48 protein-coding genes and 1 pseudogene (2 of these 49 cut by a window edge) are annotated in these 57671 nt (G+C 62.8%); 23 read left to right on the top strand and 26 right to left on the bottom strand.

The window, feature by feature from the left end; genetic code table 11:
- Window positions 1-2028: the 3' portion of an ATP-dependent Clp protease ATP-binding subunit ClpA gene (gene clpA / locus IEG05_RS08770; RefSeq protein ID WP_014820078.1), read on the top strand. 243 nt of this gene lie to the left of the window's left edge; the window shows 2028 of its 2271 coding nt (coding positions 244-2271); its start codon lies off the left edge, out of view; its stop codon occupies window positions 2026-2028.
- Window positions 2029-2159: 131 nt separating this feature from the next.
- Here the strand turns inward: clpA and infA are convergent, their stop codons facing one another.
- The 4 genes from infA to trxB all read right to left on the bottom strand — a co-directional run bounded on the left by infA (window position 2160) and on the right by trxB (window position 4918).
- Window positions 2160-2378 carry a translation initiation factor IF-1 gene (gene infA / locus IEG05_RS08765; RefSeq protein WP_002553999.1) on the bottom strand — a complete coding sequence of 73 codons (219 nt, stop codon included), beginning with the start codon at window positions 2376-2378 and terminating at the stop codon, window positions 2160-2162.
- A gap of 100 nt (window positions 2379-2478) precedes the next feature.
- Window positions 2479-3186: an arginyltransferase gene (locus tag IEG05_RS08760; protein ID WP_014820079.1), complete on the bottom strand. Its 708-nt coding sequence runs from the start codon at window positions 3184-3186 to the stop codon at window positions 2479-2481.
- Window positions 3187-3238: 52 nt separating this feature from the next.
- On the bottom strand, window positions 3239-3919 hold the full coding sequence (gene aat, locus IEG05_RS08755) for a leucyl/phenylalanyl-tRNA--protein transferase (protein ID WP_020307404.1): 681 nt from the start codon (window positions 3917-3919) through the stop codon (window positions 3239-3241).
- 51 nt (window positions 3920-3970) lie between these two features.
- The gene (gene trxB, locus IEG05_RS08750) at window positions 3971-4918 is read right to left on the bottom strand and encodes a thioredoxin-disulfide reductase (RefSeq protein ID WP_020307405.1); all 948 of its coding nucleotides are present in this window, start codon (window positions 4916-4918) and stop codon (window positions 3971-3973) included.
- Window positions 4919-5079: 161 nt separating this feature from the next.
- Between trxB and ftsK the strand changes: the two genes are divergently transcribed.
- The 6 genes from ftsK (at window position 5080) to cysG (ending at window position 12802) form a co-directional block, all read left to right on the top strand.
- Window positions 5080-7533: a DNA translocase FtsK gene (gene ftsK / locus IEG05_RS08745; protein ID WP_191121928.1), complete on the top strand. Its 2454-nt coding sequence runs from the start codon at window positions 5080-5082 to the stop codon at window positions 7531-7533.
- 17 nt (window positions 7534-7550) lie between these two features.
- Window positions 7551-8177 carry an outer membrane lipoprotein periplasmic chaperone LolA gene (gene lolA / locus IEG05_RS08740; RefSeq protein ID WP_037004746.1) on the top strand — a complete coding sequence of 209 codons (627 nt, stop codon included), beginning with the start codon at window positions 7551-7553 and terminating at the stop codon, window positions 8175-8177.
- A 70-nt stretch (window positions 8178-8247) separates the two neighbouring features.
- Window positions 8248-9573 (top strand): replication-associated recombination protein A, encoded by a 1326-nt coding sequence (locus IEG05_RS08735; RefSeq protein ID WP_020307408.1) that lies wholly within the window; start codon window positions 8248-8250, stop codon window positions 9571-9573.
- On the top strand, window positions 9570-9944 hold the full coding sequence (crcB, locus tag IEG05_RS08730; protein ID WP_020307409.1) for a fluoride efflux transporter CrcB: 375 nt from the start codon (window positions 9570-9572) through the stop codon (window positions 9942-9944). Before IEG05_RS08735 ends, crcB begins: the two co-directional genes overlap by 4 nt.
- A 72-nt stretch (window positions 9945-10016) precedes the next feature.
- Window positions 10017-11297: a serine--tRNA ligase gene (gene serS / locus IEG05_RS08725; RefSeq protein WP_020307410.1), complete on the top strand. Its 1281-nt coding sequence runs from the start codon at window positions 10017-10019 to the stop codon at window positions 11295-11297.
- A gap of 110 nt (window positions 11298-11407) precedes the next feature.
- Window positions 11408-12802 carry a siroheme synthase CysG gene (gene cysG, locus IEG05_RS08720; protein ID WP_020307411.1) on the top strand — a complete coding sequence of 465 codons (1395 nt, stop codon included), beginning with the start codon at window positions 11408-11410 and terminating at the stop codon, window positions 12800-12802.
- 28 nt (window positions 12803-12830) lie between these two features.
- Here cysG and IEG05_RS08715 read toward each other — a convergent pair whose 3' ends face one another.
- From IEG05_RS08715 to IEG05_RS08680, 8 genes and pseudogenes are all read right to left on the bottom strand, one after another.
- Window positions 12831-13496, bottom strand: a complete 666-nt coding sequence (locus IEG05_RS08715) for a response regulator transcription factor (protein ID WP_014820088.1) — start codon at window positions 13494-13496, stop codon at window positions 12831-12833.
- Window positions 13497-13549: 53 nt separating this feature from the next.
- Window positions 13550-14113, bottom strand: coding sequence for a PQQ-dependent catabolism-associated CXXCW motif protein (locus IEG05_RS08710; RefSeq protein WP_020307412.1), 564 nt, complete (start codon window positions 14111-14113; stop codon window positions 13550-13552).
- Between the two features lie 103 nt (window positions 14114-14216).
- The gene (locus IEG05_RS08705; protein ID WP_020307413.1) at window positions 14217-15008 is read right to left on the bottom strand and encodes an ABC transporter permease; all 792 of its coding nucleotides are present in this window, start codon (window positions 15006-15008) and stop codon (window positions 14217-14219) included.
- Window positions 15005-15862: an ABC transporter ATP-binding protein gene (locus IEG05_RS08700; RefSeq protein WP_020307414.1), complete on the bottom strand. Its 858-nt coding sequence runs from the start codon at window positions 15860-15862 to the stop codon at window positions 15005-15007. Before IEG05_RS08700 ends, IEG05_RS08705 begins: the two co-directional genes overlap by 4 nt.
- A complete protein-coding gene (locus IEG05_RS08695) occupies window positions 15859-16830 on the bottom strand; it encodes a YVTN family beta-propeller repeat protein (RefSeq protein WP_020307415.1) in 972 nt (323 codons plus the stop codon). Before IEG05_RS08695 ends, IEG05_RS08700 begins: the two co-directional genes overlap by 4 nt.
- Window positions 16831-16848: 18 nt before the next feature.
- Entirely contained in the window at window positions 16849-17337 is a 489-nt protein-coding gene (locus IEG05_RS08690; RefSeq protein ID WP_020307416.1) for a tetratricopeptide repeat protein, read from the bottom strand.
- Window positions 17334-18521 carry an ABC transporter substrate-binding protein gene (locus tag IEG05_RS08685; protein ID WP_191121927.1) on the bottom strand — a complete coding sequence of 396 codons (1188 nt, stop codon included), beginning with the start codon at window positions 18519-18521 and terminating at the stop codon, window positions 17334-17336. Before IEG05_RS08685 ends, IEG05_RS08690 begins: the two co-directional genes overlap by 4 nt.
- A gap of 138 nt (window positions 18522-18659) precedes the next feature.
- Window positions 18660-20832, bottom strand: a pseudogene (locus IEG05_RS08680) (methyl-accepting chemotaxis protein).
- A gap of 390 nt (window positions 20833-21222) precedes the next feature.
- Between IEG05_RS08680 and IEG05_RS08675 the strand changes: the two are divergent.
- The 5 genes from IEG05_RS08675 (at window position 21223) to IEG05_RS08655 (ending at window position 27692) form a co-directional block, all read left to right on the top strand.
- Window positions 21223-21660: a cupredoxin domain-containing protein gene (locus IEG05_RS08675; RefSeq protein WP_014820096.1), complete on the top strand. Its 438-nt coding sequence runs from the start codon at window positions 21223-21225 to the stop codon at window positions 21658-21660.
- A 41-nt stretch (window positions 21661-21701) separates the two neighbouring features.
- Complete coding sequence (locus IEG05_RS08670; RefSeq protein WP_191121926.1) at window positions 21702-22967, top strand: HAMP domain-containing sensor histidine kinase; 1266 nt, start codon at window positions 21702-21704, stop codon at window positions 22965-22967.
- Window positions 22964-23623 carry a response regulator transcription factor gene (locus IEG05_RS08665; protein WP_041013699.1) on the top strand — a complete coding sequence of 220 codons (660 nt, stop codon included), beginning with the start codon at window positions 22964-22966 and terminating at the stop codon, window positions 23621-23623. Before IEG05_RS08670 ends, IEG05_RS08665 begins: the two co-directional genes overlap by 4 nt.
- Before the next feature lie 366 nt (window positions 23624-23989).
- Window positions 23990-26290, top strand: coding sequence for a TonB-dependent receptor (locus tag IEG05_RS08660; protein WP_191121925.1), 2301 nt, complete (start codon window positions 23990-23992; stop codon window positions 26288-26290).
- 238 nt (window positions 26291-26528) lie between these two features.
- On the top strand, window positions 26529-27692 hold the full coding sequence (locus IEG05_RS08655) for an MFS transporter (protein ID WP_041013701.1): 1164 nt from the start codon (window positions 26529-26531) through the stop codon (window positions 27690-27692).
- A 27-nt stretch (window positions 27693-27719) separates the two neighbouring features.
- Here the strand turns inward: IEG05_RS08655 and IEG05_RS08650 are convergent, their stop codons facing one another.
- From IEG05_RS08650 to exaA, 4 genes are all read right to left on the bottom strand, one after another.
- Window positions 27720-28355, bottom strand: a complete 636-nt coding sequence (locus IEG05_RS08650) for a 3'-5' exonuclease family protein (RefSeq protein ID WP_046618941.1) — start codon at window positions 28353-28355, stop codon at window positions 27720-27722.
- A 109-nt stretch (window positions 28356-28464) separates the two neighbouring features.
- A complete protein-coding gene (locus IEG05_RS08645) occupies window positions 28465-29781 on the bottom strand; it encodes a methyl-accepting chemotaxis protein (protein ID WP_046618942.1) in 1317 nt (438 codons plus the stop codon).
- 124 nt (window positions 29782-29905) lie between these two features.
- Window positions 29906-30559: a pentapeptide repeat-containing protein gene (locus IEG05_RS08640; RefSeq protein WP_046618944.1), complete on the bottom strand. Its 654-nt coding sequence runs from the start codon at window positions 30557-30559 to the stop codon at window positions 29906-29908.
- A gap of 165 nt (window positions 30560-30724) precedes the next feature.
- Window positions 30725-32596: a quinoprotein ethanol dehydrogenase gene (gene exaA, locus IEG05_RS08635; protein WP_046618947.1), complete on the bottom strand. Its 1872-nt coding sequence runs from the start codon at window positions 32594-32596 to the stop codon at window positions 30725-30727.
- Window positions 32597-32905: 309 nt separating this feature from the next.
- Between exaA and pedF the strand changes: the two genes are divergently transcribed.
- From pedF to IEG05_RS08615, 4 genes are read left to right on the top strand one after another with little or no spacing between them, the layout of a single operon-like run.
- Window positions 32906-33343, top strand: coding sequence for a cytochrome c-550 PedF (gene pedF, locus IEG05_RS08630; RefSeq protein WP_046618948.1), 438 nt, complete (start codon window positions 32906-32908; stop codon window positions 33341-33343).
- Complete coding sequence (locus IEG05_RS08625; RefSeq protein WP_046618950.1) at window positions 33343-34257, top strand: substrate-binding periplasmic protein; 915 nt, start codon at window positions 33343-33345, stop codon at window positions 34255-34257. Before pedF ends, IEG05_RS08625 begins: the two co-directional genes overlap by 1 nt.
- Before the next feature lie 50 nt (window positions 34258-34307).
- The gene (locus IEG05_RS08620; RefSeq protein ID WP_046618951.1) at window positions 34308-35054 is read left to right on the top strand and encodes a quinoprotein dehydrogenase-associated SoxYZ-like carrier; all 747 of its coding nucleotides are present in this window, start codon (window positions 34308-34310) and stop codon (window positions 35052-35054) included.
- 53 nt (window positions 35055-35107) lie between these two features.
- Window positions 35108-36037: a quinoprotein relay system zinc metallohydrolase 1 gene (locus IEG05_RS08615; protein ID WP_046618952.1), complete on the top strand. Its 930-nt coding sequence runs from the start codon at window positions 35108-35110 to the stop codon at window positions 36035-36037.
- Between the two features lie 52 nt (window positions 36038-36089).
- Here the strand turns inward: IEG05_RS08615 and IEG05_RS08610 are convergent, their stop codons facing one another.
- The gene (locus IEG05_RS08610; protein ID WP_191121924.1) at window positions 36090-37328 is read right to left on the bottom strand and encodes a substrate-binding protein; all 1239 of its coding nucleotides are present in this window, start codon (window positions 37326-37328) and stop codon (window positions 36090-36092) included.
- A 279-nt stretch (window positions 37329-37607) separates the two neighbouring features.
- Between IEG05_RS08610 and IEG05_RS08605 the strand changes: the two genes are divergently transcribed.
- Window positions 37608-39383 carry a PQQ-dependent methanol/ethanol family dehydrogenase gene (locus IEG05_RS08605; RefSeq protein ID WP_045665660.1) on the top strand — a complete coding sequence of 592 codons (1776 nt, stop codon included), beginning with the start codon at window positions 37608-37610 and terminating at the stop codon, window positions 39381-39383.
- A gap of 102 nt (window positions 39384-39485) precedes the next feature.
- Here the strand turns inward: IEG05_RS08605 and IEG05_RS08600 are convergent, their stop codons facing one another.
- Complete coding sequence (locus IEG05_RS08600; RefSeq protein ID WP_041013708.1) at window positions 39486-40355, bottom strand: helix-turn-helix domain-containing protein; 870 nt, start codon at window positions 40353-40355, stop codon at window positions 39486-39488.
- Window positions 40356-40606: 251 nt separating this feature from the next.
- Here IEG05_RS08600 and IEG05_RS08595 point away from each other — a divergent pair, with 251 nt between their 5' ends.
- Window positions 40607-41371, top strand: coding sequence for an SDR family NAD(P)-dependent oxidoreductase (locus IEG05_RS08595; RefSeq protein ID WP_046618953.1), 765 nt, complete (start codon window positions 40607-40609; stop codon window positions 41369-41371).
- Between the two features lie 67 nt (window positions 41372-41438).
- Here the strand turns inward: IEG05_RS08595 and fabI are convergent, their stop codons facing one another.
- From fabI to IEG05_RS08565, 6 genes are read right to left on the bottom strand one after another with little or no spacing between them, the layout of a single operon-like run.
- Window positions 41439-42233: an enoyl-ACP reductase FabI gene (gene fabI / locus IEG05_RS08590; protein ID WP_003282073.1), complete on the bottom strand. Its 795-nt coding sequence runs from the start codon at window positions 42231-42233 to the stop codon at window positions 41439-41441.
- A complete protein-coding gene (locus IEG05_RS08585) occupies window positions 42214-43875 on the bottom strand; it encodes an ABC transporter ATP-binding protein (RefSeq protein ID WP_020307421.1) in 1662 nt (553 codons plus the stop codon). Before IEG05_RS08585 ends, fabI begins: the two co-directional genes overlap by 20 nt.
- Window position 43876: 1 nt before the next feature.
- Window positions 43877-44896: an ABC transporter permease gene (locus IEG05_RS08580; RefSeq protein WP_014820114.1), complete on the bottom strand. Its 1020-nt coding sequence runs from the start codon at window positions 44894-44896 to the stop codon at window positions 43877-43879.
- Between the two features lies 1 nt (window position 44897).
- On the bottom strand, window positions 44898-45971 hold the full coding sequence (locus IEG05_RS08575; RefSeq protein WP_020307422.1) for a microcin C ABC transporter permease YejB: 1074 nt from the start codon (window positions 45969-45971) through the stop codon (window positions 44898-44900).
- 2 nt (window positions 45972-45973) lie between these two features.
- Window positions 45974-47860, bottom strand: coding sequence for an extracellular solute-binding protein (locus IEG05_RS08570; protein WP_020307423.1), 1887 nt, complete (start codon window positions 47858-47860; stop codon window positions 45974-45976).
- Window positions 47857-49686, bottom strand: a complete 1830-nt coding sequence (locus IEG05_RS08565; protein ID WP_020307424.1) for an extracellular solute-binding protein — start codon at window positions 49684-49686, stop codon at window positions 47857-47859. The genes IEG05_RS08570 and IEG05_RS08565 overlap by 4 nt, the downstream gene beginning before the upstream one ends.
- A gap of 139 nt (window positions 49687-49825) precedes the next feature.
- Between IEG05_RS08565 and IEG05_RS08560 the strand changes: the two genes are divergently transcribed.
- Window positions 49826-51277 carry an HDOD domain-containing protein gene (locus IEG05_RS08560; protein ID WP_046618956.1) on the top strand — a complete coding sequence of 484 codons (1452 nt, stop codon included), beginning with the start codon at window positions 49826-49828 and terminating at the stop codon, window positions 51275-51277.
- Window positions 51278-51288: 11 nt separating this feature from the next.
- On the opposite strand, the gene IEG05_RS08555 is transcribed toward IEG05_RS08560, so the two are convergent.
- Entirely contained in the window at window positions 51289-52845 is a 1557-nt protein-coding gene (locus tag IEG05_RS08555; RefSeq protein WP_191121923.1) for a lytic transglycosylase domain-containing protein, read from the bottom strand.
- Between the two features lie 100 nt (window positions 52846-52945).
- Complete coding sequence (gloB, locus tag IEG05_RS08550; protein ID WP_046618958.1) at window positions 52946-53725, bottom strand: hydroxyacylglutathione hydrolase; 780 nt, start codon at window positions 53723-53725, stop codon at window positions 52946-52948.
- Between the two features lie 109 nt (window positions 53726-53834).
- Here gloB and IEG05_RS08545 point away from each other — a divergent pair, with 109 nt between their 5' ends.
- From IEG05_RS08545 to IEG05_RS08530, 4 genes are all read left to right on the top strand, one after another.
- Window positions 53835-54605: a class I SAM-dependent methyltransferase gene (locus IEG05_RS08545; RefSeq protein WP_023445286.1), complete on the top strand. Its 771-nt coding sequence runs from the start codon at window positions 53835-53837 to the stop codon at window positions 54603-54605.
- A gap of 38 nt (window positions 54606-54643) precedes the next feature.
- The gene (gene rnhA, locus IEG05_RS08540) at window positions 54644-55099 is read left to right on the top strand and encodes a ribonuclease HI (protein WP_046618960.1); all 456 of its coding nucleotides are present in this window, start codon (window positions 54644-54646) and stop codon (window positions 55097-55099) included.
- A 14-nt stretch (window positions 55100-55113) separates the two neighbouring features.
- Window positions 55114-55839, top strand: coding sequence for a DNA polymerase III subunit epsilon (dnaQ, locus tag IEG05_RS08535; RefSeq protein WP_046618961.1), 726 nt, complete (start codon window positions 55114-55116; stop codon window positions 55837-55839).
- A gap of 116 nt (window positions 55840-55955) precedes the next feature.
- On the top strand, window positions 55956-57671 hold the 5' portion of the coding sequence (locus tag IEG05_RS08530; protein ID WP_046618963.1) for an Orn/Lys/Arg family decarboxylase. Its footprint extends 537 nt past the window's final position; 1716 of the gene's 2253 nt are visible here — the first part of the coding sequence; the start codon lies at window positions 55956-55958; its stop codon lies off the right edge, out of view.

The raw sequence follows: 57671 nt of genomic DNA, 5'->3' as shown, positions 1-57671 counted from the left end.
CTTGGCTTTCAGCGCGTACTGCAGCGTGCCGTATTCCATGTCCAAAGCTCTGGCAAGCGGGAAGTGACCGGGGCAAACGTGCTGGTCGCGATTTTCAGCGAGCAGGAGAGCCAGGCCGTATTCCTTCTCAAGCAGCAGAACGTCGCGCGTATCGACGTCGTCAACTACATTGCTCACGGTATTTCAAAGGTGCCTGGCAATGCTGGTAGCCCGGAGAACGATGCGGAGATGCAGGATGAGGACGGTGGCGAGCCGGGTGCGTCAGGCAATCCTCTGGATGCCTATGCGAGCAATCTGAACGAGCTGGCGCGCCAAGGACGGATCGACCCGCTGGTTGGGCGTGAGAACGAAGTCGAGCGTGTCGCGCAGATTCTCGCGCGTCGGCGTAAGAACAATCCGCTTCTCGTAGGTGAAGCTGGCGTCGGTAAGACCGCTATTGCTGAAGGCCTGGCAAAACGCATAGTGGATAATCAGGTTCCGGACCTGCTCGCTGATAGCGTCGTCTACTCGCTAGATCTGGGTGCGCTGCTGGCGGGTACGAAGTATCGAGGTGATTTCGAGAAGCGCTTCAAGGCGTTGCTCGGAGAGTTGCGCAAGCGGCCGCATGCCATTCTTTTTATTGATGAGATCCATACGATCATCGGTGCCGGAGCTGCGTCTGGCGGCGTGATGGACGCGTCGAACCTGCTCAAGCCCTTGCTTTCTTCCGGTGAAATCCGCTGCATCGGTTCTACGACCTTCCAGGAATTCCGTGGGATCTTCGAGAAGGATCGCGCCCTCGCGCGTCGCTTCCAGAAAGTCGATGTCAGCGAACCTTCAGTCGAAGACACGATCGGCATTCTGCGTGGCCTTAAGGGGCGTTTCGAGCAGCATCACAACATCGAATACAGCGATGAGGCGCTTCGTGCCGCGGCAGAATTGGCCTCGCGCTACATCAATGATCGGCATATGCCTGACAAGGCCATCGACGTGATCGATGAGGCGGGCGCCTATCAGCGCCTGCAGCCGGAAGAGCAGCGGGTCAAGTGCATTGATGTCGAACAGGTCGAAGACATCGTGGCAAAGATTGCGCGGATTCCTCCGAAGCACGTCAGCAGTTCGGACAAGGAGCTGTTGCGTAACCTCGAGCGCGATCTGAAACTCACGGTTTTTGGCCAGGATGATGCGATCGACTCGCTGGCGACAGCCATCAAGCTTTCACGGGCGGGACTGAAGGCTCCGGACAAGCCGGTTGGATCGTTCCTTTTTGCCGGGCCTACCGGCGTGGGTAAGACAGAGGCTGCACGCCAGCTGGCTCGAGCGCTGGGCGTCGAGCTGATCCGTTTCGACATGTCCGAGTACATGGAGCGTCACACTGTATCTCGTCTGATCGGTGCGCCTCCGGGATACGTTGGGTTCGACCAGGGTGGCTTGTTGACTGAGGCCATCACCAAACAGCCGCATTGCGTGCTGTTGCTGGACGAAATCGAAAAGGCGCACCCTGAGGTCTTCAACCTGCTGCTGCAGGTCATGGATCATGGCACGCTCACGGACAATAACGGTCGCAAGGCCGACTTCCGCAACGTGATCATCATCATGACCACCAATGCTGGTGCGGAGACCGCGGCGCGGGCTTCTATCGGTTTTACCTTGCAGGATCATGCCTCTGACGCGATGGAGGTCATCAAGAAGAGCTTTACGCCAGAGTTTCGCAATCGTCTGGATACCATTATCCAGTTCGGCCGTCTGAGTCACGAAGTCATCAAGAGCATCGTCGACAAGTTCTTGATCGAGCTGCAGGCGCAGCTCGAAGACAAGCATGTGACGTTGGAGGTGTCAGATGCTGCGCGCAGCTGGCTGGCGGAGCATGGCTACGATGCGCAGATGGGGGCGCGGCCGATGGCACGGCTTATTCAGGACAAGATCAAGAGGCCGTTGGCCGAGGAGATCCTGTTCGGTGAGCTGGCCGAACATGGTGGCGTGGTTCACATCGATATTCGGGGCGGCGAGCCGTTCTTCGAATTCGAGACCACTGCAGAGCTGGCCTGACCCTAGGTGGTATCGAGCGCCCGGCTTCGGCCGGGCGTTTTTCGTTCCGGCATTACGTGCGGCTGTTTCCGGCTGTTTGCTGCTGCAACAAAAAAGCCCGGCATAAACCGGGCATTTTTCTCGCGGCTCGCTTAGCGGGCGCGGTAGGTGATGCGACCCTTGCTCAGATCGTAGGGGGTCAGTTCCACGCGAACCTTGTCACCGGTAAGAATCCGGATGTAGTTCTTGCGCATCTTTCCGGAGATGTGCGCAGTAACGACGTGCCCGTTTTCCAACTCCACACGAAACATGGTGTTAGGCAGGGTGTCGACGACAGTACCTTCCATTTCGAAGCTGTCTTCTTTCGACATTCAGTAAAGTCCTCGGTGTCCAAATGAGTGACCCGGCGCATGCATGCGCGGGCAAAAGCGGCAAGCATTGTGCCCGAAATGGGTCGATGAGCCAAGGACTTCAGCTGAGCGTCACCCAGCGCTGGTTGACCAGCAGTTCGATGGGGCGATATTCGGTCTTGTAATTCATCTTCCGGCAGTTCTTGATCCAGTACCCGAGGTACACGGCCTTCAGGCCGAGACGTGCTGCTTCGCCGATCTGCCAGAGAATCGCGTAGCGCCCCAGGCTGCGCCGTTCTTCTTCGGGATCGTAGAAGGTGTAAACGGCGGATAGTCCATTGGGCAGTACATCGGTGACGGCGACTGCGAGCAGTCGTCCATCCAGCCTGAATTCGTAGAATCGACAAAACGGTAGGTCACGCACCAGGAAGGTATTGAACTGCTCGCGGCTGGGGGGGTACATGTCGCCGTCCGCATGGCGCTTTTCGATGTAGGTCGCGTAGAGCGCGTAGAGCTCCTCGCTGAACGCCGGGCGAACACAACGTACCTGCAGGTCAGCGTTGCGTTTGAGGATTCGTTTCTGTTGCCGGCTGAGCTCTGGCGAGCTTGCCGGAATGCGAGCCGGAATGCAGGCCGAGCACCGCTGGCAGTGGGGGCGGTAGAGGTGATCGCCGCTACGCCGGAAGCCCATCTCGGAGAGTTCCGCGTACACCTGCGCGTCCATCGGCTGGCTAGGGTCGAGGAACAGCGTGGTTGCCTGTTCATCGGGCAGATAGCTGCACGCATGGGGCTGTGTGGCGTAGAACTTGAGGCGAGCCAGTGAAGTCATGGTCAACTCTCAGAAATCATGAGCTGAGTGTAGGTCAGCTTGCGGTAGCCGACTAGGCGCGCCAGTCGGCTGCGCTGGGCTGATCCAAATGCTCGGCAAGTGCGGCGGCGAATTGCTCACGCGTAATGCTGCGGGCCCCAAAGCTTTCCAGATGACGTGTCGGCATCTGGCAGTCAATCAGGACAAAACCCCAATCACGCAGCTGTTCCACCAGTGTGACGAATCCAACCTTGGACGAATCGGTAGCGCGACTGAACATCGACTCGCCGAAAAATAGCTTACCGATTGCCAGTCCGTAGAGTCCGCCGACGAGATGCTGCTCCTGCCAGACTTCCACCGAATGCGCGACGCCCATTTCGTGCAACTGAACATAGGCTTGCTGCATCGGTGTGGTGATCCAGGTTCCGTCCGAATAGCTACGAGGCCCGGCGCAGCCTTGGATCACGTCGGTAAACGCTTGATCGAAGGTCACCTGAAATTCGCCCTGACGGATGCGCTTGCGCAGGCTGCGCGACACATGCAGTTCGTTCGGGAACAGCACCGTTCGCGGATCGGGAGACCACCACAGCAACGGTTGCCCATCCTGGTACCAGGGAAAGCAGCCGTGGCGATAGGCGGCCAGCAGGCGTTCATGGCTAAGGTCACCCCCAGCAGCCAAAAGGCCGTTGGGTTCTCGCAAAGCCGCTTCGAGAGGGGGGAAGCAGAGATCGTCGCGCTTTAGCCAGGTCAGCATGTCGCCACGCAAATGCAGGTAGGGGAGGGCGGGCCGAGGCCCGCCACTAGATCAGTTGTCGAGGTACTTTTCTGCGTCCAGAGCGGCCATGCAGCCGGCACCGGCCGAGGTGATCGCCTGGCGATAGACGTGATCAGCCACATCACCAGCAGCGAAGACGCCAGGGATGCTGGTGCAGGTGGCATCACCCTCGCCGCCACCTCTAACCTTCAGGTAGCCATCCTTCATTTCCAGCTGGCCCTGGAACAGGTCGGTGTTCGGCTTGTGGCCGATGGCGATGAATACGCCGGCGAGGTCCAGCTTGTTCTCTTCGCCGGTGAGAGTGCTCTTCAAGCGGACACCGGTCACGCCGCTGGCATCGCCGAGTACTTCCTCGAGGGTATGGTTCCAGTGCAGGCGGATGTTGCCGTTGGCCGCCTTGTCCATGATCTTGTCCTGCAGGATCTTCTCCGACCGCAGTTTGTCGCGGCGGTGGATCAGGTGGACTTCCTTGGCAATGTTGGACAGGTACAGCGCTTCCTCGACCGCAGTGTTGCCGCCGCCGATCACCGCGACGACCTGGTTGCGATAAAAGAAGCCGTCGCAGGTGGCGCAGGCCGATACACCACGGCCAGCGAACGCCTCTTCAGAGGGCAGGCCGAGGTATTGTGCCGAGGCACCGGTGGCGATGATCAATGCGTCGCAGGTATAGACGCCGCTGTCGCCGCGCAGGGTGAATGGGCGCTGCTGCAACTCTGCGGTATGGATGTGATCGAAGACGATCTCGGTGTCGAAGCGCTCGGCGTGCTTCTGCATGCGGACCATCAGGTCCGGGCCGGTCAGACCTTCGACATCGCCGGGCCAGTTGTCGACTTCGGTGGTGGTGGTCAGCTGACCGCCGGGCTGGATGCCGGTGATCATCAGTGGCTTCAGATTGGCGCGGGCAGCGTATACCGCAGCGGTATATCCGGCCGGGCCGGAGCCGAGGATGATCAGACGCGAATGCTTGACTTCACTCATAAAAAGCCCTCATAAGCCTTTGTTGCAAATAGAGAAGCGTGCTCCAGTCGAGCCGCGTCGGGAAATCGGGCGTTTATGCTACACCGAAGCATCGGCAAAAGCCCAAGCCGCCGCGGAACCTGCATGCCATCGAATCGACAAACCCGTACAATGCCGGGGTTCTGGCTGACTACGGTTCATCGCGCCGCAGGCGCAGGAAAGAAAGCGTTTTGAAGAATTCCTCATCTACCGCGCCGGCAACCGTCTGGCGACAGCAATTGCACTATCGCCTCAAGGAAGGCGCGTTGATAGCGCTCGGTGCGCTCTGCGTCTACCTGTGGATGGCGTTGCTTACCTACGATCCGGGCGATCCTGGCTGGACCCACACCAGCAATGTCGATCAGGTCCGCAACGCTGCCGGCCGTGCCGGCGCCTGGTTTGCCGATGTTCTGTTCATGGCGCTGGGCTATTTCGCCTATTTGTTTCCCCTGCTGCTTGGCGTCAAGGCCTGGCAAGTGTTCCGCGCGCGTCATCAGCCCTGGGTGTGGAACGGCTGGCTGTTCTCCTGGCGCCTGATCGGTCTGGTGTTCCTGGTCCTGTCCGGGTCCGCGCTGGCCTATATCCATTTCCAGGCCGCTCCTGGCTTGCCCGCGTCTGCCGGCGGTGCGCTGGGAGAGAGCCTCGGTCAGTTGGCCGTTCTGTCCCTTAACGTACAGGGCAGCACCCTTGCGCTGTTGGCGTTCTTCCTGTTCGGCCTGACGGTGTTCACCGATCTGTCCTGGTTCAAAGTGATGGACATCACCGGCAAGATCACTCTCGACCTCATCGAGCTGATCCAGAGCTTCTTCAGTCGCTGGTGGAGCGCCCGCGCCGAGCGCAAGCAGATGGTCGCCCAGTTGCGAGAAGTCGACGATGTCGTGAGCGAGGTGGCTGCGCCGATGGTGCGCGACCGTCGTGAGCAGGCCAAGGTCAAGGAGCGCATCATCGAACGTGACGAGTCCCTGGCAAAGCACATGAGCGAGCGCGACAAGCGCGTGGCTCCGGTGATCGCTCCACCTGCTCCTGCCAAAGCCGCCGAACCGAGCAAGCGCGTGCTGAAAGAAAAGCAGGCCAACCTGTTTGTCGATCCGCTGATCGAGGGCAGCCTGCCGCCGATCTCGATACTTGATGCTGCCGAGAAACAGCAGAAGCAATACTCGCCTGAGTCGCTGGAAGCGATGTCGCGGCTGCTGGAGATCAAGCTGAAGGAGTTCGGTGTAGAGGTCATCGTCGAGTCGGTACATCCAGGCCCGGTGATCACCCGCTTCGAAATCCAGCCGGCAGCCGGTGTGAAGGTAAGCCGTATCTCCAATCTGGCCAAAGACCTTGCGCGCTCACTGGCAGTGATCAGCGTGCGGGTGGTCGAAGTGATTCCGGGCAAGACCACTGTAGGTATCGAGATTCCCAACGAGGATCGTCAGATCGTGCGCTTCTCCGAGGTGCTTTCTTCGACCCCCTACGACGACGCCAAATCACCGGTCACCCTTGCACTCGGCCATGATATCGGCGGTAAGCCGGTCATCGCCGACCTGGCGAAGATGCCGCACCTGCTAGTGGCTGGTACCACTGGTTCCGGTAAGTCGGTGGGCGTCAACGCGATGATTTTGTCGATCCTGTTCAAGTCCACGCCGGAAGAGGCGCGGTTGATCATGATCGATCCTAAGATGCTTGAACTGTCGATCTACGAAGGCATTCCGCACCTGCTTTGCCCCGTCGTCACGGACATGAAGGAGGCGGCCAACGCACTGCGCTGGAGCGTCGCCGAGATGGAGCGGCGCTACAAGCTGATGGCGGCCATGGGCGTGCGTAACCTCGCGGGCTTCAATCGCAAGGTCAAGGAAGCCGAAGAGGCGGGCACACCGCTTACCGATCCGCTGTTCCGTCGCGAGAGCATGGATGACCAGCCGCCGCCGCTGAAATCCCTGCCGACCATCGTCGTGGTGGTGGACGAATTCGCCGACATGATGATGATCGTCGGCAAGAAGGTCGAAGAGCTGATCGCGCGTATCGCACAGAAGGCACGCGCGGCGGGTATTCACCTGATCCTTGCCACCCAGCGTCCGTCGGTGGATGTGATTACCGGCCTGATCAAGGCCAACATTCCGACCCGAATGGCATTCCAGGTATCCAGCAAGATTGATTCGCGCACCATTCTCGACCAAGGTGGTGCCGAGCAGTTGCTGGGGCACGGTGACATGCTCTACCTGCCGCCGGGCACCGGCCTGCCGATTCGTGTCCATGGCGCGTTCGTTTCCGATGAGGAAGTGCACCGGGTGGTCGAGGCCTGGAAGGCCCGTGGCGCGCCTGACTACATTGAAGACATTCTTGCTGGCGCCGAAGAGGCGGGTAGCGGCTTCGATGGTAGCAGTGGCGAAGGCAGCGGAGAGGGCAGCGAGGAAGACCCGCTGTACGACGAGGCCGTCCGCTTTGTCACCGAAAGCCGCCGCGCGTCGATCTCCGCCGTGCAGCGCAAGCTGAAGATCGGCTACAACCGCGCCGCACGCATGATCGAGGCCATGGAAATGGCCGGCGTGGTGACATCCATGAATACCAACGGCTCGCGCGAAGTCATCGCGCCGCCACCCATGCGCGATTGAATCGCTTCGAGGGCTACATGCAATTGATCCGTTTGCTGTGTGCATCTGTCCTGATGGTCGCTCTGGCACCGGCCCATGCCGACCAGGCGGCTTCTACCAAACGCCTGACCGGCCTGCTCAACCAGGCCGAAACCCTGACTGGCCGCTTCTCGCAGCTCTCGCTCGACGGCAGTGGCACCCAGCTGCAGGAGACCTCCGGGGAGCTGGCGCTCAAGCGTCCCGGCCAGTTTCGCTGGCATACCGATGCACCGATGGAGCAGCTGCTGGTGTCCAACGGCGAAAAGGTCTGGTTGTATGACCCAGACCTCGAGCAGGTCACCGTTCAGCAGCTCGATCAGCGTCTGACGCACACCCCCGCGCTTTTGCTTTCCGGTGATGTCTCCACCATCAGCGAGAATTTCGAGGTCTCGCACAAGGAGGCCGGGGACGTGGTGGACTTCACCCTCAAGCCCAAGGCCAAGGACACCCTGTTCGACAACCTGCGGCTGTCCTTCCGCGGCGGCGTGATCAATGACATGCAGCTGATCGACAGTGTCGGTCAGCGCACCAATATCCTCTTCATGGGGGTGAAGATGAATCAGCCGCTCAAGGCCGACCTGTTCACCTTCGAGATTCCCGAGGGTGCCGACGTCATTTCCGAGTGAGCCTAATCTGACATTCGTATCAGGCGGCCTGCGCAGCGGCGGGCCGCTGCAATCGAGGTAACCGTCCGCAATGGACCTGTTCAGCCGCGAACCTGTCGCCCAGCCACTTGCCGCGCGTCTGCGCGCAGCCAGCCTCGACGAATACGTCGGGCAGGAGCACCTGCTCGCGCGCGGCAAGCCGTTGCGCGAGGCGCTTGAGCAGGGCGCGTTGCACTCCATGGTGTTCTGGGGGCCGCCCGGTGTCGGCAAGACCACTCTGGCGCGGCTCCTGGCCAAGGTCTCCGATGCCCATTTCGAGACGGTTTCCGCCGTGCTCGCCGGGGTCAAGGAGATTCGCCAGGCGGTGGAGATCGCCAAGCAGCAGGCGGCGCAGTACGGCCGGCGGACCATTCTGTTCGTCGACGAAGTGCATCGTTTCAACAAGTCCCAGCAGGACGCCTTCCTGCCTTACGTCGAAGACGGCACGCTGATCTTTATCGGCGCCACCACCGAAAACCCCTCTTTCGAACTCAACAATGCCTTGCTCTCGCGGGCTCGCGTTTATGTGCTGAAAAGCCTGGACGAAGCGGCCTTGCGCAAACTGGTGACGCGCGCGCTGACCGAGCCCAAGGGCCTTGGCGAGCTCAATCTCACGCTGCCGGAGGAGAGCTTCCAGATGCTGCTGGCGGCAGTCGATGGTGACGGTCGTCGGCTGCTCAACCTGCTGGAGAATGCATCGGACCTTGCCGAGGAGGGCGGCAGCATCAGCACCGACCTGCTGCAGGATCTGCTGGGCGACAGTCGCCGTCGTTTCGACAAGGGTGGCGAGGCCTTCTACGACCAGATATCGGCGCTGCACAAATCGGTGCGCGGCTCGAATCCGGATGCCGCGCTGTACTGGTTTGCGCGCATGCTCGATGGCGGCTGCGACCCGCTGTACATCGCCCGACGTGTCGTGCGCATGGCCAGCGAGGAAATCGGTAATGCCGACCCCCGCGCGCTGCCGTTGTGCCTGAACGCCTGGGACGTGCAGGAGCGCCTGGGCAGTCCGGAAGGGGAGCTGGCCGTGGCTCAGGCGATCGTCTATCTCGCCTGCGCGCCGAAGAGCAACGCCGTCTATACCGCGTTCAAGGCGGCCATGCGCGACGCGGCGGAAAACGGCTCGCAGGAAGTGCCGCTGCATTTGCGAAATGCGCCGACCAAGCTGATGAAAGAACTTGGCTACGGCAACGAATATCGCTACGCCCACGACGAACCGGATGCCTACGCGGCAGGCGAGGATTACTTTCCCGAGTCCATGGAACCGCGCCGCTACTATCACCCCGTACCACGCGGCCTGGAAAGCAAGATCCGCGACAAGCTCGAACACCTTGCCCGGCTCGACCGCGAAAGCCCCATCCAACGGAGAAAGGAATGATCCGCATGGCCTTCGCTGTCGCCTGTGGCGGCGTGATCGGGACCCTGTTGCGCTTTGCCCTGGCGGCCTGGGTCAGCGCGCAATGGCCGCGGCATTTCTATCTGGCCACGTTGGCCGTGAACCTGCTTGGCTGTCTGCTGATCGGCTATCTCTATGCCACCTTCCTCGCCCGGCCGGATATCTCGCCGGAGCTGCGTGGCGCACTGATCATCGGCTTTCTTGGCGCACTGACGACCTTCTCCAGCTTCTCACTGGACGCACTGCGGCTGCTGGAAAGCGGTCAGCTGGCGACTGCCTTCGCTTATGTCGGCGGCAGCGTGTTCGGTGGCCTGTTGGCGGCCTGGGCCGGTCTGGCGCTCGCCAGGTTATGAACCGGCGCGCGTTCACAGTAAACTTCGCTCCCTCTTCGCCTTTCATCCAAGCTTTCACAGACGAGACCCACCATGCTTGATTCGAAACTGGTACGCACTCAGCTACAGGACGTGGCGGCCCGCCTGGCCACCCGTGGCTACCAGCTGGACGTGGCGCGCATCGAAGCGCTGGAAGCTCAGCGCAAGACCGTGCAGACCCGCACCGAACAACTCCAGGCCGAGCGCAACGCGCGCTCCAAATCCATCGGCCAGGCCAAGCAGCGCGGTGAGGACATCGCGCCGTTGCTCGCCGACGTGGATCGCATGGGCTCGGAACTCGAATCCGGCAAGCAGGAGCTGGACCGCATCCAGACCGAACTCGACCAGCTGATGCTGAGCATTCCCAACCTGCCGCACGAGTCGGTGCCGGTCGGTGCGGATGAGGACGAGAACGTCGAGGTTCGCCGCTGGGGTACGCCGAAGACCTTCGACTTCGCCGTTCAGGATCACGTCGCCCTGGGCGAGCAGCATGGCTGGCTGGACTTCGAGACCGCGGCCAAGTTGTCCGGTGCCCGCTTCGCCCTGATGCGCGGCCCGATCGCCCGCCTGCATCGCGCCCTGGCGCAGTTCATGATCGACCTGCACACCCGTGAGCATGGCTACGAAGAGGCCTACACGCCGTATCTGGTACAGGCCCCGGCGCTGCAGGGAACCGGTCAGCTGCCGAAGTTCGAGGAAGATTTGTTCAGGATCAGCCGCGAAGGCGAGGCGGACTTCTATCTGATCCCGACCGCCGAGGTGTCGCTGACCAACATCGTGGCCGGCGAGATTCTCGATGCCAAAGAGCTGCCGCTGAAGTTCGTCGCCCACACGCCCTGTTTCCGTAGCGAGGCCGGCGCCTCGGGGCGCGATACCCGCGGCATGATCCGTCAGCACCAGTTCGACAAGGTCGAGATGGTGCAGATTGTCGAGCCGTCCAGGTCCTTCGAGGCGCTGGAAGAGCTGACCGGTAACGCCGAGAAGGTGTTGCAACTGCTGGAGCTGCCTTACCGCGTGTTGTCGCTGTGCACCGGCGATATGGGCTTCGGCGCGACCAAGACCTATGACCTGGAAGTCTGGGTGCCGAGCCAGGACAAGTACCGCGAGATTTCTTCCTGCTCCAACTGTGGCGACTTCCAGGCGCGGCGCATGCAGGCGCGTTACCGCAATCTGGAAACCGGCAAGCCGGAGCTCGTGCACACCCTCAATGGTTCGGGCCTGGCGGTCGGTCGTACCCTGGTCGCCGTACTGGAGAATTACCAGCAGGCTGACGGAAGTGTTGTGGTGCCCGACGTACTGAAGCCATACATGGGTGGTATCGAAACCATCGGCTGAGGCTGCAGCAGCGGTTCGGCATCAGGCCGGATCCTTGATATTCGACAAGGGGCATCGCGGCCGTAATGGCTGTCATGCCCATACCACCAACGACCCTCCAGGATTCGCCCATGGAATACCTCCCGCTGTTCCACAACCTCAAAGGCCGCACGGTGTTGATCGTCGGGGGTGGCGAGATTGCGCTGCGCAAGGCTCGGCTGCTGAGCGAAGCTGGAGCACGGCTGCGGGTGGTGGCGCCGAGCATCGAGGCGCAACTGGCCGAACTGGTAGGAGCGGGCGGTGGCGAATGCCTCAATCGCGGCTATGACCCGCAGGACCTCCAGGGCTGTGTGCTGGCCATCGCCGCCACCGATGACGAGCCGCTGAATGCCGCGGTTTCGCAGCATGCCAACGCGCTGGGTATGCCAGTCAACGTGGTCGACTCGCCGCAGCTGTGCAGCGTGATCTTTCCGGCGATCGTCGACCGCTCGCCGCTGGTGATTGCGGTTTCCAGTGGTGGCGATGCTCCGGTGCTGGCGCGGTTGATCCGCGCGCGTATCGAGACCTGGATTCCAGCGGCCTACGGGCAGCTGGCTGGGCTGGCCAAACAGTTCCGCGCTCAGGTCAAAGCCAAGTTCGCCAATGTTCAGCAGCGGCGGGTGTTCTGGGAGGAAACCTTTCAGGGACCGATCGCCGAACAGGCGTTGGCTGGGTGCAGCGCCGAAGCCGAGCGCCTGCTGGCGGAGAAGCTTGCCGGTGCAGCGCCGCGCGCGCTGGGCGAGGTTTATCTGGTAGGCGCTGGCCCGGGCGACCCTGACCTGCTGACTTTTCGTGCCTTGCGCCTGATGCAGCAGGCTGATGTCGTGCTCTACGATCGCCTGGTGGCGCCAGCGATCATCGACCTGTGCCGGCGCGATGCCGATCGCATCTACGTTGGCAAGCAGCGTTCGGAACACGCGGTGCCGCAGGAGCAGATCAATCAAAAGCTGGTGACCCTGGCCAAGGAAGGCAAGCGCGTTCTACGGCTCAAGGGCGGTGATCCATTCATCTTTGGCCGCGGTGGCGAGGAGATCGAGGAGCTGGCAGCCAACGGTGTGCCGTTCCAGGTCGTGCCGGGTATCACTGCCGCCAGCGGCTGTGCAGCCTATGCCGGCATTCCGCTCACTCATCGCGATCATGCGCAGTCGGTGCGTTTTGTCACCGGTCATCTGAAAGACGGCAGCTGCGATCTACCCTGGGCGGAACTCGCTGCGCCGGCACAGACGCTGGTGTTCTACATGGGCCTGGTGGGTTTACCGGTGATCTGCCAGCAACTGATAGCCCATGGACGTTTGGCGGATACGCCGGCGGCGCTGGTGCAGCAGGGCACCACCACAAATCAGCGTGTCTTCACAGGGACGCTGGAAACCCTCGCCCAGCGTATCGCCCAGAAGCAGGTCCAGGCTCCGACCCTGCTGATCGTCGGTGAAGTGGTTCAGCTACGCGAGAAACTGGCTTGGTTCGAAGGCGCCCAGGCGAGCGCCTAGCAGAAGATCGACGCTATCTGCGCCGTTTTCAGCGGCGCAGATAGGCGGTGAAGTCGATGTCCCCGGCAGAAAGGATCGCCTGTACACGGTTGTGCACGTTGAGTTTGCGCAGAATCGCCGAGACATGTGCCTTCACGGTGGTTTCGGCGATGTCGAGGTTGTAGGCGATCTGCTTGTTGGATTCACCCTTGGTCATGCGCTCCAGTACCAGTAGCTGCTTGCGGGTCAGCGCCTGCAACAGTTCCGGCGGGATCGATTGCTCGTTGTGATGGGAGTGGCGGCTGCTGGGCTTCTGGCTGCGGATAATGTCCGAAGGAAGGTAGACGTTGCCGTTGAGGATCTGCTCGATGGCGTCGGTCATCTGCGCACGCGGCGAGGATTTGGTGATGAAGCCGACGGCGCCGTAGGTAATGGCCTGCAGCACGATCTGCTTGTCCTGCTCGGCCGAGACGATCACCACCGGAATGGTCGGTGCTTCGTTTCGCAGATTGATCAGGCCGTTGAGGCCGTGCATGCCGGGCATGTTCAGGTCCAGCAGCACCAGATCGAGATCGTCGTGTTCCAGGGTCAGCGCCAGCGCGCTGTCGAGGTCGGCAGTTTCAAGGATTTCGCTGTCGGGGAAGCCGTCGCGAATGACGTTATGGATGGCTTCACGGAACAGCGGATGGTCGTCCGCAATCAGGATCTTGTACAAGGCCGGTCACCTCTTTGTTGTGATTATGGTGGGGGCATGCTGGTCAGGTGATGCTACTCATCGCCAGGCAGAGGCTCCGGAGTAGCAGGGTGCAAGGGCAGGCCCGCCTGTTCCCAACCGTCCACCCCATCGCGATACCAGTACAGTCGTTTGTAGCCCAGCGCATGGGCGCGCCTGGTGGCGTTCCAGCCGAGCCAGCAGTCAGACCGGCAGTAGAACACGATTGGCTGCTCGAGATTGCCCTGGCTGGCGCGGGCAAGATTTTCGCTGAGGTAGCTTGCCCATTCGGGTTGCAGATCTCCATCGCCGGTGTTCGCCAGCCAGATGCTGCCAGGCAGGTTTACATGGGGTTCGCTGTCGATGAAACGGCCGGCGAGCCACTGGCTCCGATACACGTCCACCAGCACCACATCGGATTGTTCTTCCAGCAAAGCCTTTAACGCGGCCGTATCCAGAGTCTGTGCACCGTCGATGGAAGGCGGTGTCGGGCTGCGGTACTGCGTCTGGCGATAGCCGTCGGTGGAGAACAGGGCGAGCTGCTCTTCGGCCGCGGCAATCGCGGGCAGGCAGACCCCAGGCAGCGCGGCGATCAGCAAGGGCAGCAGCGACCTGAACATAGTCCGTATTCCATGGCGTTTCGATAGGTCGATTACAGAGCAAAGGGCCTGTCTTTTAAATCCTACGATGGAGGGGAAAACCGATACCAAAGTAGTAGATCGCTCAGGCTGAGCGGCGCAAGGCCGCATGTTGTGGGTTGAAACTGATTACTGCGAGAAGACTGAACAGCAGGGTCAGTCCGAGGCAAACCATCAGTGCGGTCGGCGCCAGGCGCAGATAAAGCGCATGACGAACCAACTCCGCAGCGTGGGTGAAGGGGTTGAGGGCGCAGATCCAGTACAGCCACTCGCTTGCCTCACGCATCTTCCACAGCGGGTAGAGCGCCGACGAGAGAAAGAACATCGGAAAGATCACGAAATTCATCACGCCGGCAAAGTTCTCCAGCTGACGAATGCCGTTGGAGAGCAGCAAACCCAGGGCGCTGAGCAACAGCGCCACCAGCAGCAGGGCGGGCAGGGCGGCGATCAGCCCAAGCGGTGGAGGCTGTACGCCGTAGAACCAGGCGATGGCGAGAAACGCATAGACCTGCAGCAAGGAGATCAACGCCGTGGCGACGAGCTTGCTGGCCAGCAGAAAGCTGCGCGGCAACGGGCTGGTCAGCAACACGCGCATGCTGCCCATCTCGCGGTCGTAGACCATCGAGAGTGAACCCTGCATGCCGTTGAACAGCAGGATCATGCAGGCCAGCCCCGGCACGATGTAGGTTTCGTAGGTAATGTAGGTGTCGTACGGCTCGATGATCGCGATGCCGAGCGCCGCGCGAAAGCCCGCGGCAAACACCACCAGCCAGAGTAGTGGCCGTACCAGGGCACTGAAGAAGCGCGAACGCTGTTGCACGAAGCGCAGCCATTCGCGCAGAACGATGCCGCGCAGGCATTCCCAGTAGATGATCATGAACTTTTCCGCCCGGAATCGAGGGTCGCGCGCGTGCCGGGAGCAGCCCCAGGGTTGGAAGCCGGCGTCGCAGACGCCGCGTGCCCGGTTTCGACTGCTCGCGGCGCGCTGTTGAGCAGGGCGCTCTGGTGATCGAGGCCGCTGCCGGTCAGCCGTGCAAAGCTCGCGGCCAGGTCTTCGCCTTCGGTGGCCAGGGTCGCGGCACGCCCCTGAGCCACCAGGCGGCCGCGGTTGAGTATCAGCAGATCGTCGTCGTCTTGGACTTCATCGAGCAGGTGCGTGGTCCACAGCACGCTCATACCCTGCTCCTGGCAGAGTAGGCGTACATGCTGGTTAAGCCCCTGGCGGCTGGCGGGGTCGAGGCCGGCGCTGGCCTCATCGAGCAACAGCAGCTCCGGTCGGTGCAGCAGGGCACGGGCGATTTCCACACGGCGACGGTGACCACCGTTGAGTTCGCGCACCTTGCTGCGTCGCCGCTCGCCGAGCTGCTGGCGCTGCAGTTCCAGCTCGATACGTTCGTTGGCCAGGGCCCGCGGCATGCCATGCAGCGCCGCGTGGTAGCGCAGGTTCTGCTCCACCGTAAGGTCCAGGTCCAGCGTGCTCTGCTGGAACACCACGCCAAGACGCGCAAGGGCCTTGCGCGGCGTTTCACGCAGATCGAAGCCAGCGATACGGATCTGCCCCTGCTGTAGATCGTACAGGCGGGTCAGCAACGCGATCAGTGTCGATTTGCCGGCTCCGTTCGGACCGAGCAACGCAGTGAAACGCCCCTGCGCTGCGGTAAAACTCACCCCGTCCAGCGCCCGCCGCTCACCATAGGCGAACGCGACGTCGCTGACCTCCAGCGCGTTCATGGAGTGACCACCACGCCCCATGGATAGCGGCCGACCTTGATCGACTTGGTGACCTTGAGCTTGTCGACGTCGATCACCGAGACGTCGCCGCTGACGCCGTTGGTGGTCAGCAGCAGGCTTTCGTCAGGGTTGAATGCCATGTGCCAGACGCGGCGGCCTACCAGCAGGTAGTCGAGCACCTCGTAGGTTTTCGCATCGACTACGGCGATGTGATTGGCCGGGCCGAGCGCAACGAAGGCGTACTTACCGTCGGAGCTGAGTTTGATGCCCACCGGCTGGACCTTGTCCGGGTGCACGCCCTTGATCTTGAACGTCAGGGTCTTGAGGATCTCGCGCTTGTCCACGTCCACCACGCTGACCGTGCCGCCGATCTCGGCCGATGCCCATAGCTGCTTGCTGTCCCTGGTGAACTCCACGTGGCGGGGGCGCTGGTCGACCAAGGTGTTGTCGACCAGTTCGTTGGTGCTGGTATCGATCCAGTGAAGCATGTTGGTGGTTTCGCTGGTGTTGACCGCCCACTTGCCATCCGGGCTCACCCCCATGCCCTCGGGCTCGACGCCGACGTCGATCTGCGCCAGCACTTCTTCCTTGTCGACGTCGACCACGGTCACCAGCGCGTCGTCTTCATTGGAGATGTACAGCCATTTGTTGTTCGGGTGCAGGGCGAACTGCTCGGGATCGGCGCCCGACGGTAGCTGCTTGATGATCTGCCGCGTGGCCAGGTCCATCACCTGCACGGTGTCCGAGTCGCTGGCGCAGATGTACAGCAGCTCGTTGTCATGGGAGAGCGTGAGGCCGCGCGGACGCATGCCGACTTCCAGGGTCTCGACGGTTTCCATCGTGTCCAGATTGATCACGCTGATGCTGTCGTCTTTTTCGTTGGAGACATAGGCGGTGGCGGCGACAGCCGAGCCTGCGGCAAGGCTGAGGGCAATGGCGATGGCGGAGGCAAGGGCAGTTCTGGGCATGGTTGGACTCTCTTGTCGTTATTGTGTGATGGGGGCAGTGGCGTCGCTGCTGTCCAGCTGACGCAGATATTCTTCGGCTTCTTCCTGGCCGCCGGCGGCTGCGCGCTGCAGCCAGTGGCGTGCGGCGACCTGATCGGCTTCGACGCCACGACCTTCGGCCAAGGCGACGCCCCAGTGGTAGCGCGCCAGGCTGACATAGCTGGCATCGTCCGGTTGCTCCGCGCCTTGCTTCAGCAGTTCGGCGGATTTGCGCAGGTCCGGCGCCATGCCGCTGCCGCTCTCGTACATTTGCGCCAGCGAGATCATCGAGTAGACGTCGTTCCAGCGCTTCACGCAGTCTTCGAAGATCGCCTTGGCGGCATCGAAGTTGCCGGTCTTCGCCGTCACGTAGCCATAGAGGCATTTGATGCGCTTGGGGCTGTCGACATAGGCCTCATAGCCCAGCTCGTCGGCGCTGGCGGGCAGTGTGGCAAGGCCAAGCAGCGCGGCTGCAGGCAGACGAATCATGGGCGCGCCTCGTTCAGGCGGCAGCTGCTTTCCGGTGCGTCGAAGCCGAGGGTGTCCAGTTCGCTGGTGGGATGCAGGAAGCCGTCCTGCGGCGAGTTCGATACCAGGGCGCGCGGGTGTACCAGCGGGATCGGCTGGCGCAGCTGGCCATTCCATGGGCGGAAGCTCAGCTTGCGACCCTTGAAACCATCCAGTGGCAGCTCACCGCTGAGCGACAACTGACGGATTGCCGCAGCGTCCGTGCTACGCAGGCGGGTGACCGCCGCCGCGAGGCTGCGTACGCCCATCCAGGCGGCGAAATCGCGGTCGTTCATCCAGCGCTTGGCATGCGCCTCGAAGCGTTTCTGCAATTGCGCGGCACCGTAGGTTTCCACCGTCTTGTGCCAGCCGGTGGCGATCAGGCCCTGGGTGCCGGCCACCGGGCGCGGCAGCCAGGTGTGATACGGCACGTACTCACCGAAGTCGCCACGCTCGTCGGCCACCAGCACCACGTCGTATTCGGCGCCCTGGGTGAACAACGGCATCTCGGCCTGGGCGCTACGGCGCTGGTCGTTATCGAAGCTCCAGGGCTTCTCCTCCACGATGCGGTGACCGAAGCGTTTGGCCGCGCGCCGCAGAGCCTCGGCATAGGCCTGATCCTCAGCCGTAGGGCCGACGATCAGCATCCAGCGATTCCAGCGGCGTGCCGCGAGAAACTGGCCGAGCGCATCGGCGAGCATGCTGCGGCTGGGCAGGGTGTGCAGCACATTCGCCAGGCAATTCTGGCTGCGCAGTGCATCGTCGGCACTGCCGGCGTTGATCAGCAGCGCCTCCGGCATGGCGTCCGACAGCTGGCGCAGGGATTCAGCCGGAGCGTTGACCACGAACAGGCGCAGGCCGTCGGCGTACTGCCTGCCGGCCTGTTCCAGGAGTTCGTCCGGCGTTTCGCTGGTGGCCGCTTCGAGCACATAGCTGTGCTTGAGAAAACGTCCCGTGCTGTTGCTGTCGGTGATCGCCAGTTCGGCGCCGCGCAGGCCGGCGTCTTCGGGCTCAGGAATGACGTTGGAGAGCACCGGGCCGGTGTCTGGGCGATAACCGAGATAACCGATGCGTATCGCCAGCTCCGTGCTGGCAGCCGCTGCAGCGAACTGCGTGCAGCAAGTGAGGGCGATCAGGAAACCGGCTCGTCGTAATACGTGGCTCATGGGCAGCTCCTGTGACGTTGCAGGCAGCATAGGAACCATGGCAGAGCGGGGGAATATGCAGAAAGTACCAGTCGCTGTGTACCAAGGTCGTAGAAGTGACGATGAAAAGGCGGCGCAGGCCCTGCGCCGCCCCGGCCCTTAGCGGACTCGCCTGACCTTGAATCGGCCGACCTGCACGATCATTTGCTGCGCTTGCTGCGTCAGCTCCTGTGCGGCCTGCGTCGATTGCTCTGAGTTGCTGCTGTTGTGGTGCACCACTTCATCGATCTGGCCGATGGCCAGGCTGACCTATTCGATACCGGACGCCTGCTGGCTCGACGCCGAGGCGATCTCGTCGACCAGCTGCGAAACCTGTGCCGCGCCCTGAACGATCGCTTCCAGCGCCCGTGCCGTGTCGTCGGTGAGCTCCATGCCCTTGATCGTCCGCGCATTGGACTCCTGGATCAGACGGGTAGAGCGCTGTGCGGCCTCGGCACTGCGGGCTGCCAGCTGACGGACTTCATCGGCGACCACGGCGAACCCGCGGCCATGCTCGCCGGCACGGGCCGCCTCGATGGCCGCGTTCAGTGCGAGGAGGTTGGTTTGCGTGGCGATCTCTTCGATTGCCCTGATGATGTTGGTGATATCCAGGCCCGACTGGTTGATCTCCTGCATTGCCGCTTTCAGGGTGACCATCAACTCGTTGCCACCGCGGGCCGAATGCTCGGAATCGCGCGAGAGGGCGTTGGCTTCGCTGGCGTATTCAGAGGTCTGGCGAATCTGCGCAGCCATCTGGTTGATGGTGGCGCTGATCTCAGTCACCGCGGAGGCCGATTCCGTTGCGCCGCTGGAAAGATCCTGGCTGAGGCTCGTCACCTGGCCGGCCTTGTCGTTGATCAGCCCTGAGCTCTGCTGGACCTGGGATACCAACTCGTTGAGGTTGTCGACCATTCGCCTGAGCGCAAGCCCGAGCTGGTCGTGCTCCGAGGCCAGACGGACTTCCACCGCCAGGTCGCCCTGGGAGATGCGTTCGGCCACGTGTACCTGCTCCTGCAGGCTGTCGGCCATCCGGTCGAGGCTGGCGGATAGCTGGCCGACTTCGTCCGCGGACTGGTGCGCCAGGCGCTGGGAAAAGTCGCCTTTCTGAATGGCACCGGCCAGCTGCGCGGCTTTGCGAATGGGCAGGGCGACCGAGCGGGAAGAAAGCCACAGCGCAAGCACGGCGAGGATTGAGATGAGCACGCCTGCGCCGATCTGCTGCAGCATGCTCCGATCGCTCTTGGCGTCCATCTCGGTCTTCAGCTCGGTGGCCTTGGCCAGCACGATTTCCTTGTTGATCTTCAGCATCATCGACCAGGGTTTGCCGGTACGACCCAGCTCGATAGGCGCGAACACCACGATCGTGCCGTCTGCGTCCAGACGGGCGAGTTCTTTGCCTTTCTGCACGGCGCTCAGAGCCGTCTGCCACTCGTTCGGCAATACCTTCTGGAAGTGCTGGCCAATCAGTTCTGGCGAGCGGCTCTCCGCCACGATCAGCCCCTGGTCACTGATGATCGCCACCTCGCCTCGGCCCTCGAACAGCTTGCCGGATACTTCCTGGCTGATCTTCTGCACGAAGTCGAGGTTGTAGTCGGTGCCCGCCACACCCATGAAGCGGCCATCGACGATGATCGGAACCGAAAGCGTCGCCAGCCATACCTGCTTGCCCTGCACGATGTAGGGCAGCGGGCCGAGCACGCTTTCCTTGAGCGTTTCCCGCGGCCCGATGTACCAGCCGCCCTTGAGTACGCCGTTGGGGTGCTTGTCCATGGTGTCGTACTCGACCAGCGGCTGCACCGCGATCTTGCCGTCTGCGCCCCGCGTCCAGTAGGGCGTGAAGCGACCGGTCTGCTCGTTGTTACCGTTCTGGCCACCAGTGAATAGGAAATCCTGGCCGTCGATTGCGTCCGGCTCCCAGCACGAGTAGGTGCCGTTGAAGTCCGGATAGCTTTTCAGCACGTTGAGCAGAATCGAGTTCACCTCGTCCCGGCCAACCTGCAGCCCACCCGAACCCGCCGGGTTCAGCTTGCCGACCGCAAAGGTCGTCGCCATGCCCCGCGCCGCTTCCAGCGCTTCGGTGAACCTCGGAGCGGATTTCTCCGGCGTATTTCCCGCCGAGGTGCTGCAGGGTCTGCAAGGCATCTTCCTGCGCCTGCTGACTGACCCGGTCGGACACCATGCCCTGGGTCGAGCTGGCAAGGTAGACGCTGTAGCCAATCAAGATGCCCGCGGTTGCCAGCAGGCATAAGCCGCCGGTGATCGCTATTCGCTGCTGTATGGATTTGAGAGACATCACGGTTCCTACTCCTGACAACGCAAAAGAACCAGCGGTGGCGGGCCCAGGGACGCTGACGGTCTCACGTGGGGCGGCCAAAGATCGGATGATGTCCAATCGGCATCATGCATACCTGGATATGGCGGCCGCGCTGGCAGGAAATTGATCGATACCTTGGTACTGCGACCTTGGTACTGATTCGGCTCGCTCGGCACTCGGGGTGCGCGCCGTCAGGCTGCCGAAACGGGTGACGCAGCCGGTGTTTGCGCAGATTTGAATCGCCGCCACTGCCATGAAAGAGTCTGGAGCGCCAGATTCATCGGCCTCTGAACGCTACCAAGGTAGGAAGCTGGGCAGGGCGGGGCGCCTTAGGATGGCGACACCGAAAACAATAACGAGGCCATTCCCATGCCCACTTACAAAGCTCTGCTGCTCAACCTGCTGTTCGTTGGCAGCCTGGTCGGATTCGATCACAGCCACGCCGCCGGTGACCTGACCCGTCGTACGCAGGCTTTGCCGGATCTGAAGTTCGGTTCCGAGCAGAGCGACTACGCGGTGTCGCAGAAGGAATATCAGCTGGAAACCGGCGTCGCCTACCAGCTCAAGGTCAGCTCCGATGGTCAGAAGGAGTGCGCGTTCCAGGCGCCCGAGTTCGCCCAGTCGATCTATCTGCGCAAGGTCGAGGCCGGTGGTGTGGAGATCAAGGCGATCACGCTGGTCGAGCTGGAGTTCGAGGATGCCGGCGAGGCAGAAATCTTCTTCCTGCCCGTCAAGCCGGGCAGCTACCCGTTCTACTGCAAGGGGCTGCAGAACAAGGGCATGGAAGGCCGGTTCGTGGTCAAGTGAAGCGGACTGGCGCTCGGCGCTGATCACGGGGAGTTGCCGATATGTCCGCACTCTGGCGAATCAATCTGCTGGTCACGTTGCTCTTCACCCTGATCACCATGGTCTGTCTGGCGGTGTTGCTGCGCCAGGCCGCCCACGATGTAAAGCGTGAGCTCGATGCCGCGGCGGCCGTGGTTGGCTATCTCGGCGAGATGGCCGAGCGCGATCCCGACTCGCTGCGCCCGGGCCTGACCGATAGCCTGCGCCACATTCGTGTGCGCTGGCTGGACGCCACTGAATCGATGCCCGTCGGGGTCGATCCAGCGCTCGACAACTGGCTCGGGTCCTGGCTGTACCCAGCCGAACTTTCGTCACCCAGCGTCCTTCAGCTTTCCAACGGCCAGCGGCTGCACATCAGCGTCGATCCGCATGACGAAGTCGAAGAGGTCAGCGATTCGTTGTTGCAGTTGCTGGTGCTGTTCGGCCTGGCGCTGCTGCTCTGCCTGCTGGCGATCCGCTGGGCCGTGCGCCCGGGCATGCGAGTGCTCAGCGAGTTGCTTGGTGCACTGGTGAGCATCGCCGACGGCCGACTCGACACCCGCCTGCCATCGCATCGCTTCGCCGAGTCGCGCAGGCTCGCCGAACGCTTCAATCACATGGCCGCTGCACTCGAAGATGCGCGGGCCGACAATGAGCAACTGACCCAGGCGCTGCTGGCGCTGCAGGAACGTGAACGCACTCGTCTGGCGCAAGCGCTGCATGACGACCTCGGCCAGTACCTGGCCGGCATCCGCGCGCGGGCCTGTCTGCTGCGCGTCCAGGCGGACCAGCCCGACGCCATTCGCGATACCGCGGCGCACCTTGAGCAACATAGCCTCGATCTGCAGAACGGCTTTCGCACGCTGGTGCGAGACCTGTATCCGGTGATGCTCGATCACCTGAACCTGGAAGACGCCATCGGGCAACTCGCTGAGCAGTGGCAGAGCACTCAAGGTATCCAATGCGATGTCCAGCTGCGTGGAGCTATTCCAGCACTGTCGATGGACGCCAAGGTGCATCTCTATCGCATGGTGCAGGAGGCGCTGACCAATGTGGCGCGGCATGCGCGCGCGACTCGCGTGTGCCTGCATCTGTGCGGGAATCACAACGGGCTGCGCCTGTTGCTGCGAGACGATGGCCATGGGTTGCCGCCAGAACGGCCGGGAGTCGGCCTGCGCTCGATGGTCGAGCACGCGCGCTGTCTGGGTGCTCGGCTGCGTGTGCGCCACCGCGCCGGCAAGGGTTGGGCGCTCTATCTCAAGTTGCCTTTGCAAGGAGCCGCGTCATGAAGATTCTGCTGGTGGATGACCACGCGGTAGTGCGTCAGGGCTACGCGAGCCTGCTCAAGGCTTTGCTTCCCGAGGTGACAGTCAGTGAAGCCGCCAGCGGTGAGCAGGCGCTGGAGCAGGTGCAGGAATCGATTCCCAGTCTGGTCGTGCTCGACCTCGGTCTGCCGGGCATCAGTGGGCTGGAAACTTGCCGGCGCCTGCGTCAGCGGTTGCCGCTGATGCCGGTGCTGATCTTCAGCATGCACGACGAGCTGGCACTCGTCCGGCAGGCACTGGATGCTGGCGCCTCCGGCTATCTGACCAAGCGCTGCGCGCCGGACGTGCTGGTAGAGGCGGTGCGCAAGGTGCTTGCCGGGCAGACCTTCATCGAGCAGCCGCTGGCGACCGAGCTGGCCTGCCAGCGCCCTTCGCAGTCGCCGATGAAGGGGCGACTGGCCGATATGACGCCGCGTGAAATGGAAATCTTCATCATGCTTGCGCGAGGCATCGGTAATCGGGAGATCGCCGAGCGGCTGTGCATCAGCAGCAAGACCGTCTCGAACCATATGGCCCTGCTGAAAAGCAAGCTGGAGGTCAGCTCCCAGGCCGAGCTCGTGCACCTGGCCATCGATCAGGGCTTACTTCGCGTCGGCGACCGCATGGTGTGCGAGGCCTGATCGGCCTTAACCGTTTCGGATCTTCCTGCTCCCTGCGGCGATGCGGGGCATGCCTGTCTGCTGGGTCCGCAGCACCTCTTCAATCTACTCCCAAAAAACGCCTGCCCGCCTGTACACGGTGGGCGGGGCGCTTGTGCCTTGCGAAAGTCGTGGGCCCCAGCTAGTGCGCTGGTCGTAAGACCAATCTCCATGCGGCCGGGAATTTTTCCCGCTAGAGCCGGGAATTCTTCCCTGTCGGCACCGCGCCACGGCTCTTGATAATCGCGTCTGGCAGGTTGCCAGCATGCAGTAGTCCGCGGGTCTCGCCGCGTTGCTAATGCGGGTGGCCTGGCCAGTCCGATCGGCCAACAAGAACAAGGACCACCCATGCCGTACCAGCTCTGTTGCAGCGCGACGCCCCGACGTACGTTGCTGTCCCTCGCCATCGCCGCACTGTTGCCGGCGTCCGTTCATGCCGAGCAGACGCTCGATCTCGGCAGTCAGGAGGTGATCGGTACCACACCGTTGCCGGGCATCGAGCTGCCAAAGGATCAGGTACCGTCCAACATCCAGTCGCTGGATGACGAAGACCTGCGGCGGCTCGGCGGCCAGTCGCTGGCCGAGAAGCTGCAGCGCGGACTGCCCAGCGTCAACGTCAACGAGATCCAGGGCAATCCGTACCAGGCGGACCTCAACTATCGTGGCTTCACCGCCTCGCCGCTGCTCGGTACGCCGCAGGGGCTTTCGGTTTTCCTCGATGGGGTGCGAGTCAACGAAGCGTTCGGCGATGTGGTGCACTGGGACCTGATCCCGAACACCGCCATTGCCAACATGGCCCTGGTGCCGGGTTCGAACCCGTTGTACGGCCTGAACACGCTGGGCGGCGCGCTGGCGCTGCAAACCAAACGTGGCGATACCCATCCAGGTGGCTCGGCGGAAATCTACGGCGGCTCGTTCGGACGCCAGGGCGGTGCAATCGAACAGGGTGGTAGCCATGAGGAGTTCTCCTGGTACCTGGCCGCCGAAGGCATGGATGAGGACGGCTGGCGTGACCATTCGCCGTCCGAGGTGCGCCAGCTGTTCGGCAAGTTCGCCTGGACTACCGACACCACCGATCTGGCCCTTACGCTGGCGCATGCCGACAACGATCTGATCGGCAACGGCCTGATCCCGGAGAGCATGTACGACCAGCGGCGCGAGTCGATCTTCACCTATCCCGACCAGACCGAGAACCGCAGCCACCTGATGGCCCTGTCCGCCAGCCACTGGCTCAACGACAACGATCGGCTTTCCGGCACGGTCTATCTGCGCCGCACACATACCGCGACGCTCAATGGCGACGGCAACGATGAGTACGAGGACGAATACGAGGCGTGGGAAGACGGCGGCTTTATCGGCGAAGGGCCGGAAAGCGGCGTGCTGAACCGTACCCGCACCGCGCAACGTGCCTACGGTCTGGCGCTGCAGTGGGCGCGGCATGTAGGTGCGCATCAATTCGCCTTAGGACTGTCCCACGACAACACCCGCGCCAGCTTCCACCAGAGCGAGCAGGGCGGCGAGCTGACCGACGAGCGCGGAATCGCCGCCAGCGAAGAGGAGGAACAGGCCAATAGCCTGCTGGGGCGCACCCGTACTTCCAGCCTCTATGCCACCGACACCTGGGCGCTGACCGACGCGCTGCAGCTGACCGGCTCGCTGCGCTACAACCGCACGCGCGTGGTGAACACCGATCGCATGGGCGATGCGCTGAACGGCGACTTCACCTATCGCAAGCTCAATCCCGCGCTGGGTTTTGCCTGGCAGCTACAACCGGCGGTCACTGTCTACGGCGGCTTTTCCCAGGGTAACCGTGCCCCGACACCAATCGAGCTGGGCTGCGCGGACCCTGCAAACCCATGCAGCCTGCCAAACGCCATGGCGGCCGACCCCTTCCTCGATCAGGTTGTCACCCGCACGCTGGAGGTCGGTGTACGCGGCGAACTGGCCGGCGGCACCCGCTGGAACCTCGGGGCCTTTCGCAGCATGAACCATGATGACCTGCTGTTCGTCGGCACCGGCGGTAGCATGGGCTACTTCACCAACTTTGGCCGCACCCGTCGTCAGGGCATCGAACTGGGTCTGGCTGGCGAGCAGGGGCCATTCGACTGGCGGGTGGACTACACCTTCCTGCACGCCACCTTCCGCTCCGGGGCCTGCATTCTCGCCGAGAACAACAGCACCGAAGGCGAGGGCGGCTGCCCGGACGACGAGATTCGCGTGTCCAGCGGTGACTATCTGCCAGGCCTGCCGAAGCACAACCTCAAGCTGGGGCTGAACTGGAATCTCAATGAGCGGCTGCGAGTCGGCACCAGCGTCCTGGCGTACTCGTCGCAGTACGTGCGCGGCAACGAGAACAATCGTCATCAGCCCAACGACGAGGTAGAGGGCAGCGGCAAGCTGCCAGGTTACGCGGTGGTAAACCTCACTGGCGATTACCGCTTCGCCCGTGACTGGACGCTGTTCGGCCGGGTCGACAACCTCTTCGACAAGCGGTACGCCACCGGCGGTGCGTTGGCCGAGAATTCCTTCGTCGGTGCTGGCAACGCTTTCGAGTCGGACCCGGATGAATGGCGCCACGAGCAGTTCATCGCCCCAGGCGCGCCCCGGGCGGGCTGGGTGGGCGTGCGTTATCGCTGGGATGCGCTATAACCGATCAGTCGCAGCAGCACCGAGCATGCCGGGCCTTTGCGCCCGGCATGTTCGCGTCCGGCCTGGCTGCGGTGTTCGGTGTGCTCGCGGTTCAAGGTTCTGACGTGAAATCGTCACGGGCGATTGCGTATCCTGGCGAGCTTGGCCGACTGGTTGACGGCAGCACAGGAGCACGGATGAACCGCGTCCATCATTACCCCCTCGTCTCGCAACGTGCCGCTGGCGGGTGCCGCTGAGCATGCCGTCACGTCTGCGCATCGTTCTTGCACTCGGCAGTGCACAGACCCTGGCCTGGGGCTCGACCTACTACCTGCCGGCCATTCTCGCCGAACCGATGGCGAGCGAGCTGGGCATTTCCACAGGCAATGTATTCGCTGCATTTTCCCTGGCACTGATCGTCACGGCCGTCCTCGGACCGCTGTCGGGCAAGCGCATCGACCATCATGGCGGGCGCGATGTGCTGGCGCTTTCCAGCATCGTTTTTGCCGTTGGCCTGGCCATGCTCGGCCTGGCCAACGGACCGCTGATGCTCTGGGCCGGCTGGTTGGTGATCGGCATCGGCATGGCGCTGGGCCTTTACGAGTCGGCCTTCTCCACGCTTGCCGGCATCTACGGTCGCGATGCACGCGGCGCGATCACCGGCATCACCTTGCTCGCCGGCTTCGCCAGTACGGTGTGCTGGCCGATCAGCGGCTGGCTGAACGCCGAATTCGGCTGGCGCGCCACATGCCTCACATGGGCCGGAGCGCATCTGCTGCTCGGGCTGCCGTTGAACCGGCTGCTGATTCCGGTTGGCGTGCAGCCGGCTCCGACCGCGGCAGAGCAAGCGCAGACAGACGGACGTTCAGGTGCAGGATTGACCATGGCGTTGCTGGCCTTCGTCTTCGCCGCCACCTGGTTCACCAGCACGGCGATGGCGGCGCACCTGCCACGTCTGTTGCAGGAGTCCGGGCTGTCAGCGGCCGCGGCCATCGGAATCGCGGCGCTGGTCGGGCCGGCCCAGGTCGGGGCGCGCTGCCTGGAGTTCGTCCTGCTGCAGCGCTTCCATCCACTGATCTCGGCCCGTCTCGCCGCTATCGCCCATCCCATCGGCGCGGCTGGCGTGATGCTGGTGGGTGCACCTGCGACCACCGCATTCGTGCTTCTGCATGGCGGCGGCAACGGCATTCTGACCATTGCCAAAGGAACCTTGCCGCTGGCGATATTCGGCCCCCATGGCTATGGCCTGCGCCAGGGGCTGCTGATGGTGCCGGCACGTTTCGCCCAAGCGTTTTCGCCGCTGGTGTTCGCGCTGCTGATCGACGACTTCGGTACGCGGGCGCTGTGGCTGTCGGCGGCGCTGGGCGTCCTGGCGTATGCAGCGCTGACCTTCCTGCAACGCCGGGCGCATGGGCTGGCCTGACTCCTGTTGACTGCCGCCGAAGCCCTGTCAGCGCGGTAGCGCCGCGAGCAGCATCGCCTGCTGCTCTGCGCTCAGGCCGAGGAACACGCGCAGCGCGGCGTAGGCATCGTTGGCTGCGTAGGCCTGCTGTGCCACGGTCAGCGCGGGGTTCGCCCAATTCGAGGTGGCCACGCTGCGGGATTTTTCGATCCGTGCGTCGAGCACCGCGGCCACCGCACCGCGCAGGCCGACCTGACCTTTCTTGCCCTGATAGCGAAGCACCGAGCCCAGGTCCAGCAGACTGGTCGGTCGGATGCCCAGCTTGCCGTGCAGCCTGGAACGATCCGACTTCAGCCCGAAACCGATCTTCGCCAGCGCGGGCGATTGCAGGATTGCGCTGGCCGCTTCGATGCAGCCGGGCACGCCGATCCTGAACAGGTAGGCCTTTGCCGGGGTGGCGAACTGGATCAGGTGCGGACCGCTGGAGACTTCGCCCACCTTGAAGGTCGGTTTGGATTCGGTATCGAAACCGATGCAGGCAAAGCCCATGATTTCCTCCACCGCCGCGCGAAACTCGTCCGCCGTCGCGGGGGTGACGATGCTCGCCGACGTCAGCCCGTCGAAGCGCGGCAGCCCGTCGACATTCGGATGCTGGCGGATATGAATGATCAGCTTCTGCGTCAAGCTGGCGTCCTCCGAACGCTGATGATCGAGTCAGCCTGAGGCAGCGGTGCCGACTCGGCTGTAGCGCGGCCACCCTTCATATGCCGATCTGCTGTGGACAGGCTCGCCATCAGTTCTTCAACTGGCTGGCGAACTGCCCGACCGCGCTGACCACGCGCTGCGCGCCGTCCTGGATCTCGACGATCACCGCGCCGGCCTGGTTGGCGAATTCCAGTCCCTGCTCGGCCTGGTCACGGCTCGCGCTCATGCTGTGCACAGCGGCTTGCGCCAGGTCCTGGTTTTTCTGCACGACACCGACGATTTCCTCGGCGGCCTTGCTGGTGCGGGCCGCCAGCTGGCGAACCTCGTCGGCCACCACGGCGAAGCCACGGCCCTGATCACCAGCCCGTGCGGCTTCGATGGCGGCGTTGAGGGCCAGCAGGTTGGTCTGATCGGCAATACCGCTGATGGTCTTGAGGATCGCGCCGATCAGCTGCGACTGCTTGTCCAGCGCCTCGATACCGTCGGAGGCTTCCTGCATCTGCTGGGCGATACGATGCATTACCTCGACCGTTTGCTGGACCACTTGCGCGCCGCGCTGGGCACTGAGGTCGGTGTGCTGGGAGGTGTCGTAGGCAATCGTTGCGGCGTCGGCCACGGCCATCTCCCGGTTGACCTGGTCGGTGATGACGGTGGCGAACTTGATCACCTTGTACAGCTTGCCGTAGGCATCGAGCACCGGGTTGTAGGAAGCTTCGAGCCATACGGTCTGGCCGTGGGCATCGATACGCTTGAAGCGTTCGGCGATGTACTCGCCACGGTTGAGGCTAGCCCAGAATTCGCGATAGGCCGGCGACTCGCTTTCCTCCCGTTCACAGAACATGCGGTGGTGCTTGCCCTTGATCTGCTCGAGGCGGTAGCCCATGCCGTCGAGAAAGCGCTGGTTGGCGGTGATGACATGCCCGCCGAGGTCGAACTCGATCACCGCGGTGGAGCGCAGCAGCGCGTTGACCACGCTCTCGTGTTCGCGCGAGGTTTCGATGGTACGGGTCAGGTTGGTGGCGCACAGGGTGTAGTGGTGCAATGTGTCATCCGAGCCCTTGATCGGCTGCCAGATCGAACGCAGCCAGGCTTCCTTGCCGTCGGCCCGCAGCAGTCGGTAGGCACCGCTGAGATGCTCGGCACGCTGCATGGCGGTCTTGAGGCGTGCGTAGTTCGGTTCGGTACGAAATTGCTGGCTGAAGAAGTCGTCGACGGAGCGGCCGATGAGGTCGTCGCGGCGATAACCCATTTCGCTGAGGAACAGCTCGTTGGCGTGCTGAATGCGTCCTTGCGGGTCCAGTTCCAGGACCATCATCTCCCTGTACAACGAGTTCTTGATCTGCAGATTGATTGCGGCTTCCTCGCGCAATTCAGCCAGTTCTCGTTTCAGGTTCTTGTTGAACATTTATTGGCATCCAGTGAAGGGCAAGGCCGCCCAGTCACTTGATCGGCGCAGGAGTCCTTTTCCTGAGGTCGAAGGCCAATGGTTTGTTCTATACCGGCGATTGAACTGGCCTATCGCCGGCGCTTCATTTCTCCCAATCGACCGGGCAGTCCTTGCAGCCTTCCATGTTGGTGCCCTGGAAGGTCGCGTAATGCCGGCGTGCGCCGGTCAGCACGGCGTTGCCGAGGTTGGCGTCGTTGAGCTTGGCCTCCTGCAGGTTGGCATCGGTGAGATCGGCGCCCAGAAGGTCGGCCTTGCTCAGCCAGGTCATTTCCAGGTCGGCGGCGTGCAGCGTGCTGTCGTGCATCTGGGCGCCGCTCATGCGGGCGAACTCGAGGTAGGCGCCGGTGAGGTCGGCCCTCTCGAACTGGGCGGCCTGGGCGAACAGGCCCCAGCCCTGGATGGCGATCAGCCGGGCATCGGTGAAATTGGCCAGACGCAGGTTGGCCTGTTGCAGGCTGGCGCGGTTAAGCGTGGCACCGCTGAGGTCGGCTTTTTCCAGATTGGCCAGGTCGAGGTTGGCGTGGCGCAGGTTGGCGCCGGACAGGTTGGCACCGGCGAGATTGATACGGCGCAAATCCTGATTGCTCAGGTCGGCGCCGCGCAGGTCGGCGTTGGCACACTGGCTCTCGGGCTGGAGTACGCAGCCGTTGATCGTCAGAGGAGCGTCGTCTGCGGCGATGGCGGACGCGCTGGCCAACAGGAGCAGTGGCAGAAGCAAGCGGTTAGCGGTGTTCATGGGAGGTCACCTGGGGCAGGGCGGGGGAGAAAAAGCGGTCGCGCGGCGTTCCTGGGCCTGTCGACGAGAGCGCCAACCCGCAGCCGACCAGGCCAGGCGCGCCGCGCGAACCGCTGTATCTTCAGAACATGAGGCGTGCCCGCACGGTGGCGGGCACGGCTCGACTCATCGCTTGGCGGTCTTCTTCTCCCAATCCGGCAGCTTGAATACCCAGAACGACCCGCCTTGGGCGACCGGCTTGGTCAGTACGGCCATGTCGCCGCCCCACAGCGGCACGGCACCGCCGTAACCGACCGTCACGCCGATGTACTGCTCGCCGTCCTGTTCCCAGGTGATCGGCGGGGAAATCACGCCGCTGCCGGTCTGGAACTTCCACAGCTCGTCGCCGGTTTTCGCGTTGAAGGCCTTGAAGTAGCCGTCGCTGGTGCCGGTGAAGACGAGATTGCCCTTGGTCGCCAGCACGCCGGCCCACAGCGGGAGTTTTTCCTTGTGTTCCCAGGCTACCTTGCCAGTGGTCGGGTCCATGGCGCGCAGGATGCCGACGTGGTCGTCGTACATGCGCTTGATGCGGAAGCCCTGGCCGAGATAGGCCGAGCCTTTCTTGTAGCTGACTTCCTCGGTCCAGTAGTCCTCCTTCCAGTGGTTGGCCGGTACGTAGAACAGGCCGGTATCCTGGCTGTAGGCCATGGGGTTCCAGTTCTTGCCACCGAGGAAGGGCGGGGATACTTCGACCGACTTGCCGTGCTTCTCGCCCGGCTCCGGCTTGGGTGGGCGCTGGCCCTCGTTCTCCACCGGCCGACCGGTTTTCAGGTCGATATGGCTGGCCCAGGTGATGCCGTCGACGAAGGGGAAGGCGTTCTGCAGCTTGCCGTCCTTGCGGTCGACGACATAGAAGAAACCGTTGCGGTCGGCGTGGGCCGTGGCCTTGACGGTCTTGCCGTTCTTGTCCTTGTAGTCGAACAGCACCAGCTCGTTGTTGCCGGAGAAGTCCCAGGCATCGTTCGGGGTGTGCTGGTAGAACCACTTCACCTCGCCGGTGCTCGGATCGACGCCGACCTGCCCGGAGGTGTAGAGGCTGTCGTAGTCCTTCGGGTCGCCGCCATCGCTGGTGCGCTCCCAGCCGTTCCACGGGGCGGGGTTGCCCGCACCGACGATGATGGTGTTGGTTTCCGGATCGAAGCTCGCACTCTGCCATGGCGCGCCGCCGCCCTGACTCCAGGCTTCCTTCTTGCCGGTCGGGTGGTTGGGATCGTCCGGCCAGGACGGCGCCTTGATGTCGCCGGTCGGCGTGCTGTCCTTGCCGTTGAGACGGCCCATGTGGCCCTCGACGAAGGGGCGCATCCAGACTTCTTCGCCCGTATCCGGGTCGCGGGCGAACAGCTTGCCGACGACGCCGAACTCGTCACCGGAGCTGCCGTGTACCAGCAGCACCTTGCCGGTCTTGGCATCTTTGACCAGTGTCGGTGCGCCGGTCATGGTGTAGCCAGCGCCGTGATCGCCGAACTTCTTGTTCCAGACGACCTTGCCGGTGTCCTTGTTCAGCGCCACGACGCGGGCGTCGAGGGTGCCGAAGTAGATCTTGTCGCCATAGATGGCGGCGCCGCGGTTGACCACGTCGCAGCACGGGCGAATGTCATCGGGCAGGCGATGGGCATAGCTCCACAGGCGCTTGCCGGTCTTGGCATCGAGGGCGAATACGCGCGAGTAGGAGCCGGTCACGTAGATCACGCCGTCATGGACGATGGCCTGGGATTCCTGGCCGCGCTGCTTCTCGTCGCCGAAGGAGAACGACCAAGCCGGGGTCAGCTTGAATACGTTGCTCTCGTTGACCTGCGCCAGGGGGCTCCAGCGCTGTGCATTGGTGCCCATGCCGTACTGCAGGACGTTTTCGGTGGACAGATGATCCTTGGCGATGTCTTCCCAGCTGACCGGCTTGGCCTGGGCGGCAGCGGCCAGCGCCAGGCTGCCAGCCAGCGTCAGGCATTGCACAGCGAGGGCGAGCGGACGGGGTGTGCCGGGGTGCGATCTTGTTGTCATGGTTGCGATTCCCTTGGTCGATTCGAACGAGGCCGCCGCATCCGGCTGGCCTGGCGATTCGATTATTGGGAGCGCGCCACGGGTGCGGACACGGAAAACGTCCCGCGAATGCCGGGAATACTTCCCAAGCCCCACTGATTTGGCCTTGCTACCAGTGGAGTGCCGAAGGTGGTAGTAAAACCTAGTACCAAGGGAGGAGATGCAGGCACCCAAAGCAGGATTCTGCCAATCCGTCCTCGCCGCCAACATGACCACCATGCGCTCCGATGGGGCTGCCTTGCACAGGTTCTCGAATAGAGGGTGGTAGTCATGAATAACAAGATCTTTTTGCGCTCACTGCTGGCAGCGGGTGTTCTCGGTATGTCCGGCCTGGTTCTGGCGCATGGTGACGTGACGCCGCAGGCGGTCAACACCAAGGGCCTGCCGGATCTCGGTGAAGAATGGCTGGACGAGAACCCCTATCGTGCGCCCAGCGAGCACCACGATCTGGCCGTGGAAATCGGTTCTTCCGCCTACAACCAGAACTGCGCACGTTGCCACGGTCTGGAAGCCATTTCTGGCGGCATCGCGCCCGATCTGCGTGAGCTTGAAGCCAGCTACGACGGCGACGAGTGGTACAAAGAGCGTGTGATCAATGGCGCGGTCCGTGACGGTGCCGTGTACATGCCGCGTATGGCCGACACCCTCAGCCAGGAAGCGCTGTGGGCGATTCGCACCTATATTGAAAGCGAAGCGGCTAAGCAGTGATGAACGCCGTCCGGCTGGTTCTGTCGCTGTGGCTGGCTCTGTGCTGCGCACTGGCGCAGGCGGATGTGGTCAAGGTGCGCGCCTTCGATGACATCATCGAGTCCGGCGTACTCAAGGTGGCGATGTACGAGAACTTCCCGCCGTACAGCTACCAGCAGGATGGCCAGCCACGCGGTGTCGATTTGGAATTGGCGCGCAAGCTCGCCGAAGGGCTGGGCCTGAAGCTGGAAGTGCTGTGGGTGACGCCGGACGAAACCCTCGACGACGACCTGCGCAACTTCATCTGGAAGGGGCACTACCTGCGGCCTGGCGTGCTGGCCGACGTGATGCTCCGTGTGCCGTACGACCGCGAGTTCGCCTACAAGCGCAACGAGCTGGGTGAAGTGATCAACGAGCTGGTGGTGATGTTCGCACCCTATCAGCGCGAGCGCTGGCAGACCGCGTATGACGATCGCCGTCTCGACGAGGTGCCGAGCGTGGCGGTCTTTCAGTACCACCCGATTGGCGTTGAAGTGGACAGCGTGCCCTCGTTCTACCTGTCTTCGGTCTTCGAGGGCCGGCTGGCGAAGCACACTCATCATTACCCGAGCATCCGCGAGGCATTCGCTGCGCTTCAGGACGGCGAGGTGGACGCGGCCATGGCCATGCGCGCAGAGATCGAGTGGCTGCTCGACCAGGCCGACGACGAGCACCTGAAGCTCGCCGAGAACGCTTACCCGAACATGGGCAAGCAGGTATGGGATCTCGGCATGGCGGTACATGAATCCAACCGCCAACTGGCCTACGCGCTGGAAGGGGTGTTGGAGCCGCTGATTCTTGAAGGCGAGCTGGAAAAACTCTACGCCAGCTACGGCTTGAGCTACGAGTTGCCCGGGTTGTACCAGGATGTGGAGAGCGACGTGGCCGGGCGCTGACCGGTTGCGCCATGCCGATCCCGCTGCGGATCGCCGTTCGAGGAGTCGACATGAGCGTCCGAATCTTGCTGCTGATGATGGTCCTTCACGCCTCGGGCGCCCTGGCGGCCGAGGCCGATCCACTGCAGTCGGTGATGTGGGAATACCACCACAAGGGCTTGCTCAACAGCGAGCCCTACGTGTTCGACGACCGCGTAAAGGTCCAGGTGCCGCCATTCGCCGAGGACTCGCGACAGGTGCCGGTGCACATCGATGCCAGAGCCCTCGGTGACGAGGTGGTGCGCATCGAGGCCTGGGCCGACCTCAATCCCATCCCACGGATTTTCACCTTCACGCCTGGCGAGCAGGTCGTGCCTCTGGTCGCCATTCGCATACGTGTGGAACAGGCGACACCGATCCGCGCGGCGGTGCTGACCCGTGACGGTGTCTGGCACATCGGCTCGGCCAAGGTCGATGCTGCCGGTGGCGGCTGTACGGCGCCGAGCGTGGTGCGTGCCCAGCCAGGCTGGGAAGACCGCCTCGGTGAGGTCATCGGTGGGCGCTTCGCCCGTGGCGATTTCAGTCGTTTGCGCCTGCAGGTCTCCCATCCGATGGATAACGGCCTGGTCGGCGGCATTCCCGAGTTCTTTCTCAACCAGGCCGAGCTGCGCGATGCCGACGGTCAGGTCCTGGCGGAGCTGGAACTGTATCCGGCGGTCGCCGAAAACCCGAGTCTGAGCCTGGAAGTGAAGGGCGCGCAGGACACTCGCCTGTGGCTGCGTGACAACAACGGCAACGAGTTCGAAGCCGCGCTCTGAACTGACCAGCCCGCGTTTTCTCCGAGAGCCAGCAACCAAGCCAAGGAGGCGTCATGCGCCTGTTGCTCCTGATGTTCGCGTTCTGTCTGACCCTGCCCTCACACGCCGAGCTGCGTTACACCCTGCAGCCGCGGCAGATCGCCGATGACGTGTGGCTGCTGGAAGGCTCGACGGACAACTTCGACAAGGCCAACGGCGGCAATATCGTCAACACCGGCTTCATCGTCACCGAGAGCGGTGTGGTGGTGATCGACAGCGGCCCGTCGCGGCTTTACGGCGAGGCGATGCGCGCGGCCATCGCGAGCGTTACCGATCGCCCGGTCATCAAGCTGTTGCTGACGCATCATCATCCCGACCACGTTCTCGGCAACCAGGCATTTACCGATGTGCCCATCGCCGCGCTCGCCGGTACGACCGAGCTGTTGCGCGAGCAGGGCAATGCCATGGCCGAGAATATGTACCGCCTGGTTGGTGACTGGATGCGTGGCACCGAGGTGGTGTTGCCGACCGAGACTCTGGCACCCGGCACGCTGGATATCGGCGGTCGCTCTTTGCGTCTGCTCGCTCTGCGCGGTCACACCGGTGCCGATCTGGCCATTCTCGACGAACGCAGCGGCGTGCTCTTCGCCGGCGACATCCTGTTCTACCAGCGCGCGCTGACCACGCCGAACAGTCCAGGCCTGGATGTCTGGCTGGAAGATCTGGATACGCTAGAGGCGTTGCCCTGGAAGCGCCTGGTCGCTGGCCACGGCCCGGTGGCCGATGATGCCGCGCCGTTCCTGCAGATGCGCGACTACCTCGGCTGGCTGGACGGCTTGCTGCGAGAAGCCGCCAATGGCGGGGCGGACATGAACGAGGCGATCCAGAGCCCGATCCCCGAGCGCTTCGCCGGCATCAGCCTGACCCGCTATGAGCTGATCCGCAGCGTCAGTCATCTGTATCCGCGTTACGAAGCGATGGCGCTGCAGCGCGTCGATGAGTGAAGGCGCGCCCGCGGCGCGCCGATTGCTGTTCCACTCCAGTCGCTGCATCCGGTCACTGCAGCTGTAGCTGATCGCCACGCTCCTGCTGCCAGTCGTCCAGGCTAGGCGCGGCTTCCTCGCCATCCATGCGATGGATGATGGTGAAGTAGTCCTGCTTGAAGCGATCCTGCATGATCTCGCTGCGATTGCGAACCTTTACCGCGTAAATGCTCTGGACGTTCTGGTGGTCGAAGTCGCGCCAGTACTGCTCGTCCTTCAACAGGCTATAGCGATGGTTCTCCAGCTCGGCGATGACGGCTTCGCTATCCAGTCGGCCAGCCCGCCCCACGGCATCGGCCCACTGCCGGACGATGCCGTAGGCTGACGCTGCGGTGCTGCCGGGGTAGGCCTGATGCAACGCGATGTAGCGCTCGACGAACGCCTGGCCGGTTTCGCTTTTCTCGCGCTGCGGCACCCGCCAGGTCCAGGCTTCGGTGCCGATCACGTTTTCCATCACCAGCGGTCCGGCCTGCTCGACGATGCTCTGGGTGAGGTTGGGCGCGATGATCTGCATGCGCTTGCCCAGTTCCAGGGTGTGCGCCAGGCGCATGGTCTGCACCAGATCCTGGCCGAGCAGGACGATCACCAGCACATCCGCGTCGCTGGCGGCAGCCTTCTGCAGTGCGCTCAGGTAGTCGTCGCGACGGGCACCTCGTGCGGCGATCTTCGAGTAGCCATGGCGTGCGCGGTCGCGGCTCTTGGTCGCTTCACGCAGGGCCTGCTCCATGCTGTGGCCCCAGGCATCGTCGAGGCTGATGTAGTGGTAGCGGCGATTGGGCATGTGCCAGCTCAGGTATTCACCGAGTACCCGGGCGCTCATCCAGGCACTGTTGGACTCGCGGAACAGGTGGCGATGGCCGTCCCGCCCGGTGATCTCGTTGGCGTAGCCGAGGGTGGGGAAGTACAACAGGCCGAGTTCGCGGGCGCGCTGGCCGGCGCTCAGCGCCTCTTCACTGTTGGCGCCGCCGAAGATCATCGCTGCGCCCTGGTTGGCGAAGCGGTCGACGTTGGCACGCGCCTTTTCCGCGCGTGCCGCCGAATTCAGGCTGACCAGCTCCAGGCGTCGGCCCAGCAAACCACCACCCTGGTTGATCTGGTCGACGGCAAGCAGGGCGCCACGGCGTAGCTCCAGACCTTCGGACTTGTAGTTGCCGGTGCTCGGGTAGTTGAGACCCAGACGGATCGGTTCGGCCGCATGGGCGCTTTGTAGTGTGAAGACGAGGAAGGCGATGATCAGGGTAGGGCGAAGCATGGCTCTTATCCTTCTGAGCGAGGGGGCATCCGTTTTAGGGGGTAGGGTGGGCCCGGCGGAATAGTCTTTTCCGGCCATATGGGTGCGACTTTCGGTGCCGCCCGGCATTGACGGCGGGCCGAATCACGCGTCTTTCGTGGGCTGAGGCGGCGTATTGCTACCAAGGGAGGAGGAAAATCGGTACTGCGGGCAATTGTTGGCGAGGCGGTGCAAACCAAGAATCAACAACAGACCGGGAAAATTTCCCGGCATAACAATGAACCCGCAGAGGTAGCCGCAATGAAGCACACCGGTCTTCGCAAGCCCTTCGCCTTGACGGCGCTATGCGCCGCGGTGGCGATGTCCAGCCTGCACGCCTGGGCCGTAACCGACCAGGAAATCCTCAACGATGCCAAATCCACCGATCAGATCGTCACCAACGGTCTGGGTTTGCAGGGCCAGCGCTACAGTACGCTGGATACGTTGAACACCAATAACATCAATCAGTTGCGACCGGTTTGGGGCTTCTCTCTCGGCGGTGAAAAGCAGCGCGGTCAGGAAGCGCAGCCGCTGATCAAGGACGGCGTGATGTACATCACCGGCTCCTACTCGCGTGTATATGCACTGGACGCCCGTACCGGCAAGGAACTGTGGCAGTACGATGCGCGCCTGCCCGACGGCATCATGCCGTGCTGTGACGTGATCAACCGTGGTGTCGCGCTGTATGGCGATCTGGTGATCTTCGGCACCCTGGATGCCAAGCTGGTCGCCCTGAACAAGGACACCGGCAAGGTGGTCTGGAAGAAGACTGTCGCCGACTACAAGGCCGGTTACTCGCTGACCGCCGCGCCGCTGGTGGTGAATGGCAAGCTGATCACCGGCGTCTCCGGTGGTGAGTTCGGCGTGGTCGGTAAGATCGAAGCCTACGACGCGAAGAACGGTGAACTGCTGTGGACCCGTCCGACAGTGGAAGGCCACATGGGTTACGTCTGGAAAGACGGCAAGAAGGTCGAGAGCGGTATCTCCGGCGGCGAAGCCGGCAAGACTTGGCCGGGCGATCTGTGGAAGACCGGCGGTGCCGCTCCATGGCTGGGCGGCTACTACGATCCGGACACCGATTCGCTGCTGTTCGGTACCGGTAACCCGGCGCCGTGGAACTCGCACCTGCGCCCTGGCGACAACCTGTACTCGTCCTCGCGTCTGGCGCTGGACCCGAATGACGGCTCGATCAAGTGGCACTTCCAGTCCACCCCGCATGACGGCTGGGACTTCGACGGCGTCAACGAGCTGATCTCCTTCGACTACAAGGACGGCGGCAAGACCATCAAGGCTGCCGGCACCGCAGACCGTAACGGCTTCTTCTACGTGCTCGATCGCACCAACGGCAAGTTCATCCGTGGCTTCCCGTTCGTTGACAAGATCACCTGGGCCAAGGGCCTGGATAAGACTGGCCGTCCGATCTACGACGAAGCCCACCGCCCGGGCAATCCTGCCGACGCGGACAAGGGCAAGTCGGTGTTCGTCGCACCGTCCTTCCTCGGTGGCAAGAACTGGATGCCAATGGCCTACAGCCAGGACACCGGCCTGTTCTACGTGCCGTCCAACGAGTGGGGCATGGACATCTGGAACGAAGGCGTATCCTACAAGAAGGGTGCCGCCTACCTGGGTGCCGGCTTCACCATCAAGCCGCTCAACGACGACTTCATCGGTGTGCTGCGCGCAATCGATCCGAAGACCGGCAAGGAAGTCTGGCGCTACAACAACTACGCTCCGCTGTGGGGCGGCGTGTTGGCCACCAAGGGCAACCTGGTATTCACCGGCAACCCTGAGGGCTACCTGATGGCCTTCGACGCCAAGACCGGCAAGAAGGTCTACGAGTTCAACACCGGCTCGGGCGTCATCGGTTCTCCGGTCACTTGGGAAATGGATGGCGAGCAGTACGTTTCCGTTCTCTCCGGCTGGGGTGGTGCGGTACCGCTGTGGGGCGGCGAGGTCGCCAAGCGCGTGAAGGACTTCAACCAGGGCGGTATGGTCTGGACCTTCAAGCTGCCGAAGGATCTGGTCGCCAAGCGCTGATCAGCCTGCGTTACGCAAACCCGGCGACCGTCGGGTTTGCGCAAACAGAACCCCGGTCGTCATGGCCGGGGTTTTGTCGTTCTGGCGCCAGGGAAAGGCAGCTCATGCCTGGCGATAGGCGCTGGGGGTAACGCCCACCTCGCGGCGGAATACCTGGGAGAAGTGGCTAGGGCTCGAATAGCCCACTTCCAGCCCGATATCGATGACGCTGCGCTGCGTTTCGATCAGCAGCCGTCGCGCCCGTGCCATGCGCAGGCCGATGAAGTACTGAGACGGCGAAAGCCCGGTGGCTCGTTTGAACATCCGGCTGAAGTGGTACTCGCTCAGCTCGGCGGTTCGTGCCAGCTGAGCAAGACTGAAATCGTCGGCCAACTGCGCATCCATCGCCTCGATGACCCGGCGCAGCTTGTAGGCCGGCAAGGCGTTGCTGCGCCGGACGGCGTCTTGCCGATCCCGATAGTGGCGCACCAGATGCACGGCCAGTGCCTGGGCCAGGCCGCGAACGCAGAGCGGGCTGGGCTGGCGCTGCTCGACCAGCTCGTGGTGCAGCTTCTCCATCAACCAGCGAACCGTGTCGTCGTGGGCGCCGGAGACGTCCCGCAAGGCAACCGCTGTGCTCTGCGGCCCGAGCAGTTCCCGTGCGGCCTGGTCGATGAGCGGCAGGCCGAGATACAGGTGCATCACCTCGAATTGCTCACCTTCCAGCGTCTGCCAGCGCATTTCGTACGGCTCGTGGGTATCGGTCAGGAAGAAGTCGCCGGCGCTGACGGTTGCTGCGCTCCATTGCCCACCCGGCGCACGTTCCTCGACTCGTGCCGCACCGGCCAGTACCAGCACCAGCAGCGGCTCCAACACTGCCGGTACCTGTATCGGCTCGACGATCGTGCGATGGCTGAACAGCTGCACCACCACGTCCTGCATCGGCGGCTGCTGTGCGGTCGCGCGCGCTTCACCAGGCAGGTAATGGCTCATCAACTGGGGACAGGTCTGCCCCGCATGGGGCCGTGGCGGGGCTTGTGATAACCGCGGCATGACGTGCTCCTGGCAAACATTTGAAAGCGTTCAGCGCCGAAAGGTTAGCGCAGGACCCTGCGCGCCGGCAGATCACTGCTGCGCGCAAAACCGCAACAGCCAGCGCAAGCGTGCGAAAGCCCGACCTCCTGCGATGGGAGACAGTTAACCCATCGCGCCTCGTGGCGCAGCCCGAAAGAGAGGAGAGCACCATGACTGATTCGAATCACATCGTCGTTCAGGAAGTTGCAGGCAAGGTCGCGCTGGTCACCGGCGCCGCCAGCGGCATCGGCAGGGCGATTGCCTTATTGCTGCACGATCGGGGCGCCAAGGTCATCGCCGAAGACATCAACCCGGCTGTCGAGAAACTCGCTCGACCGGGGCTGGTGCCGCTGCTGGCGGACATTACCGAGGATGGCGCAGCAGAACGTGCGGCCGGCCTGGCCATCGAGCATTTCGGCCGGCTGGATATCCTGGTCAACAACGCCGGCATCATCATCAACAAGCGAGTGGTGGACATGAGTCGCGAGGATTGGGAGCGCATCCAGGCGGTCAATGCCACGGCGGCGTTCCTGCATTGTCGCGAAGCGGTCAAGGCGATGATGCCCAACCGCTCAGGGGCGATCGTCAACATCGCTTCCTACGCGTCCTATTTCGCCTTCCCGACCATCGCCGCGTACACGGCCTCGAAAGGCGCGCTGGCCCAGCTGACCCGCACGCTGGCGCTGGAGGCGATCGAGCATGGCATCCGGGTCAACGCCATCGGTGTTGGCGATGTGGTGACCAACATCCTCAACGACGTGGTCGAGGACGGCCCGGGCTTTCTTGCTCAGCATGGCGAAGCCGCACCCATCGGGCGCGCGGCGCAACCGGAGGAAATCGCCGAGATCGTCGCCTTTCTCGCTTCGGAGCGGGCCAGCTTCATGGTGGGCTCGGTGGTCATGGCCGATGGCGGCATGACGGTTACGGCCGGCTGAGCCGCTGCGCAGAAACACGAACCCCGCCAGTAGGCGGGGTTCGGTGCTTACGTAGACGGGCGCGGGATCAGTCTTCCAGCGAGCCCATTGCGGTGGTGTTGAAGCCGCCGTCGACGTAGAGGATCTCACCGCTGATGCCGGAAGCCAGGTCCGAGCAGAGGAAGGCGCCGGCATTGCCGACTTCGTCGATAGTGACGTTGCGACGCATAGGGGTCTGCTTCTCGTTGGCAGCCAGCATCTTGCGGAAGCTGGCGATGCCGGAGGCGGCCAGGGTACGGATCGGGCCGGCAGAGATGCAGTTCACGCGGGTGCCTTCCGGGCCGAGGCTGCCGGCCAGGTAGCGAACGCCGGCTTCCAGGCTGGCCTTGGCCATGCCCATGACGTTGTAGTTCGGCATGGTGCGCTCGGCACCCAGGTAGGAGAGGGTCAGCAGGCTGCCGTTGCGGCCCTTCATCATCTCGCGACCGGCCTTGGCCAGGGCGACGAAGCTGTAGGCGCTGATGTCGTGGGCGATCTTGAAGCCTTCACGGGTGGTGACTTCGGTGAAGTCGCCATTGAGCTGGTCGCCCGGAGCGAAGCCGACCGAGTGCACGATGCAGTCCAGGCCGTCCCACTTCTTGCTCAGTTCTTCGAATACGCGCGCGATCTCTTCATCGTTGGCGACGTCGCAGGGGAAGCACAGCTCAGGGCTCGAGCCCCAACCAGAAGCGAATTCCTCGACGCGACCCTTGAGCTTGTCGCCCTGGTAGGTGAAAGCCAGTTCTGCACCTTCGCGATGCATGGCGGCGGCGATGCCGGAGGCAATCGAAAGTTTGCTGGCAACGCCGACGATCAGTACGCGCTTACCGGTGAGAAAACCCATGTGCTTGTCCCTCTTCTGGTTGTTCGGCAGTGCCGGGCGCCATGAAGGCGGATTCCAGCAGCTGCTGTGTATACGGATGTTGTGGTGCCGCAAAAATGTCAGCGGCCGCACCTTGTTCCACCACCTGGCCCTGCTTGACCACCATCATCTGGTGGCTCAGCGCCCTGACCACCGCCAGGTCATGGCTGATGAACAGGTAGGTCAGGTTGTACTTGGCCTGCAACGAGCGCAGAAGCTCTACCACCTGGCGCTGTACCGTGCGATCGAGCGCCGAGGTCGGCTCGTCGAGCAGTATCAGCGCCGGCTTCAACACCAGAGCTCGGGCAATGGCAATGCGCTGCCGTTGTCCGCCGGAAAACTCATGGGGATAGCGATGCCGGGTTTCCGGATCGAGGCCAACCTCCACGAGCGCGTCAATGATTGCCTGTTCCTGCTCCTTGGCATTGCCCATCCGGTGGATGTGCAACCCTTCGCCAATGATCTGCCCGACCGACATACGTGGGCTCAGGCTACCGAAGGGGTCCTGAAAGACCACCTGCATCTGCCGCCGCAACGGCCGTACCTGGCGCTGCGACATGCTTTGCAGTTGCTGGCCCTGGAAACGGATTTCACCGCGACTACCCAGCAAGCGAAGAATAGCCAAACCAAGCGTGGACTTGCCGGAGCCGCTCTCGCCGACGATACCCAGTGTCTGCCCCTTGGGCAGGCTGAAGTTGACGCCGTCGACTGCCTTGATGTGGTCGACGGTGCGACGCAGCAAGCCCTTCTTGATCGGGAACCAAACCCGCAGGTCGTCCACTTCCAGCAATGGTGCCGCTTTTTCGACCGCCACCGGGTCGCCACTGGGCTCGGCCGCGAGCAGTTCCTGGGTATACGGATGCTGAGGTGCGCGGAACAGATCTTCACACAACGCCTGTTCGACGACTCGACCGCGCTGCATGACACATACGCGATGGGCAATGCGCCGAACCAGGTTGAGGTCGTGGCTGATCAGCAGCAGTGCCATGCCCAGGCGTGCCTGCAACTCCTTCAGCAGTTCGAGGATTTTCAGCTGCACGGTGACGTCGAGGGCCGTGGTCGGCTCGTCGGCGATCAGCAGTTCAGGCTCGTTGGCCAGCGCCATGGCGATGACCACCCGTTGCCGCTGGCCGCCCGACAGCTCGTGCGGGTAGGCGCGGATGCGCTTGCGCGGCTCCGGGATACCGACCAGTTCCAGCAACTCCAGGGTGCGAGCGGTTGCGGCCTTACCGCGCAGGCCCTTGTGAATCTCCAGCACTTCGTTGATCTGCTTGCCGACGGTGTGCAGCGGGTTGAGCGAGGTCATCGGCTCCTGGAAGACCATGGCGATGCGATTGCCACGGATTTTACGCATGGCCTTTTCGTCGGCCTTGAGCAAGTCCTGCCCGTGGAAGAGGATCTGCCCTTGCGGATGGCGAGCGAGCGGGTAGGGCAGCAGTCGCAGGATGGAATGAGCCGTCACGGACTTGCCCGAGCCGCTTTCGCCGACCAGGGCCAGGGTTTCGCCCTTGCGAATGTCGAATGTCACGCCTTCGACGACACGCTGGACCTGTTCACCGGTGACGAACTCGACGGCCAGATCGCGGACCTCGACCAGATTCTCGGCTATCGGTTGTTCGGCCATGTTATTTCCTTGGGTCGAAGGCATCACGCGCCGCCTCCCCGATAAACACCAGCAAGGTCAGCATGATTGCCAGCACCATGAAGGCGCTGATGCCCAGCCAGGGCGCCTGCAGATTGGCCTTGCCCTGGGCGACCAGTTCACCGAGCGACGGCGAACCTGCCGGCAGACCGAAACCGAGAAAGTCCAGCGCGGTGAGCGTGCCGATGGCGCCGGTGAGGATGAACGGCATGAAGGTCATGGTGGAAACCATGGCGTTCGGCAGGATGTGGCGGAACATGATGGCGCCGTTCTGCATGCCCAGCGCACGAGCGGCGCGCACGTACTCGAGGTTGCGCCCACGGAGGAATTCGGCACGTACCACGTCCACCAGGCTCATCCAGGAAAACAGCAGCATGATGCCCAGCAGCCACCAGAAGTTCGGCTGCACGAAGCTGGCCAGAATGATCAGCAGATAGAGCACCGGCAGCCCGGACCAGATCTCCAGCAGGCGCTGGCCAACCAGGTCGACCCAGCCGCCATAGAAGCCCTGCAGGGCGCCGGCGATAACGCCGATCACCGAGCTGATCAGGGTCAGGGTCAGGGCGAACAGGACCGAGATGCGAAAGCCGTAGATCACCCGGGCGAGTACATCGCGGCCCTGGTCATCGGTGCCCAGCCAGTTCTCCAGTGACGGCGGCGCGGGCGCGGGTACCTGCAGTTCGTAGTTGATGCTCGAATAGTTGAAGGGAATGACCGGCCAGACCATCCAGCCGTCCTTCTCGGCAATCAGTTCCTGGATGTACGGGCTCTTGTAGTTCGCCTGCAGCGGGAACTCGCCGCCGAAGGCCGTTTCCGGATAACGCTTGAACACCGGGAAGAACCATTCGCCGTCGTAGCGCACCACGATCGGCTTGTCGTTGGCGATGATCTCCGCGCCAAGGCTGAGTACGAACAGCGCGAGGAAGATCCACAGCGACCACCAGCCACGCTTGTGTGCCTTGAACAGCGCCAGCCGGCGCTGGTTGAGGGGGGACAACTGCATCTCAGGCCTCCCTGCTTTCGAAATCGATGCGCGGGTCGACCAGGGTGTAGGTCAGGTCGCCGATCAGCTTCACCACCAGTCCGAGCAGGGTGAAGAGGAAGAGGGTGCCGAACACCACCGGATAGTCGCGGTTGATTGCCGCCTCGAAGCTGAGCAGGCCGAGCCCGTCAAGGGAGAAGATCACCTCGATCAGCAGCGAGCCGGTGAAGAACATGCCGATGAAGGCAGACGGAAAGCCGGCGATGATGATCAACATGGCATTGCGGAACACATGGCCGTAGAGCACGCGATTCTTGCTCAGGCCCTTGGCCCGCGCCGTGATCACGTACTGCTTGTTGATCTCGTCGAGAAAGCTGTTCTTGGTCAGCAGCGTCAGCGTCGCGAAGTTGCCGATCACCAGCGCGGTGACGGGCAGGGCCAGGTGCCAGAAGTAGTCGATGATCTTGCCGGCCAGGGTCATATCATCGAAGTTGGCCGACGTCAGTCCGCGCAAGGGGAACCAGTTCCAGTAACTGCCGCCAGCGAACAGCACGATCAGCAGAATGGCGAACAGGAAAGCCGGTATGGCGTAGCCGACGATGATCGCCGAGCTGGTCCAGACGTCGAACTTGCTGCCGTGACGCGTGGCCTTGGCGATGCCCAGCGGGATCGAGGCCAGGTACATGATCAAGGTGCTCCACAGACCCAGCGAGATGGAAACCGGCATCTTCTCGATGATCAGGTCGGTCACCTTGGCGTCACGGAAGAAGCTCTCGCCGAAATCCAGCCGCAGATAGTTGCTGAGCATGATCCAGAAGCGCTCTGCGGGTGGTTTGTCGAAGCCGTACAGGCGCTCGATCTCGGCGATCAGCTCGGGGTCCAGACCCTGGCCACCCCGGTAACTGGTGCCGGCGACCGCGACTTCCGAGCCACCGCCGGCGATCCGGCTGGTGGCGCCTTCGAAGCCTTCCAGCTTGGCGATTGCCTGCTCCACCGGGCCGCCGGGGGCGGCTTGGATGATGATGAAGTTGATCAGCAGGATGCCGAACAGCGTGGGGATGATCAGCAGCAGTCGGCGAACGATGTAAGCCAGCATGCTTAGCGCTCCGCCTCGCCATCACCAGCCGGAGCGGCAGCGCCAGCTTCCTCGGCCTTCTTTGCTTCGACGGGATCGGCAACCGGCAGCTTGGCGTCGGGTTTGCGCCACCAGGTCATCAGGCCGATGTCCTGCCGGGGCGTCACCTCTGGATGCGCGAGGTGATTCCAGTACGCCACGCGCCAGGTCTTTATGTGCCAGTTCGGCACTACATAATGCCCCCAGAGCAGCGCACGATCGAGCGCGCGGGTGTAGGTGATCAATTCCTTGCGCGAATCGGCCCCTATCAAACCTTCCACAAGGCTGTCGACTGCCGGGTCCTTGAGACCGATGAAGTTACGGCTGCCCGGGTTGTCGGCGCTTGCCGAGTGCCAGAACTCGCGTTGCTCGTTGCCGGGCGAGTTGGATTGGCCGAAGCCGCTTACGATCATGTCGTAATCGCGCGAACGCAGGCGGTTGATGTACTGCGAAACATCGACCCGGCGGATTTCCAGTTCGATCCCGAGATCCGCCAAATTGCGCTTGTACGGCAGCAGCACCCGCTCGAACTCTGCCTGAACCAGCAGGAATTCGAGCTTCACCGGCTTGCCGGCAGCGTCCAGCATGCGGTCGTTCTCGACCTTCCAACCCGCTTCAGTGAGCAGCCGGTATGCCTCGCGCTGCTGTTCGCGAATCACACCGTTGCCTTCGGTACGCGGCAGCTCGAACGGTTTGTCGAACACCTCGTCCGGAACCTTGCCGCGAAGGGGCTCGAGAATCTTCAGTTCGTCTTCGCTCGGCAAGCCGGATGACGCCAGCTCGGAGTTGTCGAAGTAACTGCGGGTGCGGGTGTAGGCGCCATTGAACAGCTGGCGATTGGTCCATTCGAAGTCGAACAGCAACCCGAGGGCTTCACGGACGCGGCGGTCCTCCAGCTGCGGGCGGCGGATATTGAAGATGAAGCCCTGCATTCCCGCAGGGTTCTCGTTCGCAATTTCGTCACGAACGATCCGACCGTCCCTCACCGCTGGTATGTCATAGGCGGTGGCCCAGCTTTTGGCTGTGCGCTCCTCCCAATAATCAAAGTGCCCGGCCTTGAACGCCTGCAAGGCGACGGTATTGTCGCGGTAGTAATCGAAACTGATGTGATCGAAGTTGTAGAAACCGCGATTCACCGGGAGGTCCTTGCCCCAGTAGTCTGCTACGCGCTCATAGCGGATCGAGCGGCCGGCCTGGACCTTCTCGACGCGGTATGGGCCACTGCCCAGAGGCGGTTCGAGGCTGCCCGAAGTGAATTCCTTTCCTTCCCACCAATGCTTCGGCAACACTGGCATCTGCCCGAGGATCATCGGCAGTTCGCGATTGCCAGCGTGCTTGAAATCGAAGCGCACCCGCCTCGGGCTTTCCGCTGTCACTTTCTCCACATCGGCGTAGTAGGCGCGGTATTGCGGGGCACCCTGGCTCATCAGGGTTTCGAAGGTGAACACCACATCCTCGGCCTCTACCGGCTCGCCGTCATGGAAGCGTGCCTGCGGGCGCAAGTGGAAGCGCACCCAGCTGTTGTTCGGTCCCTTTTCTATCTTTTCCGCCAGCAGGCCGTAGACGGTGAAGGGTTCGTCCAGGCTGTTGGTGGTGAGGGTGTCGTAGATCAGACCGATATCGTCGGCTGCAACGCCCTTGTTGATGAAGGGGTTGAGCGAGTCGAAGCCGCCGAAACCAGCCTGTCGCAACGTCCCACCCTTGGGAGCGTCTGGGTTGGCATATTCGAAATGCTGGAAATTGGCCGGGTACTTCGGCTTCTCGTCATACAGCGTCAGGGCATGGCGAGGAGCGGCTTCGGCGATAGCAGCGAGGCAGAGCAGCCCCAGCAGCCCGGCGCGGAGCAGCGGATGGCGCGCGCGATCATTCATTTGGTCTTCTCCAGGCTCTTCAGCCACCAGGCGCGCAAACCCAGCGTATAGGGTGGCGTGGTGACGTGGGCGAACCGATTGCGGTACGCCAGGCGGTGGTTACTGATGAACCAGTTCGGAATGGTGTAGTGGTTCCACAGCAGCACGCGGTCGATTGCGCGGGCGGCGGCGACTTGCTCGTCGCGGGTCTGCGCGGCGAGCAGCTTGTCAATCAGGTCGTCGACGATCGGATTGGCGATGCCGGCATAGTTGCGACCGCCCTTGACGTCGACCTGACTGGAATGAAAGTACAGATACTGCTCGATCCCGGGGCTGAGGCTCTGTGCCAGAGTCATCAGGATCATGTCGTAGTCGTAGTGATCGAGGCGCTGCTTGTACTGGGCACTGTCCACGGTGCGCAGATTGGCTTGAATGCCAATGCGTGCCAGGTTCTCGACGTAGGGTTGGAGGATGCGTTCGAGCCGCGGGTTGACCAGCAGGATCTCGAAGCTCAGCGGTTGTCCGGCGCTGTTCAACAGGCCGGCATCCGAGGCTTTCCAGCCCGCCTCGGCGAGCAGTTTTAGCGCGTGGCGCAAGGTTTCCCGCGGAATCCCGCGGCCTTCGGTCTGCGGAAGCTGGAAGGGCTCGGTGAACAGTTCGGGCGGGAGCTGCTTGCGGTACGGCGAGAGCAACAGCCACTCACCGCCTTCGGGCTTGCCTGTCGCTGTGAAGTCGCTGTTGGGGTAGTAGCTTTCACTGCGGCGGTAGGCGCCGTAGAACAGGGCGCGATTGGTCCATTCGAAGTCGAACATCAGGCCGAGCGCTTCGCGCACACGACTGTCGGCGAAGGTCGCACGGCGCCCGTTCATGAACAGCGCCTGGGTCTGGGTCGGAATCTGGTGGGGGATTTCAGCGCGAATGATGTCGCCGCGCATCACTGCCGGAAACTGGTAGCCATTGGCCCAGTTCTTCGCCTGGTGTTCGATGAAGAAGTCGAACTCGCCGACCTTGAAGGCTTCGAAGGCCACCACGCTATCGCGATAGAACTCGACCGAGACTCGGTTGAAATTGTATTTCCCCTGATTGACCGGCAGCTTGGCGCCCCACCAGTCCCGCACTCGCTCGAAGACTACCTGCCGGCCTGGTTGCACATGCGTGATGCGGTAGGGGCCGCTGCCCAGTGGGGGTTCGAAGGTGGTCGCGCTGAAGTCTCGATTCTTCCAGTAGTGCTGTGGCAGCACAGGCAGTTCGCCGAGGCGCATGATCAGCAGCGGATTTTTTGGTTGCTCGAATACGAAACGAATGCGATGTCGGTTGAGGATGTCGACCCGCTTCACCCCCTGCAGGTTGGAGCGGTACTGAGGGTGGCCATCCTTTATCAGGGTGCGATAGGAAAAGGCGACGTCGTAGGCAGTGATCGGCTTGCCGTCATGGAAGCGAGCTTCCTTGCGCAGGTTGAAAACTACCCAGCTGTAGTTATCGCTGTGCTCCACCGACTCGGCAATCAGACCGTAGCTGGAGGCAGGTTCGTCTCCGGACGGGTCGTAGATGCCGGTGCCGACCATCAGTGGCTCGTTCAGCTCGCTGATGCCGTATTGCAGAAAGCCGGGCGCCGAACTCAGGCTGGTGCCCTTGAAAGTGTAGGGGTTCAGGGTGTCGAACGTTCCGGAGGCCATCAGTTTGATCTGGCCACCCTTCGGCGCGCGCGGATTCACCCAATCGAAGTGGGTAAAGTTGGCCGGATACTTAAGAGTGCCGAACTGCGCATAACCATGGCTTTCGCTGATGGTGGCGAAGGCGGGAAAGCTCAATGCCAGGCAGGTCAGTAACGGTAGCAGGGCTCGCATCAGACGGGAAATCCGATCCTTGGCGCTTAGGGGCTTCTCGGGCCGGTACAGTAACAGCTTGTATGCGCTGGAAAAAGGCCGGGCAACTCGGGCAAACTGCCGGTCATTTCCCGTAATGGCATTGTGCAGAGGTGACCTCTTGGATGTACGTGCCCAGGGTCTTCAGGCATGGATAGACCGCCTGAATCAATCGGAGCTGCCTGCGCTGGCGTCCGTGGTCAAGGATCTGCAGCGCCTTGCCGTGCATGAACATGCTTCGGTGCAGCAACTGGCCGATGTACTGCTTCGTGATGCCTCGCTGACTTCCAAGGTGCTGAGGGTCGGCAATAGCAGCTATTACAACCCCTCCCAGGAGACCATCAAGACGATTTCTCGGGCCATCGTGATGATCGGCTTCGAGAACGTGCGCCTGATCAGTCTGTCGGTCACGCTGATCGACAGCCTGCTTGAGCGCGCCCCGAGGGAGCAGCTGCTGGAACTGCTGGCTCGTTCGTTTCACGCCGCGGTGCAAGCCCGCAACATCGCCGGCTATGTGCTTTCGCGTCACGAGGAAGAAGTATTCATTGCCGCGCTGCTCTACAACGTGGGCGAGCTGGCGTTCTGGGGCTGCGGTGGAGAGCAGGCGGATGAGCTGGCCCTGCTGCTGACGCAGCCGGGCATCAAGCCTGACGATGCGGTGCAGAGCGTGTTGGGCACCAGCTTCCGGCAGCTCAGCCTGGGTCTGGTCAGAAGCTGGAACCTGGGAGAGTTGACCAGTCTTGCACACACTCAGGTGGCCAGCAGCGATCCGGCCGCTCGCGCGGTCGCGCTGGGCGTACAGATCAGCGAAGCCGCACTCGGAGGCTGGGAGTGCGAGCGGATGACGTCACTGACCAGGGCCGTGGCCGAGTTCACCGGCGTGGATGAAGCTGATGCGTTGCAGCAGATACTCGCCAGCGCCGATGAAACCGTGCAGGTGGCGACCACATTTGGCGCAAGTCGTCTGGGCCGGCTCATTCCCAGTACCGATCCCGAGCAGATCCGCCTGCAGCAGGCCCAGCGTCAGGCAGCCTTGCTGCAACCGGATCTGTTGCTGATGCAACAGGCGCTGCAGGACCTGGGGCTCATGGCCTCGGGCGGCGGCGATGCCACGTTGATTCTGGATACGCTGCTGAAGGGGCTACACCGCGGGGTTGGCCTGGAACGTGTGATGGTGGCGGTGCTGGCCGATCAGCAGACGCGTTTCAAGGTGCGTTGCGCCGTCGGTGAAGGGACCGAGACCTGGATTCAGGGCTTCGTGCTTCCCGCTGACCAACCCGAGCAGCCGAACGTGTTCAGTTACGCACTGCGCCATCGGCAGTCGCTCTGGATGGGCGTGCCGGCAAGTTATGACTTGGCCGACCTGGTGACCCAGCCGCTGCGAAAGTGGTTTGGCAATGGCATGTTCTTCATCGCACCGCTGATGGCGGGGACGCGTGAAATAGGTGTGATCTACGGCGATTGCCGGCTTTCGGGGCGGGCGCTGAAACACGAACAGTTCGTCGCGTTTCAGCGCTTTACCCAGCTGACTGGACGCTGCCTGGAGTCCCTGAGCAAGCGTCCGGCTGGGTGAATGGCGGAGGGCTAGTTGGCGAGGTATAGCGTCAGCAGCTGGCCAGGGCGCAGCACGCTGGTGCCTTTCGGGTTCCAGGTCTTCAGGTTGTTCAGCTGTACGTTGAAGCGCTTGGCGATCTGGTACAGCGAGTCGCCTTTCTGCACTTTGTAATAGGTAGGCGAATTTCCCTTGCTCTGCGCTTTGGCTACTGCCGGGCCCTGCAGGAACAGCGCCTGGCCCACTTTGAGCTGGCTGCCGGAGAGCTTGTTCCAGCGCTGCAGGTCGCGTACCGAGACGCGCTGAGCCTTGGCGATGTCCCAGAGATTGTCGCCAGATTTGACCCGGTAGCTGCGCGGCGTGGCGGCCGGCTGACGCGCTACAGCGTGCAGCAACTCCCGCGAAGCGCCGGCATCACCGCTGGTTGGGAGGCTGAGGACCTGCCCGATCCGCAACGTGTCGCTCTTCAACCGGTTCACGTCGCGGATGATGTTGACGGTCAGATGATGACGGTTGGCGATGACGCACAGGGTGTCTCCTGCGCGCACCTGATACTGCTGCCAGTCGACCAGGTCCTGCGGCTTCATCAGCGCCAGGTTGGCTGCCAGCATTTCAGCCTTTTCCATTGGCACCAGCAGCTGCTGCGGACCATCCAGGGTAATTCGGCGGGTGAAGGCAGGATTCAGCTGGTAGAGCTCGTCCTCGTCCAGGTCGGCGAGTTTGGCGACCCGCGCCAGATCCATGCGCTGCTTGAGCGCGATGACTTCGAAGTAGGGCTCGTTGGCGATCGGATTGAGATTGATGCCATAGGCCTCAGGGGCCTGGATCAACTGCGACAGGGCCAGCAGCTTCGGCACGTAGTCGCGGGTTTCCTGCGGCAATGGCAGGTTCCAGTAGTCGGTCGGCAGGCCTAGCTTCTGGTTGCGTTCGATGGCCCGGCTCACGGTGCCTTCACCCGAGTTGTAGGCAGCCAGTGCCAGCAGCCAGTCACCGTTGAACAGGCCGTGCAGGTAGCTCAGATAACGCAGGGCTGCATTGGTCGAGGCGGTGATGTCACGGCGGCCGTCGTACCAGCTTGTCTGCCGAAGATTGAAGTGCCGGCCGGTGGCGGGAATGAACTGCCAGAGCCCGACGGCGTGGGCGGGCGAATAGGCGAAGGGATCGTAGGAGCTTTCGATAATCGGCAGCAAAGCCAGTTCCAGCGGCATGTCGCGCTCTTCGAGGCGCTCGACAATGTAGTGGATATAGGGGCTGCCGCGCTCGCTGGCGATTTCGATGGATCTTGGGCGACTGGAGAACAGCAGGCGCTGTTGCTCGATGCGGGGGTTGCTGTCCAGATGCTCCTGAAGCTTGTAACCCTCGCGAATTCGCTCCCAGATGTCCTGGTGTTCGGTGATGACGGGGGTGTCGTTCAGCCAGATGGGCTCTTCTGCCACAGGCGCCGTGGTGCGGCTTGCCTGATCGCGTGCATCATCACGCACGGCGTTGCTCTGACAGCCCGCTAGGGCGACGCAAACGGCTAGAGCCAACGCCCGACCAGAGGCTGCCAAGGCGTCCGGTTCGAGGCGTTTCTTGGGAGCTGGCGGCATTGGCTGGAATCTTCCCCGGAAACAAAATTCGGGGGATTCTAGGAACGCCCCCTGGTGGGGTCAAGGCTGCATGCCGCGTTTCGGGAACCTGTCGACCTTGTCAGAAGGCGTCCTTCCAGGCGCGCAAAGCCGCGAAAACCGCCACATCGCCGTCTAGCTGGCCGCCGCTGCGCTCGCTTGCCGCATGCTGAACGGCGGCGACACCACAACGCAGAAAAGGGTTGGTCGCGCGCTCGATATCCATTCTGCTTGGCAGGCTGAAGCGGTTCGATTCGCGCAGTTCGGTCACCTCGCGCATGCGTTTTCCAATGGCCGGGTTGTCCGGTTCCACTGCCCGGGCAAAGCGCAAATTGCTCAGCGTGTATTCGTGGGTGCAGTAGACGAGGGTGCTATCCGGTGTATCGGCCAGGCGCTGCAGCGAGCGGAACATCTGCTCGGGCGTGCCTTCGAACAGACGCCCGCAGCCGGCGGCGAACAGCGTATCGCCACAGAGCAGCCAGGGCTGCACGGGGTCAGCATGGAAATAAGCGATATGGCCAAGCGTGTGGCCAGGGACGGCGATGACCTGCAAGTCCGTCCCGAGTACCTCGAGGTGCTGGCCGTCGCTCAGCGCCTCGTCGCGCGCGGGAATGTTCTCGGCCGCCGGTCCATAAACGCGCGCGCCGGTCTGTGTCTTGAGCCGTTCGACGCCGCCGACGTGGTCGTGATGGTGGTGGGTAATCAGGATGTCACTGAGCTGCCAGTCCGAGTGGTCGCGCAGCCACTTCAGGACTGGCGTGGCATCACCGGGATCGACGGCAGCGCAGCGTTGAGTGGCCTCGTCCAGAAGCAACCAGATGTAGTTGTCGGTGAAGGCGGGCAGGGCTTCGATCTTCAACATGGGCGGGTCGCCAATTGTGTGACAAAGGCGCATCCTAGCAGTCCCATGGGAAAGTTGAACCCGAGCGAACTCAGCGCCGCGCAGATCGCGCGGCGAACGGAGCCGAGCGATGAACGATCGACCGTCCACCCAAGGCAGCGACCATTGGCTGTCCATGATCAATGAGGCGTCCGCCTGGTTCGAGGGGCCGCTGGGCCAGCAGCTGCTGGTTCAGGAGAAGCAAGTCCTGACCGAAGAGCTGGCGCGTTGTTTCGGCAGCTATCTGGTGCACAACGGTCCGTTCAGCGGCGAGCCGGTGCAACCACAGAACATCAAACGCAGCGTTCGCCTCGGTGCGCCACTGCCTGGTGTGGAGATTCATTGCGAGGAGCAGGCCTGGCCGCTCGGCGAGCATGCTGCTGATGTCGTGGTGCTGCAGCATGCATTGGATTTCAGCCTGTCGCCCCATGGGTTGTTGCGTGAAGCGGCGCGTGGCGTTCGTCCGGGCGGGCATCTGCTGATCGTCGGTATCAACCCCTGGAGTGCCTGGGGCCTGCGTCATCTGGTCTCGCGCGAGGCGTTTCGGCAGGCGCGTTGCATTCGTCCGTCAAGGGTAGGGGACTGGCTGAACCTGCTGGGATTCGCGCTGGAGAAACGTCGCTTCGGATGCTATTGTCCGCCGCTTTCTTCGAGCGACTGGCAGGCGCGGTTATCTCGTCTGGAGTCCGTCGGGCAGCAGTTGCAGGCGCCAACTGGCGGTTTCTATCTGCTGGTCGCGCGCAAGTTGATGATCGGCCTGCGGCCCTTGCGCCAGGAGCGCCGCGAACGCATGGGTAAGCTATTGCCGATGCCCGTCGCCAAAGTCAGCCGCCGCGAAGCCGAACAACACCGACTCCCTTGACGCCCCGAGCCTGTCGGCAAACAGAGTAAGCAATCCACATGAGCGACGATTGGGTCGAGATCTACACCGACGGTGCCTGCAAGGGCAATCCCGGCCCGGGCGGCTGGGGGGCGCTACTTGTTTATAAGGGCGTCAAGCGTGAGCTCTGGGGCGGCGAGCCCGACACCACCAACAACCGCATGGAGCTTATGGCGGCAATCCGCGGGTTGGCGGAGCTGAAGCGCTCGTGCAAGGTTCGTTTGGTGACCGACTCGCAGTACGTCATGCAGGGCATCAACGACTGGATGCCCAACTGGAAGAAGCGCGGGTGGAAAACGGCGAGCAAGCAGCCGGTGAAGAATGCCGACCTTTGGCAGCAGCTCGACGAGCAGGTCAACCGCCATCAGGTGAGCTGGGAGTGGGTTCGCGGTCATACCGGCCATCCCGGTAACGAGCATGCCGACCTGCTTGCGAATCGCGGCGTAGTACAGGCCAAACGACAACCGATTGTGTAAGTGAGCTAAACGATATGCGCAGCGTAGTGCTGGATACCGAAACGACCGGCATGCCGGTGACCGATGGCCACCGGATCATCGAGATTGGCTGTGTCGAAGTCATCGGCCGCCGCCTGACCGGACGGCACTACCACGTCTATCTGCAACCTGATCGTGAAGTGGACGAGGGCGCGATCGCCGTTCACGGCATCACCAACGAGTTTCTTGTCGACAAGCCGCGTTTCCGCGATATCGCCGACGAGTTCTTCGAGTTCATCAAGGACGCGCAGCTGGTCATCCACAACGCCGCGTTCGACCTTGGCTTCATCAATAACGAGTTCGCGCTGCTCGGTCAGCAGGAGCGTGCCGAGATCACCGACCACTGCTCGGTGCTCGATACCCTGCTGATGGCTCGGGAGCGTCACCCGGGCCAGCGCAACAGCCTCGATGCCTTGTGCAAACGCTACGGCGTGGACAACTCGGGCCGCGATCTGCACGGCGCTCTGCTCGATGCCGAGATTCTCGCCGACGTCTGGCTGACCATGACCGGCGGGCAGACCAATCTGTCCCTCGCGGGTGATGGTGAAAGCTCCGACGGCGGTCGCCCCCAGCCCGCGCCGATCCGCCGGCTACCGGCCGATCGGCCGCGCACTGCGGTGCTGCGCGCTACCGAAGAAGAGGTTGCCGCGCACATGGCGCGAATGGCCGCGATCGAGAAAGCCGCCGGGGCAGCTCCGCTCTGGACTCAGCTCGAAGTCTGAATGGCTCGGCATTGCCGCCTACTTGCGACGCTGCCTCACAACCGCTCGTTTCAATGCGCTGTTCCTTTGCTGCGGACGCTTCTACCCTGTAGGTGGATCGTTCGCAGAGAGTGCGCATGTACAAAGACCTGAAATTCCCCATCCTCATCGTTCACCGTGACATAAAGGCCGACACCGTTGCCGGTGAGCGAGTGCGTGGCATCGCTTCCGAACTGGAGCGCGACGGCTTCAATATCCTGCCTACAGCAAGCTCCAACGAGGGACGAATCGTCGCCTCCACGCACCATGGCCTGGCCTGCATCCTGGTTGCGGCAGAAGGCGCCGGTGACAATCAGCGCCTGCTGCACGACGTGGTGGAACTGATCCGTGTCGCTCGTCGCCGCGCGCCGCGTCTGCCGATCTTTGCACTGGGCGAGCAGATCACCATCGAGAATGCGCCTGCCGAGGCAATGGCCGATCTCAACGAGTTGCGCGGCCTGCTTTACCTGTACGAGGACACCGTGCCGTTTCTTGCGCGCCAGGTCGCCCGGGCCGCGCGCGGTTATCTCGAGGATCTGCTGCCACCGTTTTTCAGCGCGCTGGTACGCCATACCGGCGAGTCGAACTATTCCTGGCATACGCCGGGACACGGTGGGGGCGTGGCCTACCGCAAGAGTCCGGTCGGCCAGGCGTTCCACCAGTTCTTCGGTGAAAACACGCTGCGCTCGGACCTGTCGGTTTCGGTACCCGAGCTTGGCTCGTTGCTCGATCACACCGGGCCAGTGGCAGCGGCGGAAGCCCGCGCCGCACGCAACTTCGGTGCCGACCACACGTTCTTCGTAATCAATGGCACCTCGACGGCGAACAAGATCGTCTGGCATTCGATGGTCGCGCGGGACGATCTGGTACTGGTGGATCGCAACTGCCACAAATCGATTCTGCACGCCATCATCATGACGGGCGCGATACCGCTGTACATGAGCCCGACTCGTAACGAGCTGGGCATCATCGGCCCGATTCCGCTGGAAGAATTCACCCGCGAGTCCATCCAGGCGAAGATCGCCGCCAACCCGCTGGCGCGTGGCCGGCCGCCGAAGGTCAAGCTGGCGGTGGTGACGAACTCGACCTACGACGGGCTCTGCTACAACGCCAACCTGATCAAGCGCACCCTGGCTGACAACGTAGAAGTGCTGCACTTCGACGAGGCGTGGTACGCCTACGCGGCATTCCACGAGTTCTATGACGGCCGCTACGGCATGGATACGCGGGAGCAGGGCCCGCTGGTGTTCACCACCCATTCAACCCACAAGCTGCTGGCAGCGTTCAGCCAGGCCTCGATGATCCATGTGCTCGACAGCCAGACACGGCAGCTCGATCGCGATCGCTTCAACGAAGCCTTCATGATGCACATCTCCACCTCGCCGCAGTACGGCATCCTCGCATCGCTGGACGTGGCGTCGGCCATGATGGAAGGCCCGGCGGGACGCTCGTTGATTCAAGAGACGTTCGATGAGGCGCTGAGCTTTCGTCGGGCGCTGGCCAACCTGCGCCAGCACATCGATGCCGACGACTGGTGGTTCAGCATCTGGCAGCCACCACTGGTCGACGGCGCCGAGGCGCTGGTGACCCCGGACTGGCTTCTCGAGCCAACGGCTGACTGGCATGGCTTCGGCGATATCGCCGACGATTACGTACTGCTCGACCCAATCAAGGTCACGCTCGTCACTCCGGGCCTTACCGCATCCGGCGCACTGGGTGAAAGTGGCATACCGGCGGCGGTGGTCAGCAAGTTTCTCTGGGAACGTGGTCTGGTGGTGGAAAAAACCGGGCTGTATTCGATGCTGGTGCTGTTC

It is taken from the genome of Stutzerimonas kunmingensis (assembly GCF_014764705.1).
Taxonomy (GTDB): domain Bacteria; phylum Pseudomonadota; class Gammaproteobacteria; order Pseudomonadales; family Pseudomonadaceae; genus Stutzerimonas.
Note: the sequence above shows the minus strand (reverse complement) of the source record. Positions and strands in the feature narration are given on the sequence as shown.

Bases quoted from the DNA above. Each gene is read 5' to 3' on its own strand.
- infA (WP_002553999.1), bottom strand. From the start codon at position 2,378: ATGTCGAAAGAAGACAGCTTCGAAATGGAAGGTACTGTCGTCGACACC.
- IEG05_RS08760 (WP_014820079.1), bottom strand. From the start codon at position 3,186: ATGACTTCACTGGCTCGCCTCAAGTTCTACGCCACACAGCCCCATGCG.
- aat (WP_020307404.1), bottom strand. From the start codon at position 3,919: ATGCTGACCTGGCTAAAGCGCGACGATCTCTGCTTCCCCCCTCTCGAA.
- trxB (WP_020307405.1), bottom strand. From the start codon at position 4,918: ATGAGTGAAGTCAAGCATTCGCGTCTGATCATCCTCGGCTCCGGCCCG.
- lolA (WP_037004746.1), top strand. From the start codon at position 7,551: ATGCAATTGATCCGTTTGCTGTGTGCATCTGTCCTGATGGTCGCTCTG.
- IEG05_RS08735 (WP_020307408.1), top strand. From the start codon at position 8,248: ATGGACCTGTTCAGCCGCGAACCTGTCGCCCAGCCACTTGCCGCGCGT.
- crcB (WP_020307409.1), top strand. From the start codon at position 9,570: ATGATCCGCATGGCCTTCGCTGTCGCCTGTGGCGGCGTGATCGGGACC.
- serS (WP_020307410.1), top strand. From the start codon at position 10,017: ATGCTTGATTCGAAACTGGTACGCACTCAGCTACAGGACGTGGCGGCC.
- cysG (WP_020307411.1), top strand. From the start codon at position 11,408: ATGGAATACCTCCCGCTGTTCCACAACCTCAAAGGCCGCACGGTGTTG.
- IEG05_RS08710 (WP_020307412.1), bottom strand. From the start codon at position 14,113: ATGTTCAGGTCGCTGCTGCCCTTGCTGATCGCCGCGCTGCCTGGGGTC.
- IEG05_RS08705 (WP_020307413.1), bottom strand. From the start codon at position 15,008: ATGATCATCTACTGGGAATGCCTGCGCGGCATCGTTCTGCGCGAATGG.
- IEG05_RS08700 (WP_020307414.1), bottom strand. From the start codon at position 15,862: ATGAACGCGCTGGAGGTCAGCGACGTCGCGTTCGCCTATGGTGAGCGG.
- IEG05_RS08695 (WP_020307415.1), bottom strand. From the start codon at position 16,830: ATGCCCAGAACTGCCCTTGCCTCCGCCATCGCCATTGCCCTCAGCCTT.
- IEG05_RS08690 (WP_020307416.1), bottom strand. From the start codon at position 17,337: ATGATTCGTCTGCCTGCAGCCGCGCTGCTTGGCCTTGCCACACTGCCC.
- IEG05_RS08685 (WP_191121927.1), bottom strand. From the start codon at position 18,521: ATGAGCCACGTATTACGACGAGCCGGTTTCCTGATCGCCCTCACTTGC.
- IEG05_RS08675 (WP_014820096.1), top strand. From the start codon at position 21,223: ATGCCCACTTACAAAGCTCTGCTGCTCAACCTGCTGTTCGTTGGCAGC.
- IEG05_RS08670 (WP_191121926.1), top strand. From the start codon at position 21,702: ATGTCCGCACTCTGGCGAATCAATCTGCTGGTCACGTTGCTCTTCACC.
- IEG05_RS08665 (WP_041013699.1), top strand. From the start codon at position 22,964: ATGAAGATTCTGCTGGTGGATGACCACGCGGTAGTGCGTCAGGGCTAC.
- IEG05_RS08660 (WP_191121925.1), top strand. From the start codon at position 23,990: ATGCCGTACCAGCTCTGTTGCAGCGCGACGCCCCGACGTACGTTGCTG.
- IEG05_RS08655 (WP_041013701.1), top strand. From the start codon at position 26,529: ATGCCGTCACGTCTGCGCATCGTTCTTGCACTCGGCAGTGCACAGACC.
- IEG05_RS08645 (WP_046618942.1), bottom strand. From the start codon at position 29,781: ATGTTCAACAAGAACCTGAAACGAGAACTGGCTGAATTGCGCGAGGAA.
- IEG05_RS08640 (WP_046618944.1), bottom strand. From the start codon at position 30,559: ATGAACACCGCTAACCGCTTGCTTCTGCCACTGCTCCTGTTGGCCAGC.
- exaA (WP_046618947.1), bottom strand. From the start codon at position 32,596: ATGACAACAAGATCGCACCCCGGCACACCCCGTCCGCTCGCCCTCGCT.
- pedF (WP_046618948.1), top strand. From the start codon at position 32,906: ATGAATAACAAGATCTTTTTGCGCTCACTGCTGGCAGCGGGTGTTCTC.
- IEG05_RS08625 (WP_046618950.1), top strand. From the start codon at position 33,343: ATGAACGCCGTCCGGCTGGTTCTGTCGCTGTGGCTGGCTCTGTGCTGC.
- IEG05_RS08620 (WP_046618951.1), top strand. From the start codon at position 34,308: ATGAGCGTCCGAATCTTGCTGCTGATGATGGTCCTTCACGCCTCGGGC.
- IEG05_RS08615 (WP_046618952.1), top strand. From the start codon at position 35,108: ATGCGCCTGTTGCTCCTGATGTTCGCGTTCTGTCTGACCCTGCCCTCA.
- IEG05_RS08610 (WP_191121924.1), bottom strand. From the start codon at position 37,328: ATGCTTCGCCCTACCCTGATCATCGCCTTCCTCGTCTTCACACTACAA.
- IEG05_RS08605 (WP_045665660.1), top strand. From the start codon at position 37,608: ATGAAGCACACCGGTCTTCGCAAGCCCTTCGCCTTGACGGCGCTATGC.
- IEG05_RS08600 (WP_041013708.1), bottom strand. From the start codon at position 40,355: ATGAGCCATTACCTGCCTGGTGAAGCGCGCGCGACCGCACAGCAGCCG.
- IEG05_RS08595 (WP_046618953.1), top strand. From the start codon at position 40,607: ATGACTGATTCGAATCACATCGTCGTTCAGGAAGTTGCAGGCAAGGTC.
- fabI (WP_003282073.1), bottom strand. From the start codon at position 42,233: ATGGGTTTTCTCACCGGTAAGCGCGTACTGATCGTCGGCGTTGCCAGC.
- IEG05_RS08585 (WP_020307421.1), bottom strand. From the start codon at position 43,875: ATGGCCGAACAACCGATAGCCGAGAATCTGGTCGAGGTCCGCGATCTG.
- IEG05_RS08580 (WP_014820114.1), bottom strand. From the start codon at position 44,896: ATGCAGTTGTCCCCCCTCAACCAGCGCCGGCTGGCGCTGTTCAAGGCA.
- IEG05_RS08575 (WP_020307422.1), bottom strand. From the start codon at position 45,971: ATGCTGGCTTACATCGTTCGCCGACTGCTGCTGATCATCCCCACGCTG.
- IEG05_RS08570 (WP_020307423.1), bottom strand. From the start codon at position 47,860: ATGAATGATCGCGCGCGCCATCCGCTGCTCCGCGCCGGGCTGCTGGGG.
- IEG05_RS08565 (WP_020307424.1), bottom strand. From the start codon at position 49,686: ATGCGAGCCCTGCTACCGTTACTGACCTGCCTGGCATTGAGCTTTCCC.
- IEG05_RS08555 (WP_191121923.1), bottom strand. From the start codon at position 52,845: ATGCCGCCAGCTCCCAAGAAACGCCTCGAACCGGACGCCTTGGCAGCC.
- gloB (WP_046618958.1), bottom strand. From the start codon at position 53,725: ATGTTGAAGATCGAAGCCCTGCCCGCCTTCACCGACAACTACATCTGG.
- IEG05_RS08545 (WP_023445286.1), top strand. From the start codon at position 53,835: ATGAACGATCGACCGTCCACCCAAGGCAGCGACCATTGGCTGTCCATG.
- rnhA (WP_046618960.1), top strand. From the start codon at position 54,644: ATGAGCGACGATTGGGTCGAGATCTACACCGACGGTGCCTGCAAGGGC.
- dnaQ (WP_046618961.1), top strand. From the start codon at position 55,114: ATGCGCAGCGTAGTGCTGGATACCGAAACGACCGGCATGCCGGTGACC.